Source organism: Nostoc sp. (genome assembly GCF_036919595.1).
Classification (GTDB): Bacteria; Cyanobacteriota; Cyanobacteriia; order Cyanobacteriales; family Nostocaceae; genus Nostoc.
Genome location: NZ_JBALCO010000132.1, coordinates 1 through 41,338, shown reverse-complemented (window position 1 = coordinate 41,338; position 41,338 = coordinate 1). Strand labels below are relative to the sequence as shown.

General features: G+C 42.8%; 34 protein-coding genes. 14 read left to right on the top strand and 20 right to left on the bottom strand.

Annotated features, from left to right (window positions below; all coding sequences use genetic code 11):
• Nucleotides 1–262: 262 nt before the first annotated feature.
• Nucleotides 263–976, bottom strand: coding sequence for a conjugal transfer protein TrbI (locus V7K21_RS19895; protein WP_335176974.1), 714 nt, complete (start codon nt 974–976; stop codon nt 263–265).
• 494 nt (nt 977–1,470) lie between these two features.
• On the bottom strand, nt 1,471–1,557 hold the full coding sequence (locus tag V7K21_RS30820) for an NACHT C-terminal helical domain 2-containing protein (protein ID WP_442948904.1): 87 nt from the start codon (nt 1,555–1,557) through the stop codon (nt 1,471–1,473).
• Between the two features lie 520 nt (nt 1,558–2,077).
• Between V7K21_RS30820 and V7K21_RS19890 the strand changes: the two genes are divergently transcribed.
• On the top strand, nt 2,078–2,254 hold the full coding sequence (locus V7K21_RS19890) for a hypothetical protein (RefSeq protein WP_335176973.1): 177 nt from the start codon (nt 2,078–2,080) through the stop codon (nt 2,252–2,254).
• Nucleotides 2,255–2,291: 37 nt separating this feature from the next.
• Here V7K21_RS19890 and V7K21_RS19885 read toward each other — a convergent pair whose 3' ends face one another.
• The 6 genes from V7K21_RS19885 to V7K21_RS19860 all read right to left on the bottom strand — a co-directional run bounded on the left by V7K21_RS19885 (nt 2,292) and on the right by V7K21_RS19860 (nt 9,090).
• A complete protein-coding gene (locus tag V7K21_RS19885; RefSeq protein WP_335176972.1) occupies nt 2,292–3,032 on the bottom strand; it encodes a choice-of-anchor K domain-containing protein in 741 nt (246 codons plus the stop codon).
• 330 nt (nt 3,033–3,362) lie between these two features.
• On the bottom strand, nt 3,363–5,576 hold the full coding sequence (locus tag V7K21_RS19880; RefSeq protein WP_335176971.1) for a tetratricopeptide repeat protein: 2,214 nt from the start codon (nt 5,574–5,576) through the stop codon (nt 3,363–3,365).
• A 262-nt stretch (nt 5,577–5,838) separates the two neighbouring features.
• On the bottom strand, nt 5,839–6,018 hold the full coding sequence (gene psb34 / locus V7K21_RS19875; RefSeq protein ID WP_273762042.1) for a photosystem II assembly protein Psb34: 180 nt from the start codon (nt 6,016–6,018) through the stop codon (nt 5,839–5,841).
• Between the two features lie 207 nt (nt 6,019–6,225).
• Nucleotides 6,226–8,229 carry a glycine oxidase ThiO gene (gene thiO, locus V7K21_RS19870; protein WP_335176970.1) on the bottom strand — a complete coding sequence of 668 codons (2,004 nt, stop codon included), beginning with the start codon at nt 8,227–8,229 and terminating at the stop codon, nt 6,226–6,228.
• 107 nt (nt 8,230–8,336) lie between these two features.
• Entirely contained in the window at nt 8,337–8,735 is a 399-nt protein-coding gene (locus V7K21_RS19865) for a hypothetical protein (RefSeq protein WP_335176969.1), read from the bottom strand.
• Between the two features lie 16 nt (nt 8,736–8,751).
• Nucleotides 8,752–9,090 (bottom strand): 2Fe-2S iron-sulfur cluster-binding protein, encoded by a 339-nt coding sequence (locus V7K21_RS19860; RefSeq protein WP_273762048.1) that lies wholly within the window; start codon nt 9,088–9,090, stop codon nt 8,752–8,754.
• Between the two features lie 75 nt (nt 9,091–9,165).
• On the opposite strand from V7K21_RS19860, the gene cimA reads away from it, so the two are divergent.
• Nucleotides 9,166–10,833, top strand: a complete 1,668-nt coding sequence (gene cimA, locus V7K21_RS19855; protein ID WP_335176968.1) for a citramalate synthase — start codon at nt 9,166–9,168, stop codon at nt 10,831–10,833.
• Between the two features lie 336 nt (nt 10,834–11,169).
• On the opposite strand, the gene V7K21_RS19850 is transcribed toward cimA, so the two are convergent.
• Both V7K21_RS19850 and V7K21_RS19845 read right to left on the bottom strand, forming a co-directional pair.
• Entirely contained in the window at nt 11,170–11,859 is a 690-nt protein-coding gene (locus V7K21_RS19850; protein WP_335176967.1) for a hypothetical protein, read from the bottom strand.
• A gap of 764 nt (nt 11,860–12,623) precedes the next feature.
• Nucleotides 12,624–12,857, bottom strand: coding sequence for a hypothetical protein (locus tag V7K21_RS19845; RefSeq protein ID WP_334725854.1), 234 nt, complete (start codon nt 12,855–12,857; stop codon nt 12,624–12,626).
• A 160-nt stretch (nt 12,858–13,017) separates the two neighbouring features.
• On the opposite strand from V7K21_RS19845, the gene V7K21_RS19840 reads away from it, so the two are divergent.
• On the top strand, nt 13,018–15,159 hold the full coding sequence (locus V7K21_RS19840; RefSeq protein ID WP_335176966.1) for an NAD(P)/FAD-dependent oxidoreductase: 2,142 nt from the start codon (nt 13,018–13,020) through the stop codon (nt 15,157–15,159).
• 75 nt (nt 15,160–15,234) lie between these two features.
• Here the strand turns inward: V7K21_RS19840 and V7K21_RS19835 are convergent, their stop codons facing one another.
• Nucleotides 15,235–16,782, bottom strand: a complete 1,548-nt coding sequence (locus V7K21_RS19835) for a hypothetical protein (RefSeq protein WP_335176965.1) — start codon at nt 16,780–16,782, stop codon at nt 15,235–15,237.
• Between the two features lie 1,004 nt (nt 16,783–17,786).
• Here V7K21_RS19835 and V7K21_RS19830 point away from each other — a divergent pair.
• From V7K21_RS19830 to V7K21_RS19820, 3 genes are all read left to right on the top strand, one after another.
• Nucleotides 17,787–19,241, top strand: coding sequence for an aminotransferase class V-fold PLP-dependent enzyme (locus V7K21_RS19830; RefSeq protein WP_335176964.1), 1,455 nt, complete (start codon nt 17,787–17,789; stop codon nt 19,239–19,241).
• 108 nt (nt 19,242–19,349) lie between these two features.
• The gene (locus V7K21_RS19825; RefSeq protein ID WP_335176963.1) at nt 19,350–20,636 is read left to right on the top strand and encodes a sulfite oxidase; all 1,287 of its coding nucleotides are present in this window, start codon (nt 19,350–19,352) and stop codon (nt 20,634–20,636) included.
• Between the two features lie 36 nt (nt 20,637–20,672).
• Nucleotides 20,673–21,464 carry a sulfite exporter TauE/SafE family protein gene (locus V7K21_RS19820; protein ID WP_335176962.1) on the top strand — a complete coding sequence of 264 codons (792 nt, stop codon included), beginning with the start codon at nt 20,673–20,675 and terminating at the stop codon, nt 21,462–21,464.
• Between the two features lie 232 nt (nt 21,465–21,696).
• On the opposite strand, the gene V7K21_RS19815 is transcribed toward V7K21_RS19820, so the two are convergent.
• The 6 genes from V7K21_RS19815 to V7K21_RS19790 form a co-directional block, all read right to left on the bottom strand.
• On the bottom strand, nt 21,697–23,196 hold the full coding sequence (locus V7K21_RS19815) for an Ig-like domain-containing protein (protein ID WP_335176961.1): 1,500 nt from the start codon (nt 23,194–23,196) through the stop codon (nt 21,697–21,699).
• Between the two features lie 39 nt (nt 23,197–23,235).
• Complete coding sequence (locus V7K21_RS19810) at nt 23,236–24,009, bottom strand: TIGR03943 family putative permease subunit (protein WP_335176960.1); 774 nt, start codon at nt 24,007–24,009, stop codon at nt 23,236–23,238.
• 53 nt (nt 24,010–24,062) lie between these two features.
• Nucleotides 24,063–25,118: a permease gene (locus tag V7K21_RS19805; RefSeq protein ID WP_335176959.1), complete on the bottom strand. Its 1,056-nt coding sequence runs from the start codon at nt 25,116–25,118 to the stop codon at nt 24,063–24,065.
• Between the two features lie 704 nt (nt 25,119–25,822).
• Nucleotides 25,823–26,830, bottom strand: coding sequence for a WD40 repeat domain-containing protein (locus V7K21_RS19800; protein WP_335176975.1), 1,008 nt, complete (start codon nt 26,828–26,830; stop codon nt 25,823–25,825).
• 134 nt (nt 26,831–26,964) lie between these two features.
• Complete coding sequence (locus tag V7K21_RS19795; RefSeq protein ID WP_335026814.1) at nt 26,965–27,258, bottom strand: hypothetical protein; 294 nt, start codon at nt 27,256–27,258, stop codon at nt 26,965–26,967.
• Nucleotides 27,259–27,718: 460 nt separating this feature from the next.
• A complete protein-coding gene (locus V7K21_RS19790; RefSeq protein WP_273762065.1) occupies nt 27,719–27,889 on the bottom strand; it encodes a chlorophyll a/b-binding protein in 171 nt (56 codons plus the stop codon).
• A 414-nt stretch (nt 27,890–28,303) separates the two neighbouring features.
• On the opposite strand from V7K21_RS19790, the gene ald reads away from it, so the two are divergent.
• The gene (ald, locus tag V7K21_RS19785; protein ID WP_335176958.1) at nt 28,304–29,395 is read left to right on the top strand and encodes an alanine dehydrogenase; all 1,092 of its coding nucleotides are present in this window, start codon (nt 28,304–28,306) and stop codon (nt 29,393–29,395) included.
• Nucleotides 29,396–29,525: 130 nt separating this feature from the next.
• On the opposite strand, the gene dusB is transcribed toward ald, so the two are convergent.
• Nucleotides 29,526–30,581: a tRNA dihydrouridine synthase DusB gene (gene dusB / locus V7K21_RS19780; RefSeq protein ID WP_335176957.1), complete on the bottom strand. Its 1,056-nt coding sequence runs from the start codon at nt 30,579–30,581 to the stop codon at nt 29,526–29,528.
• Nucleotides 30,582–30,767: 186 nt separating this feature from the next.
• Here dusB and V7K21_RS19775 point away from each other — a divergent pair, with 186 nt between their 5' ends.
• Nucleotides 30,768–30,917 carry a hypothetical protein gene (locus tag V7K21_RS19775; protein WP_335176956.1) on the top strand — a complete coding sequence of 50 codons (150 nt, stop codon included), beginning with the start codon at nt 30,768–30,770 and terminating at the stop codon, nt 30,915–30,917.
• Nucleotides 30,918–31,150: 233 nt separating this feature from the next.
• A complete protein-coding gene (locus tag V7K21_RS19770; RefSeq protein WP_335176955.1) occupies nt 31,151–31,297 on the top strand; it encodes a hypothetical protein in 147 nt (48 codons plus the stop codon).
• Here the strand turns inward: V7K21_RS19770 and V7K21_RS19765 are convergent.
• Nucleotides 31,286–32,242: a heme o synthase gene (locus V7K21_RS19765; protein WP_335176954.1), complete on the bottom strand. Its 957-nt coding sequence runs from the start codon at nt 32,240–32,242 to the stop codon at nt 31,286–31,288. The genes V7K21_RS19770 and V7K21_RS19765 overlap by 12 nt on opposite strands.
• 287 nt (nt 32,243–32,529) lie before the next feature.
• Nucleotides 32,530–33,450 (bottom strand): COX15/CtaA family protein, encoded by a 921-nt coding sequence (locus tag V7K21_RS19760; RefSeq protein WP_335176953.1) that lies wholly within the window; start codon nt 33,448–33,450, stop codon nt 32,530–32,532.
• A 393-nt stretch (nt 33,451–33,843) separates the two neighbouring features.
• On the opposite strand from V7K21_RS19760, the gene V7K21_RS19755 reads away from it, so the two are divergent.
• The 5 genes from V7K21_RS19755 (at nt 33,844) to V7K21_RS19735 (ending at nt 41,068) form a co-directional block, all read left to right on the top strand.
• Nucleotides 33,844–34,932: a cytochrome c oxidase subunit II gene (locus V7K21_RS19755; protein WP_335176952.1), complete on the top strand. Its 1,089-nt coding sequence runs from the start codon at nt 33,844–33,846 to the stop codon at nt 34,930–34,932.
• Between the two features lie 83 nt (nt 34,933–35,015).
• The gene (gene ctaD, locus V7K21_RS19750) at nt 35,016–36,752 is read left to right on the top strand and encodes a cytochrome c oxidase subunit I (RefSeq protein WP_335176951.1); all 1,737 of its coding nucleotides are present in this window, start codon (nt 35,016–35,018) and stop codon (nt 36,750–36,752) included.
• Between the two features lie 83 nt (nt 36,753–36,835).
• Nucleotides 36,836–37,462 carry a cytochrome c oxidase subunit 3 gene (locus V7K21_RS19745; RefSeq protein WP_229485455.1) on the top strand — a complete coding sequence of 209 codons (627 nt, stop codon included), beginning with the start codon at nt 36,836–36,838 and terminating at the stop codon, nt 37,460–37,462.
• 1,147 nt (nt 37,463–38,609) lie between these two features.
• Nucleotides 38,610–39,863 carry a serine/threonine-protein kinase gene (locus V7K21_RS19740; protein WP_335176950.1) on the top strand — a complete coding sequence of 418 codons (1,254 nt, stop codon included), beginning with the start codon at nt 38,610–38,612 and terminating at the stop codon, nt 39,861–39,863.
• A gap of 131 nt (nt 39,864–39,994) precedes the next feature.
• Entirely contained in the window at nt 39,995–41,068 is a 1,074-nt protein-coding gene (locus tag V7K21_RS19735; RefSeq protein ID WP_335176949.1) for a PstS family phosphate ABC transporter substrate-binding protein, read from the top strand.
• Nucleotides 41,069–41,338 lie beyond the last annotated feature (270 nt).

Sequence of the window (41,338 nt, the reverse complement as noted above, 5' to 3'; positions counted from 1 at the left end):
TTATGGGGAGAGAGGTTGCCGTCGGCAACCTCTCTCCCCCTCCTTAAAATGATTATCATTTTTATTAACTGTATATTTTATTCTCTGGAAGTCCCATAAGTACTCCAATAAATATCGATGCTGAGTAAGACGATATAGAGGTAGAATGGTTGCTGTTAAATAAAAATTTTTATAGTTAAAAATGAAGGCGATCGCTCACTATAGTTAAAGTGGCGATCGCCCATCAGGGATGATTAAAGTCACGACTTGAATTGAGTTAAATCTAGTAGCGGGATTGTGGTACTAAATTCAAGTTAGAATTCAGTGTGAGCCTTAAATCCTCTGCGGGTCTGAGGACAAAAGCATTTACTTGTTTTTTCCGCAACAAGACACTCGCACCCGCACCCGCAGCTGCGCCGAGAACAGGTTTTAAATCATCAATTCTGTTGTTGCCAGTAATTAGTGAACCTAAAACACCAGCACCTCCACCAATAGCTGCATCAGTTAAAACCTGATTTGTGCTTGGTCCTCGTGAAACTCTTTGAGTTGTAGTATATGTCCGAGAACTTGCATTAATCGACTGACGCTGACCATTGGAAAATTCTAATTCTTGAGCTATAAACCGCACGCCTTTTCCTTGGTTTTGATCTGTATCTCTTGAATAATTATCTAAGTCAACAGGTTCTAGCCGTCCATTTACTTTAGTACCAGCAGGAATTAAGACATTTCTATTTCTGTCGAGAATGTCATTGGCTATTCTTAAGGTTAGAGATTTACTTTCTCCAGGAGCAATAGTAATTGTCTCTTTTTCGTAGGTGACAGGAAAAGCAACCCCAGAAGGAATGGTAACGTTTCCGTATTGCCCAGTTCTATATTGCCCAAGTCTGTATTGTGCATTAGCAGGAGCAAAGCCCAATAGGGGGCTAATGACGCTTGTAGTAACTGCTATTGCCATAAGTGCAGCAGTTCCAGATTTCCATTGATATAGGCGAGTCATAAGAGGGTTGTCCTTTGTGTATGTGATGTATGTAATGACGGTGATTCACTGAGTTTGTTTCTGACTGTTGATGAACCTGTCTATAGGCGTATTCCGAAGATAAAAGTACTTATTATAATGAGGAGTCTGTGCGATCGCGACGCCAAATAGCCTGTCGTAGACATCGCTCCTCAGAATTTGTATCTTGCTAATGTGCGTTACTAAAATCAGAGGCGAGACATTCATAGGACGCAAAACGAGTATCATCTTGTTCCCAAATACTGTTTTAGTACTCATGTCCACATATCTAAGCCATTGAATAGAGGCGAATGTGGCTAATTGCGAACTCTTACTTTTATTCTAGATTGATTTACTAGGACTTGGGAAATATTTTCGTTTTCTTAACGAATGATTTACCTGTGGGACTGAAGGATACACTGTCTGTTGTCTGTGTATTTAAGATGCTGTTAGCGCTGTTTAATCTCTGCGATCGGTAATAGCAAAGTGTCTTATATTTACTGTCGCACTTCACGGCTAACATAACAATCACTATTTAGGCAATCTACCAATAATTTATTGGCATCATAATACTGCTTAAGCAATTCTTTCTACTTGTGAGTGAACTGCCAATCATCAATATTACGATATTTAATGATTACTTCTCTTAATTATTCATACCAAGCCTTCCCATTAGCTAACCACTATTTATTAGGTTCCTCTTCTCTTACTTCATCTAGCCCATCAAGCAAAACCAATACCCTACCGTGCTTGAATAAATCACTTACTTGAGTAGGGACTATTCTGTAACTAGAAAATAGCAGCCAAACTAAAATTATGTCTTGGCGACTCAAAGTCGGACAACCATAAAAACGAAACCCGCACTGATGGGTTTTAATTTTTTATTATCCACAAAAAGCGATCAGCTAAAATAATTCCTAATTAGTCGGCTTCTGGAAGCAATCACTTAGGCATGAAACCGCAAAAGCGCTGAGAGTGGTGAGAAAAAACAATCTTATTTTACGAGTCACCTTGAAAGGGTTAGTGCTATCAATTTTTGATGCGATCGCAGCAATTTTTGTGCTGAGTTTAAATTTATTCACTTGCCATCAACAAGTATGAAATATGGAGTATGTAGCAGTTCTCAATTGCGTGGAATACTGGAGCCAGTTGTATGGGCAGGTTAACAGACTTGAGTACACTGGCATACCGTTTGTAGGGCTTCCCACAGGCTACGAGAAGCGCTATAAACCTCATATTGGATTGGAGTCGGAAAATTCCTTAGTGAAATTACATCCTTAAGGGCGAACAGGAGCAGCTGTTCTAACCACCAAAGCTCTTAATATTTCTTCTCCAAAAATTTTTTCCGAGATATCATGTATATCCCTAACAGGAATAGACCCGCTACTAGCGGAGGTTCGGGTATGCTTTTGAATTTGGCATAAATAGCTGTTTTAGTTGTAGCTCCTTCAAGAGCATTAATGCTTATCTGGGAAATGTCTGGATTAAATCCAGTTAGCTCAAGGGTGTATTTATTGCCTTCAAAGGTGAAACTGCGATTACTCAAATTTGTGTCTATAAATACAAAGTCTGCATTATCTTCAGCATTTATTGGGTCATTAGGTGTATTTACTAGACCTAACTTGAAGTCAAAAACTTCGCTGATTCCAGTAGGAGGGTTGAAGGATACATTGAGATTTAAAGGTACAAATCCAACGCTTGTACCTTTGAGTACTGTTCCGTTAAAGTAAGTTAAATCAGCTATTTTGAATGCAGAGTTAATGTCAGTTGAAAATGAACTTCCATCCAAGGTAAGTTTATTTGAGCCTGTTATTGTACATCCACTAGGAGTATTTGAACTTGCTGGACATACATTAGGATCACCCCAAATAAATGTGTTGCTTCCCACACCTGTGTATATTGGGTTGGTATCTATACTTTCTGGAGTGGGGTTTCCCCATGTGCCACTAGAGATACCAGAAAAAGTCAAAGCATGTGCTTGACTGGAGAAACCAAATCCTGTGGTCGCACTCACAAAAAAACTAGATATAGTAGTCGCAAAAACCAAATTTAGTTTCATAACTTAGGTTTAAATTCTCATTTTGGAGATTTTCTTAACTAGGTTTCCAGTCTAAGGTAGTAAATTTACAGAAAATACGCCAATATTTTATTGTAGTTTTTCTAAAATTTTTATATTTTTATATCTTATTCAAGAAAATATATACATTACAGCTTACTTTATGAACTGTGAAAATATTTTAGCACTTTGTAATTAGTAAACTGCTAGCGATCGCTATCTTACTTGGTTCGCTGATAAATCGTCAAGTTGATATCAAGCTACTATTTTTTGACACTCCCTGCCTATTGGGACGCTAATCAAGTTCATCCTCAAGGGTTTTCGGCATCTGCTTTATAACTTTGACAAAATCTCTGGCAACAACTGACTAGGAACTTTAGATAAAGCCAGATTTTGTCCCTGTATCCCTAATTCATTATGAAAAGCACGAACAGTTTTCACTACATAAGTGAAGGTTGTTTGATAAGCCTCTGGTTGTTTACTTAATCCGTTTAAGGCTTGCAAATGGTTATCTAATGCTGCTTCTAAGTGTTGGGAACGTGTTGCTTTGTCGCCATTAAAAGACTTATCTATTACTAGCTGATAATGTGCCAGTCCCAGGTTATTATAAGAGGCAAGCAAATCAAAACTTAAAGAAGTACTGCTAAGTGAGTCAGCCAAGGCTATAGCCTCTTCGTAAGCGCTGATACATAGTTGTAGATACTTTTGCCGTGCCTCTTTAGTTGTCTGAGATAGGTTTGCTAGATGCCAGTAGGCAGTACCGAGATTATTTTGTGTAGCGGCGCAGGCACTGGGAACATTAGCTGGAGTGCGATACTTGAGAGCTTCGCTATAGACATCTATAGCTAGCTGGAGATTTTGGGCTGGTTGTTCATATTGTGCCAAATTCCAACAGGCAGTACCGATGTTATTTTGAATCATACCATACTTAAGCGGTTCCTGTTCAGGATTGTAATGTACAAGTGCTTCGTTGTAAGCTGCGATCGCTTTCTTTAAATGTATAATCGGTTGATTGTATTGCCCTAGATGCCAGTAAGCAGTACCCAAATTGTTTTGGCAAGCCGCATACTTTAAGGAGTCCATATCGGCTGTACGGTAGCTAAGTGCTTCACTGTAAGCTAAAATTGCTTGTTGCCAATTTTCAGATGGGTGAGAAAAATGAGCTAAATCACCATAGGCTGTCCCCAAATTATTTTGCACACGAGCGTAAGTTTCAGAATGTGTCTGGGGCGAAATCATATTTAACGCCAACTGATAAAATTCTATTGCCTGCTCTATATAAGTTTGTCCTTCCTCAGAATTTGGTGGTGTGCGGTAAAGCATCCAGTAGAGTGTACCCAAGTCATTCAAGATATCTGGGAGTTGCGGTGAGGTTTCGTCATAGCTAATTGCCTCCTGATAGGCAATAATTGCTACCATCAGGTTTTCTAGGGTTGACTCTCCTTGCTCAATGCGAAGGCGGTATAAGGTGCCCAAGCGATGATAGGCTTCTGCCAGTACCTCACCTAGAACTTGCTTTTGGTGTAATTCTTCAATCTCCAACAAAATCTGCTGCAGTTGTAAGTAATCCTCCGTATTTAGAAAAATATTAGTGTTTATTGTTGCTATTAATAGCTCCGTTAACTCGCTGCTAATATAAGATAAAGACGATAGCGATTGATTACTACTCCCACTACCAGACCTATTAGTAGATTCCTGCTGTTGTGGTGTAGCCTTCAATAAATCTGCTGTTAACGGCGAAACTTCCTGGGTTTTATATACGCCATTCCCTTGTATTTCTGCTGGAAAATCAGAATTATTCTCAAATTTTAGCTCGGTGGCTGCGGTTTTCAGTTCCGCTTGGTTAACTGATTCATCTAGAATCGATTGCTCAATATTCCCTAAATCCAAGCTTCCAGAACGTGAAAAACGTTCTGGATAGCCCAAATTCTGAGTCGCTGGTGTGGGTTCTCCAGCAAACACAAATACGCCAGTCCGGCAACGCCAAAACTGTGGTGCTGATTGCTTGATAGCAGATAACCAAGGACGCGGTATCCACAACAGCAAGTTAGATTCTAGGAATCGGCTGGATTCTTGTGTAGAGAAATATTCTTCGCTTAAGCGGAGATAGTGCAAAAATAACCGTTGTGTTGCCACTGGTTGCTTGGTGAGATGCTCCACACCTACAATCTGAAATGCTGGGACTGGAAAAGGTCTTCTTGGGGTATCTTTTGATGCGCCAACAATTGGCGGTGGATAATTAGCCAACCATTGATTTATCTGGATTATGGGATTGGGATCGTTTAAATTCAAACGCAATGTGACTAATCGCGGATAAGCTGAAGTGCTATTTTCATGAGAATTTGATGGCTGATATAGTACCTGTCCAAGAGGATAAGCCAATGTAGAGTGCAAACGGGCTGCTACCTGATTTCTTAAGTGTAAATCATCACATACTGCTAAAAAAAATTGTCGTCGTAAGCCAAGACTTAGGGCAAGTTTCAGGCGGTGGTATACTTGCCGATTCCAAGTAGAATTATTGTTGTGTGCAGGATCATTCACGCTCATAGCGGCTAAAGAGCCAAAACACAGTATATATCACCTTTATGGGTGCATCCAAGTGGGCTAAACTCATAATGAAAATGGTTTTTAAGTGGATGTTATGCGGCTTTGAATAAATTAAGCCTTCAAGTCTATAAAAAGAAAAAAGTATACAATTATACTTTAATTGCTATTTCAATTTTAACAAAAAATAAAAAAGCAGGCCCCTCTTAAAATCGGAACCTGAAAAACTATAAAGAAGATGAAATTTTATTAAAATGTTTAATGCTCAACTGCTCTGAGAAACAAAGAAGGCGACTGAAACCAAGCCGCCAACCAAAACTGTAGCGGTGATTGCTAGTAAGATATAAGTTCGCTTTTGCCCTTCCGTGGGAGGTTCTGCTTGATAAATCTTTGGTTCCCGGGCAAAATTATTCAGAAGGCCGCCTTCTTCGTTTGTATAGGGCATGAATCAATTCCTTTACCTTTATCGTTCATTTAATGTTACATAAATGCTAAATCCGCTCTGAAACTGCTAGACAAATCGTTACATTAGGCATTAGGCAATTCAATTTTGGATAATGGAATTGATGATTTTAGATTAAATTTCAATTCTTTAATCTAAAATTCTTATTTCCCTAGTCCCCTTGTCTGTCTATTCCCCATGCCCCATGCCTTAACTAGTAATCGTCCCAGTCAGAGGAGAACTAGGATTAGCATAATGTTTGATGGGCATCCTGCCAGCAAGGTATGCTAGACGACCGGCGACTGTCGCTAAATTCATGGCACGAGCCATTGCTGCTGGGTTTGGAGAAAGAGCGATCGCACTATTGATTAACAAAACATCTGCTCCCAATTCCATTGCCTGGGCGGCTTCTGAGGGTGAACCAATACCAGCATCTACCACCACTGGCACACCCGCATTTTCGATGATGATTTGGATATTGGCGGTTGTTTTTAGCCCTTGTCCAGAACCAATTGGCGATGCCAAAGGCATTACCGTAGCACAGCCTACTTCTTCTAAACGCTTGGCTAACATGGGGTCAGCGTTAATATAGGGCAATACTGCAAAACCTTCTTTAACTAATTGTTCTGCGGCTTGCAACGTCCCAATGGGATCTGGGAGTAAATATTTAAGGTCAGGTATTACTTCTAACTTAACAAAATTATTATCTTCCTGCCCTAATAATTTCGCCATTTCTCGCCCCAAACGCGCCACCCGAATCGCCTCTTCAGCAGTTTGACAACCTGCGGTATTGGGCAACATCCAGATTTTTGTCCAATCCAAGGCTTCAGCTAAACCTTCATGTCCGGGGGCCTTGGTTTGTACCCGTCGGACTGCGACGGTGACAATCTGGCAATCGCTGGCGGCGACACTTTGCTGCATTTCTTCAATGCTGCGATACTTGCCAGTTCCGGTCATTAAGCGGGATTGGAAAGTTTTGCCAGCAATAATTAGTGGGGAGTCTTGAACGGGGAGTGGTGGGTGCTGTGGAGATATGGCAGGGTGATGCCCGTTGGAGAAATTGGCAGAGTGAGTCAGCATTGGGGTGGAGGTAAATGGCTGGGATTGGAAGCGCGAATAGTGAAAATCTGAAAGTATTGGGTCAGACTTTTGTTCCAAGATGAAATCGGCAATTAATGTTGCTGTTACTGGTGCAAGTAGAATTCCGTTGCGGTAATGACCAGTAGCAAGGGTTAAATTTTGACAGTAGCTGGTACCAAGGATGGGTAACTCATCGGGGGTAGCTGGGCGAAATCCCCACCATAATTCTTCGATGGGATAATGCTTTAATTGGGGATACAGCCGGATGGCAGCTTGTAATAATGTTTGAATGCCTTCTGGGGTATTGTTGGGGCTGAAGCCAACGGCTTCGCTTGTTGCCCCAATAATCAGCCGGTCGCGTCTTGGTACGATGTAAATATCCTGCCCAAACAAAACCCGCTTTAAGGGCAATTCCGACGCAAATTCTGGTATCCGCACACTCAGCATTTGTCCTTTTCTGGGTAGCACAGGTAGTGCTAACAACTCATTTGACCAAGCACCTGAAGCTAAAATATAGTGGGCGGCACGAATTACCCCAGCATTGGTTTGCACGCCAACCACTTGTCCTTGCTGCTGTAAAAATGCTTCTACTGTAATCCCGTCTTTGAGTTTAACACCAATAGACTCAGCCGCAGTCCACAGTGCGTGAGCTAGAGCTTTATTATCAACTTGTGCATCTTCAGGATACCACCAGCCACCAACGACCTCTGCTCCCAATCCTGGCTGATATTGATGAATTGCCTCTTTGTTTAACCAGTAAGCCGGGGATGAAGGGGATGAGGAGGATGAGGGGGAAAGACTTGCCCTTCTGCTCCCCTGCTCCCCTGCTCCCCTGCTTTCTTCAAAAAAGGGTGTGAGGATACCGCAGGGCCGGTAGCCAGTATTTAAGCCAGTTAGTTCTTCTAGTTTGTGCGTCCAATCGGGATACAAAGCACGCGATCGCCAACACAATGAACGCATGGCCCCATTATGGATATTTTCTGCGTCTGGTGCCAACATCCCAGCAGCGGCATGGGTAGCGGCAGCCTGAAAGTTACGACAAAACACGGTGACGTTTGTCCCGCGCAGTTTTAGTTCAATGGCGATCGCTAAACCAATAATGCCGCCACCAATAATTACAATCTCACTAGTCATCAGTCATTTATCATTAGCCATTTATCATTAGTACATAACTAATAACTCATAACTAATTAACTCATAACTTATGACTTATAACTCGTAACTAAAGACGGATCTTATCGTTACCATAAGGCTCGAATTGGTTCGTTGCCTTGGTTTGCATCGCTGGATGGTGTGTTTGTTTGTGAAGTATCTGTATTGCCGTCTGTTCTAGTGTCAGAAGGTGAGGTTGAGTCATTGGAGGGATTCTGGGCAACGTTACTCCTGTTACCAGGTCTTGGCGCTACAATACTGCGCCTGTTTTGGTTTGTTTCAGTTGTTTCATTTCCTTCAGTGGCAGTTTCTTCATTCTTGCTCCCAGCACTGCTATTAACATTGATATTAGCTGGGAGGACTTTGGCTGCTTTGCCACCGGGAGCGTTAGCGGTTTGTACGCCCATAGGAAAGTTGATGCCTAGTAATGTACCAAGCAGAATGGCCAAACCTCCAGCCATTAGAATTAAGGGTGTCCATCTACCCATCTTGTTTTACTCCTTTTTAACCTTTTGGTGTCCACACTATTCGAGAACCTTGTCCCCAAAATCCATCAAACTTTGTCACTTTCACATCGCCTAAAACCTGAGTTTGACAGGCTAAACGCAAATCTGTTGTAGGAGAATGGGGAGGAAGCGAACGCCGTGCTCGATCACGCCAATTCGCTGCTGATACTTCGCCCTCTAACTTAACCGCGCAGGTTCCACAACTGCCAATGCCCCGACAGTTTATTACCTTAGCACCGTCATTGTAGAGGTGAATACTATTTTGCAGCAAAATTTTTCGGAGATTGCTTCCCTGCTCGCAATCAATTGTTTTACCTTCAGCTAGTACTTTAGGCATTTTTAAATTGCCAAACTGGCGTTTTGTTGTATATTGACACATTGTCTCGAAAGTTGTCTCGTCGGTCTCAGTTTTATGACCACAAATTCCTCACCTCAACTTTGGCTCTATGACACTACATTACGGGATGGCACTCAGCGCGAGGGGCTATCAGTATCGATAGAAGATAAGTTACGCATTGCCAAGAGACTCGATCAACTGGGAATTCCCTTTATTGAAGGCGGTTGGCCTGGTGCCAATCCCAAGGATGTACAATTTTTCTGGCAACTCCAAGAAGATCCGCTAAAATTTGCTGAAATTGTGGCTTTTTGTTCGACTCGACGCCCCAATACCACTGCCGCAACCGAACCGATGCTACAGGCTATTTTGGCTGCAGGGACTCGCTGGGTAACGATTTTTGGCAAGTCTTGGGATTTACATGTCACAGCCAGCCTGAAGACGACGTTAGAAGAAAATTTGGCGATGATTCGTGACACGATTGAGTACCTCCGTTCTCAAGGGCGTCGCATTATTTACGATGCCGAACATTGGTTTGATGGCTACAAACACAATCCAGATTATGCTTTACAGACATTAGAGGCTGCGATCGCATCTGGTGCAGAATGGCTAGTTCTCTGTGATACCAATGGCGGCACTTTACCCCACGAAATTAGCCAAATCGTTCAAGATGTAGTCAAGGTGACTGGGGAATGGGGACTGGGGACTGGGGGCTGGGGAACTAGGAAAGATTCCCGATCTTCGATACCCCAAATCGGAATTCACACTCATAATGATTCGGAAATGGCGGTTGCTAACGCAATAGCCGCCGTTATGGCAGGGGCAAAGATGGTACAGGGCACAATTAACGGTTACGGTGAACGTTGCGGTAATGCTAACCTCTGTTCGTTAATTCCCAATTTACAACTGAAGGCGGGTTACAGTTGTATCACAGAAGACCAGCTAACACAACTTACAGAAGCTAGTCGTTTTGTTAGTGAGGTGGTCAACCTCGCGCCAGATGAACACGCTCCCTTTGTGGGACGTTCGGCTTTTGCCCACAAGGGCGGTATTCATGTATCAGCCGTGGAACGTAATCCCCTGACTTACGAACACATTCAGCCGGAACAAGTCGGGAATCATCGCCGCATTGTGATTTCTGAACAGTCTGGACTCAGCAATGTTTTAGCCAAAGCCCGCAGTTTTGGGATTGAACTCGATCAGCTAAAGACAGAGGCCAAGCAAATTCTCCAGCGCCTCAAAGACTTGGAGAGCGAAGGATTTCAATTTGAAGCAGCAGAGGCAAGTTTTGTATTGTTGATGCACGAAGCTTTGGGAGATCGCCAACAGTTTTTTGAAATCAAAGGTTTTCAAGTCCACTGTGACTTGATTGAGGGGAAAGAAACTAGCAATGCTCTAGCTACAGTCAAAGTCGCTGTTGATGGGAAAAATATTCTGGAGGCGGCCGAAGGTAATGGCCCCGTGGCAGCTTTGGATGCTGCTTTACGCAGGGCTTTGGTGAACTTTTATCCCCAAATAGCAACCTTTGATTTGACAGATTATAAAGTCCGGATTCTCAATGGACATACGGGCACTGCGGCAAAAACTCGTGTGTTGGTAGAATCGGGTAATGGTTATCAACGCTGGACAACAGTAGGGGTTTCCACCAATATTTTGGAGGCTTCTTATCAAGCGGTAGTGGAGGGCTTGGAATACGGTTTGTTGTTGCACTCCCAAGCGGAAGCGGCGGTGAAAGCTTCTAGTTGACAAAAAGCACTATGTAGTGTAAATTACTTGACGAACCCCACCTGAAGATCAGCTACCTTCATTGGTGGGGGTATTAAACCCGCATCGTGTTGCCACTCTACAAGGGGATGGGGAGACAATTTACCCTTGTCCCCCCATCCCCTTGTGAAGATTGATAAATTATCCAATCTTGTGGGGTGTTATTCTTTAGCTTGCCCAGTTTATAGGTGGGGCGAGACGCCCATCCCACAATAAATAATTAGATATTTTTTATTTGCGAGTCACTAAGTATAGCATTTCATAAATGCATGAGGAATTAAGTGACCTATTAATAAAGCTTGGCAAAACTCGATAACGCTAGGAAGTTGTAGAATTATCTATTACGGTAGGAATGACGTAACCTGCAATACCTTCATATACATATCCATTCTTGCCACCAGCCAGCTCACTAAAATTAGTAGTGTACAAGTGGTCTGAAGCTGCGGAACTATAATATCGATATAAAGGAATAGTACCTGTGAGCGATGTAGAATATACATAACCTGCAATACCTTCACGTACATACCCATTGCTGCCACTACCCAGTTCACTCAAATCAGTAGTGTACAAGTGGTCTGAAGCTGCAAAACTGTAATATCGATATAAAGGAACAGTTCCAGAGTATTGTTGTTTGGGAATATAGGCGGCAATTCCTTCAGTGATGTATTCGCCGCTACCATTTCCTAGTTCATCAAAATTAGTTGTATATAAGTGGTCAGGAATTGATGGATTATAATAACGGTAAAATGCATATGCCGTAACTATTATACCATCAATTATTCGAGTAGTAGTATTTGGAAGAACTTGATTTTGAACAACTAAAATATTTGAGGATCTAGTTTTGTTTTCGCTAATAGTTAATTGATTAGTATTCTGGAGTTGAGAATAATTTGGTGTTGCTAAAGCTACATGGCGACTAGTTAAATTGTTCATACTAATACTTGCAATGCCAACAGCCAAGCCACCAAAAGTTTTTAAGACTTTACGCCAAGACCAATTACCAAACATAGTAGTATTTTTTTAGCCTGATATTAGAAGTCGATACATTACCATACTAATACCACATTATGCAACAAGGCAGTGGATAGGGGAATATAAGCGCAAGAATGAATGATACTTCTAAATATGACGCACAGACGCAAAGCCTCACATCTTGCACCACTTGCTTTATTGCTATTTTTGTAGGGTGGATATTGCCTAACGTTGGCTGAAACCCTAATTTTTTCGTTGCCAGCAGTGCCCACCTCACGGTTATTGAGAATGGTGCAAGATATAAGGAGCACCTGGCACTTGAGTAAGCAATGGTTAAATTAGTAGCTTCTATGCCGTAAATGCAAAAATAGCAGGCCAATTGCCAATTCCGTACAAATAATCATTCTCACCTTTACAGCCAAAGTGCGTAGGCGTAGCCCGCCGCAGGCATCGCTCAACTGAGTTGTGTACCAAAAACATTTATTCCATTAAGGCGTCGAAGCACCGATCAAAGAGCATGAGGATTGATCCAAAAAAAAGACCCCTGGTTTGCACCAGAGGTCTTTCCGTTTCAGAACGTTGTAAAATTCATTAGCAACGTAAAACGCTGATATGGTTAATTTAATGGCTTCTGTGCCATGAATGCAAAAATAGTAACCCAATTGCCAATCCCATACTGACGATTATTGTTACTTCTACACCTAAAATGCGTAGGCGTAGCCCGCCGCAGGCATAGCCAATATTTAGGTACAGACCTGGAAGACCGATACTGCGACAAAAACTTCATCCTATGCAAGGTTTTAGGAGAACTTTTCCCAGCATTGGGCAACTAATTGGCTCAACCAGCGACGTTGTTGCTGATCCAGCAGTGGATCATCTGCTAGTAACTGAGCGGTTAATTCTTCCAAAGATTGACCCTGAGCACGGACAATTTTAATTACTCCAGCGATCGCAGCGGCAACTAGTTCTTCATCAATCGGCTGTTGTCGCAATGCAAAAATTTCCTGGGGACTGTCTGGAATAGGATAATTCATGGCGTGGGTTTACAGAAATACAAAATGAACAATAAATTTGGCAAATTTTTAAAATTTCTTCACTGAATCTTTACGAAACTAATAGGGCGGAGTTTACCTTACTTTGTGCCTTCATAAAATCTGTCTTAGTAAGTAGATTGATCGGAGATATCAGGAAACGATGAGAGAAATCCTTTATTTAGAAGTTCCAACTCCGGATATAGCAACTGTGCGTAGCTGGTTACAAACAGATTTTGAACCCGGAAATGGAGAAAAAGTGCTTACCTCGGAAGGCTTTCGCCTCAAAATCCCAACTACAACTACAACTACTGGGGTAGCTCTTTCGGAAAACCTGCCTGCGGAACTTTCTGTATTTGTCTGGTCGGTGCAACGAACTACTTATCTAAAAGTGTTTCGTTGGACAGAACAGCCTTTTCCCAAAGAGGGACAAATCCTGCAACGCCTGACCAAGGAAATCAGAAGCCGTTTTGGGCATCATTACCCAGAACCGCCAGCAATTGATTTATCCCAGCAATCGATTTTTGCCGCGCTAGGCTCTATTTATCCCCTCACTGTCAAATATTTTCAGAAAATGCCCAACGGTGAATATGACCTAACTCGTGCCTATTGGTGGGAACAACGATGGCGCGAAGGAGTACGGAATCCGCAGCAGCCGCGTCAAGTGGTGTTTTCGCAGGGGAGCAGGGGAGCAGCAGGGCAGGGCAGCAGCGGGGAAATAACCAATGCCCCATGCCCAATGCCCAATGCCCAGTACGACATAATCTACATCGGTGGCGCACTAGGCGCCATCCATGCAGCACTGATGGCAAAACTGGGATATAAAGTCCTGTTGGTGGAACGAATGCCCTTTGGGCGGATGAACCGAGAATGGAATATTTCTCGCGATGAGATTCAAAGCTTAGTTAACCTGGGTTTAGTCACCCCCGCTGAGTTGGAAACCATCATTGCCAGGGAATACAAAGATGGATTCAATAAGTTTTTTGATGCTAATAATCCATCCAAACTGCGATCGCCTGTTCTGCATACACCCACAGTCCTAAATTTAGGCTTAGATTCCGAAAAATGGCTCCAAATGTGTGGGCAAAAACTGCAAGCGGCAGGTGGTGAAATCTGGGATGAAACAGAATTTATCCGTGCAGATATTGATATATCACAAGTTATTCTGAAAGTCAAGCACTTAACCAGTCAGATTGAGAAGCAAGTAAGTGGACGACTGTTAATAGATGCAATGGGAACTGCCTCCCCCATCGCTTGGCAATTAAATGGTGGTCGGGCTTTTGATAGTGTATGTCCGACAGTGGGAGCGGCAATTGAGAGCGGATTTGAGCCGGGGGTGTGGGATTCCCAGTATGGAGACGTTCTTTATAGTCATGGGGATATTTCGCGGGGAAGGCAGCTGATTTGGGAATTGTTTCCTGGAGCAGGGGATGAACTGACGATTTATTTATTTCATTACCATGAAGTCAATGCTGAAAATCCCGGTTCCTTGCTGGAGATGTACGAGGACTTTTTCACGATTTTGCCAGAGTATCGCAGGTGCGATATGGACAAGTTGGTGTGGAAAAAACCGACATTTGGGTATATACCGGGACATTTTAGTGTAGGGAGTAGCGATCGCACAGTTGCCTTTGATCGATTGATTGCGATCGGTGATGCGGCATCACTCCAGTCTCCCCTGGTTTTCACCGGTTTTGGTTCTCTAGTTCGCAACTTAGAGCGCTTAACAACCCTGTTGGATACTGCTCTCAAACATGACTTGTTGAATTTGGGACACTTGAACCAAATTCGCGCTTATCAAAGCAACGTTTCAGTGACTTGGCTATTTTCCAAAGGCATGATGGTGCCCACAGGGAAATTTTTACCACCGCAACGGATCAACTCCATGCTCAATACCTTTTTTGGGCTGTTAGCAGACGAACCTTTAGAGGTGGCAGATAATTTCATTAAAGATAGGTGTGATTGGTTAACCTTTAACCGCCTAGCACTCAAAGCAGCGAGGACAAATCCTGCCTTGCTTTTATGGATCTGGGAACTTGCTGGCCCAAAAGATTTACTCAGATGGCTTGGTAGTTATTTTAACTTCGGTCGTCATGCCCTGGTTAGTGCTTTGCTGAGTCCGTGGTTCGGGCGCTTCTTGAATCGGGTAGGTTTTTGGCTGGAACCTCGGAATCCGGGATTGTGGCTGTGGCTGTTGGCGATTAATTATGCGATCGCCACAGGCAAACCGCGATCGCCCAGTCAGGTAGCCAAAATTAGCTCAGAAGCCATAATTCCGAAGTCAGAAGCAAGGATTCTGAATTAGTTGTTAGGCATTGGGCATTAATCACTTGACTCCTAACTCCTGTACAGATGCGATTAATCGCGTTTTTACTCCTAACTATTGACTCTTGGGGCGAAAATTCGGTAGTTCCACAGATGCCAATGACTTACGCCCCTTGGGTGGACGCTGGGGATAAACTATCGGTGAGGGTGAATTGGCGTCATTAGTGTTATCACCTGATAAATCTGGGGACAAATCAGTTGCCGACAATTGCAACTGCGTCAATTGTGAAACTTCTGACCAGTAGTCTTCAGTTTCTCCACCAAGCGTCTCAGTATGAGGTTGAGTAGAGGAAACCGATAAGTTTTTGGCTGGTGAAACCACAGAATCTGTCGTCCCAGAAGTGGAGGTAGTTGCAGGAGGATTAATTTCTACTTCCAACTGCTCCTTTTGTGGGTTTTCTAGTTCTTCATCGTCTTCCAAGATTGTTGCTAAAGTCTCCCAGATCGGCGCATCACCCTGATTACTATCCACATGCGTTTTCGCAGCAGATGGTGATGCAGATGCAGGCTGGGAGGTGAAAAACATTTGAATGAGACTATCTAATTGCTGATCTAAATTTGATGAACCCGAAGTTGAGACAGCTTCCGGTGTATCTGGGGAATCATCAATTTTTGGAGAGGGACCGGTTTCTGCTGGTGTTGGGGTATTTTGTTTAACTGACCAGTTCCAAGAAGATGATGTCGGAGTCGGTTCATTTCTTTGGAATGGGATTGGTGCTGACGGTTCGCCCCAAGAATTATCTAGATTCTCATTCAAGGATTCTGGTTCTGCTGACCAAGGTTGAATTGGCTGGGCGTTAGGAAACAAAGACCGAGCTTTTCGAGAAAATCTTCCTTGTCCGCTAGTTATGTCTTTGGGATGTTTTGCAGTATCGTCTAAAGAGTCATAACTAGGAACTGATGTATCTAAACATTTTTCTAGAGCTGCTTTAAATTGCAGGGTCTGGCGTTGTTGTCGCATCAGTCTAGTACGTAGCTCTCGACAAGCATTTTCTGATTGCAATAACTGCTGAGACTGTTCGCTGTTGTTAGTGTGTAACAACGTACATTCTCGCTCTAACTGGGCAAGACCTTGTTGAGTAATTTGTAGCTGTGCTTTATGAGTATCAATAAAAATTTCCTGGCGTTGAACAGTTTGTACAGCAGTTTCTAATTGTTGAAATAGGGACTTTATCTGTTCTTGAGCCGCAGCCAATTCTTGAGCATGTTGGTTGAGGATCGACTCAGTAACGCTAGAACGCGTTTTCTGCCACTGCAAAACCTTTTCTGACTCAGCTAGGTTGTCTTTTAGCTGCTCTACTTGTTCATATAAGTTATTGTTAGCTACACGCAATTCTTCGTTCAATGCCAGCAGGTTCTGAAACTCCGAGTCAATAAGTGCTTGCTTGCCGCTTTCAGGCTCTGCAACCCAGTCCTGCTGAGTAGTATCTTTTGAAAATTGTGTATCTTCAGCTGCCATGAGGAGTGGCAGTTTTTTAACTGCCATATTGTCATTAGGCACAACTGAGTAAAAGGGACAACTCGCCTGCTCCGATTGTGGCGAATTAGCAGAATTTAAGGATTCCATCACAGCCGCCTTGTTTGAGGTGTCAGCTTCATTCATCACTCTTGACCCACCTGCTTAAAAATATTCAGCAGTCCTGGCATTAACATTGCTTATCAACTGTGTCTAATCAGGGTTGCTCTAGAAGCTAAGTTTAACTCTCTCCAGCCACCAGCAATTAATCATCAATTGGTGTTCCCCATTTTGTATCTAGACTGATGCCGTTATAACACTATGATGCTCTTCCCCGTCAAGAAGAGGATGAGGGGAACTCGGGCCGCCTTTGGGGATACGCAACAAAGAGGAGAAACCCAATACTTAAAAACTAAACTGTATTGGCTGACGAAGTTTTCTAGATAAAAAACTGCTCTATGTATATTTTACTTTATATAATCGCATCTGTCTTAAGACATAAACAAAGATGTATTGAAAAAGACATTTTTATACTGAATTATTTATTACTCAGGATAGATGTCAGTATAAGCATTCACTATTCAATGAGATTCTGTGATTTTGGGCGATCGCTATTTAATGTCAACAAACAACTGAGAGCTTCTGCCAGAAGGACAATGTTAGTAAATCCTGACAAATACGAACAAATACGTACAAAATTTGCTTTAAAAAGTAACGACTTACCTAAGTGGATTTATAAAACTTTTTTAAAGAGCAATCTCAACTTAGTACGTGCCTTTTTCTCGGTAAATACAGTCAGAGTAAGCAATTTCAGGTTTACTTAGTCAAAGGCTTTTCTATCAACTTGCCTTCAATACGTCAAGTTTGTTTAATTACTACAAAAAAATTGTTTAAAGTATACCTGACTACTTATTAATATTCCTCACATTGTATATTAAAGTAAATTATATAAAACATAGTTCAGTATTAATACGTATAGGCTTTTTAATTATTTTATTAAAGAATAATTGGAATAACAAAGTTTTTTACTAGCAATAAAGTAATTATAAAGACCATAATTACTGCCGATTGAGATGATTATTGCGTTGAATAAAGCTTTGTGGCAGTTAGGCTTGTCCAAAAAATCAAAATTTAAAATAGAGGTGCTAAAGATGACTGACGTATTTACAATTGGTACAAATATAAAGCAAGAAGCTGCCCAATTACCGCTAGTTGTAGAAAATTGTGACAGTTTTTGGAACAAAGAAATTAGACCGTTATTCACAAATGAGTCTCTATCTTTTAGAGTGAAGACTCTTAAGGGAAACTATGTCAAGTACGTCAACTTGGATAATGGAGCTACAACCACTCCTTTTGCAACCCTTAAGCAGCATGTGGACGACATGCTTGACACCTATGGCAGCGTACATCGAGGTTCTGGGCAAAAGTCCATCATCACTACACGAGAATATGATGCCAGCCGGAACGTCATTCGGGACTTTGTAGGGTCATCTTTAGACAACTATGTAATATTTGCGAAGAATACAACAGAAGCAATTAATGGAGCCGCCACACTTTGGGCAAAAAAACCTGGGAAAATCTTAGTTTCTGATATTGAGCATTCATCCAACCTGCTGCCTTGGGTTACTAGAGACGAAGTTGTGCAGTACAGAACGCAGCCGGATGGAAGTGTAAGTGTCACAGAAATTGAAGATATCTTCAAGGCACACCAAAATCTCCCTAAAGCCGAACAAATTAAGTTAGTGACTATTACAGGTGCTTCGACAATTACAGGTTACAGACCCCCGATTTACGAAATTGCAGCTTTAGCACATCGATATGGTGCTAAGATTTTTGCCGACGTGTGTCAGTTGATTCAGCATGAACGAGTAGATATGCGTGCTGATGATGACCCATGTCATTTAGATTTTGTGGCTTTCTCTGGACACAAGATGTATGCACCTTATGGAACAGGGGTTTTGCTGGGGCCGAAAGAATTTTTTGATAGCTCTTACCCTTATCAAATCGGTGGTGGAAACCTGCCTTATATCACTAGAAACTTAGAAATTAAGCGTTTTTATACAGAACGGGCCCATGACCCTGGAACACCAAACGCAATGGGTGCGATCGCCATTGCCAAGGCGATTGAAATTATCGAAGCCCTTGGGCGCGATCGCATTGCTCAGTATGAACACTCTTTAGTTGAATTTACATATACACGGCTTGGGCTGATTCCTGGTGTCAAAGTCCATATTCCAGGAGATAATTTAGCCCATGTTATTCCCTTTGATATTGATGGGTTTGATGGACGTTTAGTCGCAGAGATTCTGGCACAAGAATACGGAATTGGGGTTCGGGCTGGGGCTTTCTGTACATACGAATACATTCGCAAACTCAAGAATATTTCAGACGAGCAAGACCACCAAATTGCTCAGGAAGTAGACAGAGGAATCACGCGCAACATTCCTAGTATTATCCGAGCAAGCTTTGCTGTATATAATACATTAGAAGATTGCGATCGCTTTATTGATGCGATCGCTCAAATAGCTAAAAACGGATTTGCTTACTATTTGCCTAACTACACACAAGATGAAATCACTGGTGTTTGGACAGCGATAGACAGCTAGTCTTTTCAGAGCATGGGGCAGGGGAGAAAAGAGAAATTTTCTGCCTGCTCCAACTCCCTTATCTCTGTCCCTTAAATTACGAATTACGAATTAAAAGGAGGTAATAGTTTGAGCGATGAAAACCTCTTTGACCAGGAGGAGTATCTACAGGCACGGGTTGAGCAGTGCATCTGGCAAAAAAGTACAGATGCAGGTATTTCGCGCCAGCGCTTTCTGCAAATACTAGCCACTATGGTTAGTGCAACAGCCATCGGGGGGTTAGCTAAACCTGCGCCTGCTCACAGTCAGGTAGCTGTTAAAACTAAAGGCAGTAAAATACTTAAGCCATTGCCACCAGGGTATATCTCTCATAGCAAAGGCACATTAGAGATGAACTGGGAAGCGATGTATGGGCGTGGTTATTTAGTACCAAACGATTGGTTCTATGTTCATAACCGTAGTACACCTCCCCCGTTTGACCCTTCTACATGGCGTTTGCAAATTCATGGAACTGGCGTTTCTGCTCCCTGCGAGTTCACATACGATGAAATCATTGCTATGCCTTCCATCTCAGTCACTTGCGCCATTGAGTGTGCTGCTAATGGTCGGCGCTTCTTTGAAGAGGCTTACAACACACCACTCCCTGGAACGCGGTGGAGGCTTGGGGCGATTGGTGTGGCTGAGTGGACTGGTGTACCACTTGGCATGTTATTAGAGCGGGCTGGACTGAAATCCACAGCAAAAGACGTACTTGTTGAGGGTGCAGATGTGGATTCGCTGGACTCAAAGGGGACGAATAAATCCAAGTTTAACAATGTAGTTCCGATTGCCAAAGCATTAGCAGATAACTCGCTTCTTGTCTATGCAATGAACGGAGAACCATTACCTCCAGATCATGGCCAGCCATGCCGTGCCTTATTCCCTGGTTGGGGAGGAAACGCCAACGTTAAATGGATTGAGCGGATTGAGGTTTCTGAAACACCGATATATACCCAGTGGGTAACGGAGCAGATGGTGCTGGTTGGTGCAGATTACCCAGCGATCGCACCCTATAAAGGTAAGCTGATTACCTATCAAAATGTTAAAAGCGCTTTTGAGTTGGCTTGGCCAGCTACGCTTTCGGCTCGAACCCACTTATTACGCGGACGTTCTTGGTCAGGTAAAGGAAAGATTGTCCGTGTGGAAGTCAGCCTAGATGGCGGCAAAAGTTGGCAATTAGCACGACTGCGAGAACCAAATTTTCCATTTGCATGGGTACGCTGGGACATTGAATGGAACCCAACTCCTGGGGAATATTTTCTCCAAGCTCGTGCTACTGACAATTTAGGTAATATACAACCGAGTACAGTTCCGTGGAATGATTCTGGATTGCTCTACGGAGGCGTTGTTAGCCATCCGGTGACAGTGCGAGGTTAATCACACCAAGTCAGTTCTGTAGAAAAAGAATTATTTATGATTGATTTTAGTTGGTTGATTTTAGTTACTGGAGGTCTAATATCTGGAGTCATAGCTGGACTTTTAGGAATAGGTGGCGGTATTATCACAATTCCTCTTTTAGTCACACTAGGTTATACTCCCGTTCAGGCGATCGCTACTAGTAGCCTTGCTATTGTAATTACTTCAATTTCTGGAAGTTTACAGAATTGGTGGATGGGCTACTTTGATTTTAAACGAGTAATTTACTTAGGAATTCCAGCTTTCCTAACTACTGGAATAGGTGTATATTTCGCCAATAAGATCCCATCCTATATAATACTCTTTACATTTGGCATTATACTACTTGCTAATATCTATTTAATTGAGCTTCGTAAACAATTGGCTTTCAAGGAGATAGAGAATACACCACCAGTATTTAACCCATTAGTTTCTAAAATTGGTACTGGGGGAGCAGCAGGAATTTTAGCAGGTTTATTTGGCTTAGGTGGCGGTACGATTATGGTGCCACTACAAATGTTACTACTAAAAGAAGAAATTAAAGTAGCAATTCAAACTAGTTTGGGTGTGATTGTTATCACTGCTTTAGCTGCCTGCACAGGACACGCATTAGAGGGAAATATTCTGTTTGTTCAAGGTATAGTTTTGGGATGTGGTGGTCTTTTAGGCGTTCAAATGAGTACTCGCACATTGCCAAAACTACCAGATTCCACTGTGAGTTTAGTGCTTCGGATTTTCTTAGGAATACTATCAATTTATATTTTTTGGGAAGCTTGGACAAATTATCAACAAATAATTCCTAATTTATAATTCATAATTCGTAATTACAGCAGTTTTCATTTATTTTAACCGCATACATTGTTGGGACACGGCAATGAGCAGACGTGTCAACTTAGAGGTTATCTATAAATTGAAAATAAAAGGTTACGGCTAGCGCCTAACCCACCACTACCATCGAATACTAAAAGTTAAGTAAAGCGGTGCGTTAGCCTTTGGCGTAATCCATCCTACCAAAACTAATTACGAATGATGAATTATTCGGTCAAGGTAGCCATCGGGGATGAAATCCAGCTAAGGGGAGTTGTTCTGGTCTAATTTCCACAGTCGCAGCATCAGCGATAGGCAACAGAGGCATTAACCACAGGCTACTGGTAGCAATAACATCTCCATCATCAGTTTTCAAAGTGTTTGTGGGTGATGATGCTGTTGTGTTTGTCTGCGGTACTACTTGGTCAAATAACAAGCCCAAACCGTCGGCAGATAAACTCATTTGCACATTCCGTTGATCGGGAGGCAGCACTAGCAGTGGTTTCTGTTGCCCGGTTTTTAGATCAATTGCCACCACATAAGGCTGTTCTATGTATTGTTCCTTGGATACTAACTGTGTCAGCAAGCAGTAGAGGGTGGGTGAGGCGATGTCAAATTGGCAGCTAAGAATTGAGCCTGTTGTTTTTAATAGTTGTTTCTGCACACCTTGGTTTGTTACTAAAAACAAATCACGTGTGTAATCTGTATTAAACTTTACCATTGCTGCTTGAGAGCCATCTTTGGAGAAAGCTTGTACCAAGCCAAACTGCGGCAGAAAATCTAGGGGTTTACTGGCATCACCTTGCAATGGTAGAATTGCTGCTCCCTGTCCTTGGGCAACTGCTACGGCTTTACTATCTGGCGTGATCATAAAGTCTCCCCCCGGTTGGCTTTTCAGGCGTTTAGGGGTGGGTTTTTCTGCTGAACCGTCGTTGGTTGCTGGCATAAACCATAGTCCAAAGTCGCCGGGATTAGTTTTGTTTCCCCGTTGGATAACAATAGTTTGCCCATCAGGTGATAAGTCAAATTTCAGGTTTTGATAATCTTTACTATCTAAAACTAGGTCAACTTTGGCTCCTGGCTCTGCTTGTTGTCCAGATTTACCAGAAACGCCTGTTGTCACTGTGTAAAGTTGAGCTGAAAGTAAGTCTTCGTTCTTAGCCGCACGAGCCGAAAATAAAATTTTCTCCCCATCTGGAAACGACTCAAAGTCCATTACTATCAAGTCTTTGGGGGTAAGTATCCTTTTTTGCTCTTGGGTTAAGTTGTAAAGAACTAATCGTCCCTGTTCTTCTTGATTGGTTCCTATGTAAAGGATGACGCGATCGCGTGTGCGGAAGCTACCAATAAAGGGCTGGATCACCCGATTTTTGCCTTCTTCCTCTGCAAACTTATCTTTTGCTCCCTGTAACTGCACTTTATAATTCGTGCCGTAGGGGGCTGGTGTCACGAGTGTATAAACCATCCGCCGCCCAGCCCAACTGAATTTACCTGCTAGGGGTGGCTCGATTTTTAAGTTATCCTCTACGGTTTTTATTTCCATTGGGCGGCTGAAGGTGAGGGTGAAGGAGTTATCTTCTGCCCCAATTTGTTGATTTTGCCAGGTAAAGTCTCGGACACGAGCAGTCACCACGTCACCTTGCAATATTATCAACCCAATCAGCACACTCAACAGTAGCATCAGTCCGATCGCTATCCGATCCAGTGGTTCGATAAATGCTTTAGATTTTGTCATTTGTCGTTAAGCATTGGGCATTGGGCATTGGAGAAATAATTAATAACTATAAGGATTCTGTGGTTGAGGAATCTTTTTGAGAGAGGTAGCGGCAATGGTAAGTTGGCGTTTACCTGCCAGATTTTCTGTCACCATTTGTCCTTCTACTTCCAGCCAGGTGTCAGGGGAGTAAGGTTCTTGATTGTTTGGGAGTTTGACGGGTAATCCCACAGGGTAAGCATCTGCTGCACAGCAAGTTAAGACAAATCGGGCTAAGAACAAATATTCTTTTCCTATATCTGGCGGATGGATGACAAATCCCTGCACCTTGACTTTTTGTCCTGTATATGTGTCTGGCTCTGGATAGACATTGACAGTGCGTACCCAGTCTACAAGCGATCGCTCCTCTGGACGAACAGTAGCCCGAAAGGCTTGGGGTTTGACGCGTGTAGTTCCCAATAAATCAGCCGTCACACCTCTTTGCAGTGCTTTGTCACTAGCAAAAACTTGCGGTGTAAAGATAAAACCCAAAATCGCTGCAATCAATAACACAGAACTGCCCCAACCAGGGGGAAATAAACTAATATGCTGGCTGTTTGGCATAACATCAGGGCGACGCCGCAACCAAAGTTCCTGCATCTTGAAAAAACCAATAATGATCAAGCTGATACCAGTTACAACCACGAACCAAATGTAATTTGGATGAATCAATAGGTTCAGCTTGTTAGTTAGCCAATATCTCAACATTAAAATACCCCAAGCTGTAATTGCTAGGGCATCCAGCCAAGGGAGTAACAGATTTGAGATTTGAGATTTGGGATTTTTGCTAGCCATTATTTATTGGGCATTGGTTATTAGCAAAGAATAAAAGACAAATGACTAATTTTTTAAAGAACATGCAAGTTCATGAAAAGAGTTAACACAAATGTTAATTGTGCCGCTAAAGCAAATAAGTAAAAGACAGTTTTGGGTTTAAAAATGGATAACATCAAACCAATGCCTTTGATGTCAATCATTGGGCCAAACACCAGAAATGCTAATAAAGAACCACTGCTAAAGGTTGAGGCAAAAGATAGGGCAAAGAAAGAATCGACTGTAGAACAAATTGACACCACTACTGCTAATATCAGCATGACCACAATCGAGCTAATAGGTCCAGCGCCCAAACTAAGAATTAATTCCCGTGGGGCTAGCACTTGAATAGCAGCAGCGATCGCACTTCCTAAAATCATCACTCCGCCCAATTCCCGGAATTCTTGGATGCTATTATCTACCACTAGACGCAGTTTATCTGCAAGGGGTTTATTGGTATTAGAAATTGGGGTAGTCGCCTGTACCAAATTAGGATCTATCCGCAGAGGTATACCTGCTTTTCCTCCTAAAATATAAGTCCCAGATTGCAAGATATTTGGTATCGCTTCTTGCTGTTGTACTTGGTAACGTTTCCCACGGCGTTTGGTTTGGGGCTGTGCGGGTGGATTAAACTTCATATACCGAGCGATCGCAGGTTGGACTATGGGATTTAAGTCCTTTTGAAAACTGAAAACAAAACCGATAATTGTGGCAATTGCTAGGGAAAATACGACTCGTAAAACGACTATTTCTGGCTGATCTCGAAATGCTGTCCAAGTTGCCCAAATTACAACTGGGTTAATTGTTGGTGCTGCTAGCAAAAAACCAATTGCCACTGGTGTGGGTACTCCCTGAATTAGGAACCGCCGCGCTACCGGTACATTCCCGCACTCACACACTGGAAATAAAAAGCCGATCATGCTGCCAACTAAAGCACCCAACAGCGGATTTTTGGGCATTTTTTCTACTAATTTGCGCTCATCAACAAAAAATAGCAGCAAACTGGAGAATAAAACCCCAAGAAGCAAAAAAGGCATCGCCTCGACTAGCAGACTTAGAAATATTGTAAAACCATTGTTCAGTTGATTCATGGGCGTCGCAGTCAAAAGCGATTTTGAGTTTTAGGATTCTGCCTAGTCATTCTATCGAAATGGGGATCAAAAGCAGATCGGGAAAATTAAACATCATTTAAGTAGCAAGTTGTCCGATGTTTCGAGTAGCGCTTAAGCGCTACAAACCTTTGCTTCAGACGAAATAGGAAGTTTTACCTGAGTGCATTTTTTGACGATGACCATTTCTAAGATTGTCTAAGTTCAGAAATTGTTCCAATTGTAGAGGGCAAGTAGCTGCATAGATGATTTGAAATTACCTATTGTTTATACTTACAGTAATATGCTGGATAAGATATTAGCTTGGCTGTATTTTCATCAAGTATTCACAGTTCTTCAACATTTGGGGATCACTCTTGGTTGCTACCATCATTGATTTTGGCTAGTTCTGGGAAAATTTTATCTAAGTTTTGGTTGATTGTGTACAATAAAAACTCTAAAAAGGCAAGACCAAAGTTTAGCAAACACGGTAAATGCTTGCAATACCTTGTTTTAAAGGACATGCTGTTCGCGTTCGCCAATCTGCGAAAAGTCTTACACACGAGATCACAAACGTAGGCAAAGCTTTAGCCCACGCAGGTGGGCTGAAATCCTTATATACTGAGGAGATAGGCTTTGTTTCTATAGCCTCGCTCTTCTAGAGTGAGAGTATTTTATTTAATAAGTCGGGGTTCTGGTGTTCGCTGTTAATTACGTTTTTGTGGAGTTCCCCAAATCTTGATTTGTTGATCAAATCCACCACTGGCAAGAATCTTACCATTTGGACTAAAAGCGAGCGCACTCACCCAGTCTGTATGTCCACTTAGTGTATTTAATAACTCACCTGTAGTTAAATTCCATAATTTAATCCCATCTTTGCCGGCACTAGCAAGGGTTTGTCCATCGGGGTTAATGGCGATCGCATTCACCCAGTTATTATGTCCTGTAAGGGTGCGGACTAATTCTCCAGTATTAATATTCCACAGTTTGACTGTGCGATCGCGGCTTGCACTAACTAATGTTTCTCCATCTGGTGTAAAGATAACAGCGCTAACAGCATTAGAATGAGCTACAAATTCACTGATTAATTTACCAGTACTTAAATTCCACAGCTTGATTACACCCTTATTGTCACCACTAGCCAAAGTCTGCCCATCAGGACTAATAGCTAGGGTATAAATCAAATTATCAAAGCCTACTAGAGTCCCTAGAGGGCGCTGCTGTAGCAAATCCCATAGACGAATCCCATCTAAAGCTCCACTAATTAGAACTTTACTATCAGGAGACACCGCTAAAGATAATACGTTACTGGTATGTCCAACAAAAGAACGACTAAATTTTAAATTTCTTAGGTTCCAGAGGTTAATCGTATTGTCATCACTACAGCTAGCGAGGGTTTGCCCATCTGGCGAAATCACTAAAGATTCTACGGCTGTTTGGTGTGCTTTGTTAATATCCGCCAATTTTTTGCCGTTTACTGGATTCCACAGGCGAATTACACCCTCATTTTCTGCACCTCCACTCACAAGAATTCTGCTATCTGGGCTGAAAGCCAGGGATTTAACAGTTCCTCTATGTCCTCTGAGTGTGTAAAGTAGTTGTGCATTAGCAAAGCTGCTGGTAGTTTGGGAATTTGGTGTTACTTCAATAGCAGCATGAGCTTGATGAATGTAAAACCCTTCCCAGGTAATCACTGGAAGGGCAACAGCTGCCATAAATGCCAGGATCATATATGGCCGCAGAAAATTACCCCCACCTCTTCCCTCACTACTCACTCTTTTTCCTCACTTTTATATATACGGTTAGCCAATCAATTTTGCAGAGTTATTAAGTAATAACTCTGCACTTCCTAAAGAGGTGGTTTTTTCTTAGAAACGCTTAACATTGGTAAAGGCGGACTAGAAGAACGAGAGGGCAAATAATGTTGCACTACAGGCTCCTCTGGTAGAGGATGGCGCTGCTGGAAACGCCACAACTTAAAGGCTAGCGCTATGCCTGTTGTTCCTAAACCAAAAGCAAACAACGACCAGCTATCATTCAATCCGCCAATCAGGGCATCCATAACGCCCATCGTCATCAATACACTGATTAGTGGCTCTTTTCGGTAGGTTAACTTTAAAAAACGAGGTAATACAGCATTCATCACAGCTTGATTGGTTCCAGTTCACCTTTGGTGTATATTTACCAAGAATACCTCACCCGTAATTTGCCTTTCTCATCCAAGGCAAACACTATTATGATTTTCTTTAGTAGGGGAGGAAGTGTACTCATTAATCGCCTTGCATATAATAGTAGACAGTGGCAGAAATTTGCCTACCTTTAACAAGGGGATTTTGCCCCAAGTCTTGTTAATTAAGATGGTGGCTGGATTTATGCCGTGCTGTACTAATTGCAAATCTATTGATATTTCAATCACTAATAAATATTTCGATTCCTCTCTTGCTTACATTCTAGGGCAATAATTTAGGAATAAATCTAATTAAACTATCTAGGGCGAAGTACTTCGCTTTTAATTGTTAAAGTCAAAACCAACTGGTTGTTCCAGCTGGTGAAACTCTTTTAACTACAAGCTTACAACTTCCATCTTGGGCTTGTTGGTGGCACTACTTCAGACCCAGCCATGATAGCACCCCTTGATTGGTGACATATTCAATCACCAGCATCAAAGCGAAGCCAATCATTGCAGCTCGACCATTCAAGCGTTCAGCATATTCGTTAAAGCCAAACTTCGGCTCTACTAGTTTAGGTGTAATCGTTGGTTGTGTTTGTGTCATTTTTTAGAAACCTTTTTTCGCCAAACGGGACTTGATATTAGACTTTGCAGCAGTTGTCGGGGATAAGCGGTAAAGGTTAAAGAAATTGACTTATTTTTTCCCTTTAACCTTTACCCTACTTCGGCAACTTATGATCTGATTGCAGTGCTTGAATGCCTTGATGACTTGAGAAATTCAGCAAAAGCCTCCTAGTAGGGAGCTATACAATCACTTTTTTAATAAATTGTTACTATTCTTTATATATTGTATAAATACTGGAGCAATAGTCAAGGGTAAGAGTTTAGGGCTACTCAGATGAAATTGAGAAACTGGGGCCAGAGATTAGCTATCTCTAATACAGCTACTCCAACAGATCAGTAGCAAGCTTGAGATTAGCAAGCTAGAGTTAAACAAAAAAATTATCAGAGGCGGTATATGGAAATCGGCGTTCCCAAGGAAAATAAGGATCAAGAGTTTCGGGTAGGGTTAAGTCCTTCTAGTGTGCGGGTGCTGCGAGAAAATGGTCATAGCATCTTCGTCGAGACGCAAGCAGGTAATGGTGCTGGATTCTCAGATAACGACTATAGAAGTGCTGGAGCCGAGATTGTCCCCACATCAGAAACGGCTTGGAATCGGGAATTAGTTGTTAAAGTCAAAGAACCGCTGACATCTGAGTATAAATTTTTGCAGAAAGGGCAGATATTATTTACTTATTTACATTTAGCAGCCGATCGCAAATTGACAGAGCATTTAATTGATTGTGGCACTTGTGCGATCGCTTACGAAACTGTAGAACAACCTGGTGCTAATAGACTTCCTTTGCTCACCCCCATGAGCGTTATTGCCGGTCGGCTAGCAGTACAATTTGGGGCCAGATTCCTAGAACGTCAGCAAGGTGGTAGAGGAGTGCTTTTGGGCGGTGTACCTGGAGTCAAACCAGGTAAAGTAGTAATTCTCGGTGGCGGCGTTGTCGGCACAGAAGCAGCTAAAATTGCTGTAGGCGTGGGTGCTAGCGTCCAGATTTTAGATGTAAGTGTCGAGCGCTTATCTTACCTAGAAACCCTCTTTGGCTCTAGAGTCCAATTGCTTTACAGCAACTCTGCTCATATTGAAGCCGCCGTCATTGAAGCCGACTTGCTCATTGGTGCAGTTTTAGTACTAGGACGTAGAGCACCAATATTAGTATCCCGTAAATTGGTCAAACAAATGCGTCCTGGTTCTGTAATAGTTGATGTAGCCGTTGACCAAGGCGGTTGCATAGAAACTTTACACCCCACATCCCACACAAATCCGGTATACATTGAAGAAGGTGTGGTGCATTATGGCGTTCCCAATATGCCAGGAGCAGTACCTTGGACAGCAACTCAAGCACTCAATAATAGTACATTACCTTATGTCGTCCAGTTGGCGAATTTGGGAATTTTGGCACTGGAAGTTAACCCAGCATTGGCTAAGGGTGTGAATGTGCAGGATCATCGCTTAGTGCATCCTGCTGTGCAAGAGGTATTCCCTGATTTAGTAAGTTAGATTTTAGTAAATTAAGATTACCAATAGTTCTTGCAAACCCCTCATTGTAAGTGATGAGGGGAAATTTTGTGCTAAATTTTTCCAACTTTATGAATAACTACAAAAAGGAAATTTTTGTAATATTCATTTTTTAAAGCATTACTAAACTACCTTGTACTTCTTCCTCTAATTCATAACCGTTAGCCAGTTTTTCTATTGCTTGGTCAATCATTGCCAAACCTTGATCTACCCTTTCAACTACACTTAACTGTCCTCGGAGTTCAGCAGCACCAATGAAACCTTTAGCATACCAAGTCATGTGCTTACGGGCTTGACGTACACCGCGATCGCCTTTATATTCCCATAAGGCTTGTAAATGATCTCTTGCACATTCCAAACGCCCAATTGGGGTTGGTGGCGGTAATATCTCCCCAGTTTTCAGGAAGTGATCAATTTCTCCCACTAAAAACGGATAACCCAAAGTTCCACGGGAACACATCACACCATCAGCGCCAGTTTGCTCTAAACATTTCACTGCTGCTTCAACAGAGAAAATATCTCCATTCCCAATCACTGGGATAGAAAGCACTTCTTTTACACGGGTAATCCATTCCCAACGGGCATTGCCATTGTATCCTTGGGCGCGGGTGCGTCCATGTACTGTGATCATTTTTGCCCCTGCATCTTCCATCCGCTTGGCAAAGTCGAGAATAGTAATTTCGTTGTCATTCCAGCCAATACGGGTTTTTACTGTCACAGGGACATCAACAGCTTTTACCACTTCCCGCACAATTGCCTCTGCTACTTCTGGTTGCCGCAACAACGAAGAACCACCACCATTTTTAGTGATTTTATTTACCGGACAACCCATATTAATATCAACAGTATCAGCACCTTCTGCAACTGCCTTGATTGCTGCTTCTGCCAGAAAATCTGGACGGCAATCAAATAGTTGAACGCTAATCGGGCGTTCATTTGGATCTACCTCCATGATTTTGGGTAACTGCTTGACATAATGCAACCCTGTAGCGTTCACCATTTCGGTATACATCATCGAATCTGGGGCATAGCGACGCACGAGACGGCGAAACACCAGATCCGTCACCCCAGATAGAGGCGACTGGAGAACCCGGCTTTTTACCTCAAATGAGCCAATTTTCAAGGGTTGGGAGAGCCTAGCTTGAAGAGTGGGAGACAGAGAAATCATAGAAAAAATTAAAAATTGTGGGAACCTAAGATAGCTAGGATATTTAAAGATACTGATTGTTTTCGTTAATATATCTTGACTTAGAGGCTATTTTTGCAGCTTACCGAGCCTGTTCTACTTCCAAATCCAACGCCTGCAAGATTTGTTTGGCTGTCAAACCCAATACCAATAATTAAGATAAAGTTGTTGTCTTCCACAACGACAACTCAAAAGGTACAAGCAGCCCATGTTCTAGATCCTAGCACTATTACAATGCCTGCTACTGCAAATAAACGCTACGACGATGCGTCATTTGAACCATATCATCACGGCAATGCTAGCAATGAACTTTTGTAAACTAATGGTCGTTTTTATGTAAACTTGCACCCAAAAGTTGAAATTTAAATGTAGGGCGCGTTATCTATGAGAGTACGGCACCGTCAACGATTCAAGGTGCGTTAGCCTACGGCATAACACACCCTACAATAGAATGGCACTTACTTAAGGTTTTTATGCAGCCATCTGGAATTTGATCGCGCGTCGTGGTTTGGTCATGCTCAGTAAAGATTCCAGGACTTCTTCGATGGTGCATGGTGGTAACATTTCTTGCCAGGGCAGTCCCCTTAACGGCTAAATTTTCCTCCGGCAGGTTACGCCTACGCGCCTTGGAGAAACCGGGTTTTTCTCAAACCCGATTTCTGGAGGCTGAAATCCTCAGCAAAGAATTAGCCGATTAATAGATGCAGCTGATTGATCCCTGCACTAATTAGATGATGGGTAACGGGAAGACTATCCACTACCATACCCAGACACAACAGCATCATGTAGGAGATGGAATAGAGAAACAACTCTCTAGCTACAGTGCGATCCTCTGGATTTTGCAACAACCGCCAAGATTTGTGGATAAATAATCCTCCCAGAATTAAGGCGATCGCAGCATAAACAATTCCACTTGCTCCCAAAGGATAAATCAATAACACGGTTGCAATTACGGTAAGCAGAGTATAGTACCAAATCTGCCTCACGGTTGCCGTAGTACCTTCAATCACAGGTAACATTGGTATCCCAACTTTTGCGTAGTCATCTTTAATCATCAGAGCTAAAGCCCAAAAATGGGGCGGTGTCCATAAAAAGACGATCGCAAAAATCAGCCATGCTGACCAGCTTAAAGTGCCTGTGACAGCAGCCCAACCCACTAACGCCGGAATTGCCCCAGCGGCCCCACCAATGACGATATTCTGGGTGCTGTGGCGTTTCAGCCAGTGGGTATAGACCAAAATATAAAAGACGATTCCAGAGAAGGCTAGCAGGGCGGCTAACAGGTTGGCAAATACTGCCAGGAGTGTAAAGGAAATCGTCGCCAGTGCGATCGCAAAAATTAGAGCATCGCGCGGCTGCACCTTACCCGAAGGCATGGGACGATGGCGCGTCCGCTCCATGTCATAATCAATATCCCGGTCATAGACACAGTTAATCGTCTGGGCGCTTGCAGCAGCCATTGTGCCACCAGTCAGAGTTACTAGCAACAGCAATGGATCTACTTCTCCCTTAGCAGCAATCCACATACTCCCAGCCGTGGTGATCAAGAGCAACGGAATAATCCGAGGCTTCGTTAGCTGGTAGTAACTTTGAATTACCTGTAAAAATGTTTCGTGGTGGCGAGAGACATTAGTCTCAATCATTTTGGCTCTGGTTCCTTATTTTTTAACAACTTATATGCAGCCCCCGCTCAAGCTGGCTCTTTCAGGTAAATGAAAACACAGATTTTCTGCACCTGCGTGGGTCGCAATACTCGCCGTTGCGCCTTCCATCAGTGCTGAGTTATGAGTTAGGAGTAGAGACGCGATTAATCGCGTCTGTTAGGAGTTAAAAGTTAGGAATTCTTCCCCAGCCTCCCCTGCTTTCCCTGCTCCCTCATCTCCCTCATTCCTTACCCGTGACTCAGCACGGGCTAAACCATAGCTATCCGCTAACGTGACTCAGCACTCACTGAGTCACGCAGTGCGAGAACTGTGAAAGCCACTAAAGTAGCCAGCAAAGCAGCTCCTATAGCTTGGTGAGAGACGGTCAGAGGCTCGACTTGGAGATGTAATTTGAAAGTAGCGAATCCCAACAAGATTTGTAAGCTCAACAACACACCAGCCATATTTGCCAGTCGCCGCAAGGCTGGATGTAGTGCTGGTGTACGCCAACAGATAAATACCATTGCCAAGGTTGTCACCGTTGGCGGCACTAAACCAGCAATATGACTGTACATCACAGTACAAAGTTGAGAACCGCCGAGGCATTGGTGTAGCGCCCAGCGAGAGCCTACCAAAGCACCTAGCAGACTTTGCAGGTAAACCAGAACAGCGGCAGTTAAACCTACCCAAGGTAAATTACCAACGGTTCCATTCCCCTGATAGGGTGTGAGTGCTGTGCCGATAACCAGGAGGGTGGTAAAAAACAACAGCGCCGTTCCTAAATGAGCGGTAACGATATCAAACCGCAACAGTTCGGTAACGGTGAGTCCCCCCAAGATACCTTGGAAGACGATTAAAAATAGGGCGAATGTGGATGCCCAAGGTAGCCAAGAGGGTAAGAAACGACGATGCCACCAGGACAAACCGAAGAGTGCGATCGCGCTTACACCAATTAAAGCTGCATCCAATCTGTGAAACCACTCCAGGAACACCTGGAGATTCATTTGCTTGGCTGGCACGAGTTCGCCATAGCATAAGGGCCAGTCTGGGCAAGCAAGTCCAGCATTCATCACGCGGGTGGCACTGCCTATTGCCATCAAAATTAAGGTGGCTATGCACATTTTCCACACCAAGCGCCGAATCATTTCCTTGGGCTTTTGCTGCTGAAGTGCCGCTTCATTTTGTTGTTGTAGGACAAATTCGCTCATTAACGATACCTTCTGCCCGCTCTTGGTGGATCTCTTAAAATTTTCAATTTTCTATTTAGCGTCCCATCTTCACCCTAGCGTATAGGCTAAAGGTTTATAGATCAGCACTCACTTATACTTTGAATCACTTTAGCGACGTTTTGCCTGAAGCTTTAGGTATTTTTCAAGATGTGAAAAATTGATTAATCACAATTAATTTAAGCATCCTAAATTTTTCCACTGATTTACATCTACTTTTGGCAGTATTTGATAGTCACCTTCTACCCAAAATTAGTAAAATAGTCAAAAAAATTAATAAAAATTTCAGACCTTTGGACTCCATGCCTTCTGGCCTAGACTACCTTAGTAAGTGAGCAGCTTTGAGATAACGTAGTAAATTAAATTAAGTAAGCCGTGAAGATTCCAAGTTCAATATGGACATTACTCATTGGCATCGTGCTAACGCTAGCCAGCCTTTGGTACGGTCAAAATCACGGTCTGTTGCCAGCAGCAGCCACAGATGAAGCCGTCTTGGTGGATGGTCTGTTCAATGCGATGATGATCATTTCTACAGGTATATTCCTGCTCGTAGAAGGTATTTTAATTTACTCTGCATTCAAGTACCGTCGGCGTGCAGGTGATAATGAAGACGGCCCACCAGTTGAGGGCAATGTACCTCTAGAAATTCTCTGGACGGCGATCCCAGCAATTATCGTTATCGGTATTTCTGTTTACAGTTTTGATGTATACAACGAAATCGGGGGCTTCGATCCCCATGCTATCCATGAAGCACCGATGAATCAGGAGTCGATGAAAATGCCAGGGCATGGAACCGCACTCGCGGCAACTTTAACCGATACTCCTCCCAGCACCGAACCCAACCTCAATCAAGAAAAATCTGATGAGGCGATGCAAGATCCAGCTACCGCAGAAGTCCGCAATGCTGACCAAATTCCCCAACTGCGGAATGCCCCAGGTGTAGGTATTGTTGCTCCGACAATTGGGGGCAGTCCTGATAAAGCAGGCAAACCAGCAGAATTACAGGTCAACGTCACAGGTCTACAATATGCCTGGATTTTCACTTATCCTGAAACTGGTATAACTACAAGTGAAATGCACGTCCCCATCGGGCGAGAAGTGCAAATCAATATGACAGCCAACGATGTTATTCACGCCTTCTGGGTGCCAGAGTTCCGCCTAAAACAAGATGCGATCCCTGGTAGACAAAGCGAGATTCGCTTCACGCCCAAAAAAGCAGGCGATTATGCCCTGATCTGTGCTGAACTTTGTGGCCCATATCACGGAGCTATGAGAGCATCAGTAGTCGTTGAGACTGAAGAAGCCTTTGATAAATGGCAGCAAGAGCAGCTAGTTGCCAGCAAGGAAACGCTAAATCAAGCCGTTGCTGTTAACCCGGCGAATCTATCCCCAAATGAATTTCTCGCCCCTTACACCAAGGACATGGGAATTCAGCCAGAAATGTTACATCAAATTCACAAATAGTCAACAGTCCACGTCAAAAAGTAATAACTCACAATGGGCTAAAGCCCCGCTATCGCTAATAGGACTCAAGACTCAGAACTCTTATGACACAAGCTCGGTTGCAAGAAACTGCCAATATCCCCGCCCTTCTTGAGGAACCAGGGGTTAGAAAATGGCAAGACTACTTTGGCTTCAACACCGACCATAAGGTGATTGGGATTCAATACCTAGTCACTACGTTCATTTTCTACTGCATTGGTGGCGTGATGGCTGACTTGGTTCGTACAGAGCTGCGAACCCCAGAAGTCGATTTTGTCACCCCTGAAGTCTACAACAGCTTATTTACGCTGCACGCCACGATCATGATTTTCTTGTGGATCGTGCCAGCTGGTGCGGGTTTTGCTAACTTCCTGATCCCCTTGATGATTGGGGCCAAGGATATGGCATTTCCGCGCTTGAATGCTGTTGCCTTTTGGATGATTCCCCCTGCTGGTTTATTGTTGATCACCAGTTTAGTGGTAGGCGATGCACCGGATGCAGGTTGGACTTCCTACCCTCCCCTAAGCTTGGTAACAGGTCAAGTAGGTGAGGGAATTTGGATTATGAGCGTCCTACTACTAGGTACGTCATCGATTCTAGGGGCAATCAATTTCCTCGTCACATTGCTGAAGATGCGTATCCCCGGTATGGGGGTTCACCAAATGCCCTTGTTTTGCTGGGCGATGTTTGCTACCTCAGCACTGACTTTGGTATCTACGCCAGTGTTAGCAGCTGGTCTAATTCTGCTTTCCTTTGACTTAATTGCTGGGACAACATTTTTTAACCCGACTGGCGGCGGCGACCCAGTAGTGTACCAGCATATGTTCTGGTTTTACTCTCACCCAGCAGTTTACATCATGATTTTGCCCTTTTTTGGGGCAATTTCGGAAATTATCCCTGTGCATTCCCGCAAGCCGATTTTTGGCTATAAAGCGATCGCTTATTCCTCTCTTGCCATCAGCTTTTTGGGGCTAATTGTTTGGGCGCACCACATGTTTACCAGCGGTATCCCCGGTTGGTTGCGAATGTTCTTTATGATCACCACCATGATCATTGCCGTACCCACGGGAATTAAAATTTTCAGCTGGTTAGCAACAATGTGGGGTGGGAAAATTCAACTTAATAGTGCCATGCTATTCGCAATGGGCTTTGTTGGCACCTTTGTGATTGGTGGGATTAGTGGCGTGATGTTGGCAGCAGTGCCCTTTGACATTCACGTTCACGACACCTATTTTGTAGTTGCACACTTGCACTATGTCTTATTTGGTGGTAGCGTTCTCGGCATTTATGCGGCGATTTACCACTGGTTCCCGAAAATGACGGGACGGATGCTGAACGAATTTTGGGGTAAGGTTCATTTTGCCTTGACAATAGTTGGTCTAAACATGACCTTCTTACCCATGCACAAGCTGGGATTAATGGGTATGAACCGCCGTATCGCCCAGTATGACCCCAAATTTACCTTTCTCAACGAAATCTGCACTTATGGCGCTTACATACTAGCGGTTTCGACATTCCCCTTTATCTTCAATGCAATTTGGAGTTGGTTGTACGGAGAGAAAGCTAGTAATAATCCCTGGAGGGCACTTACCTTAGAGTGGATGACAACCTCACCGCCAGCGATCGAGAATTTTGATCAAACCCCAGTACTGGCTACCGGCCCCTACGACTATGGTTTGGAAAGGGCTAACGAAGGTGTACCTTTGTCTGATCCCAATCCAGTCTTATCCGCTGGGCCAAACTCAGTGTTAAGAGCAGAACCCGACCCAGCGGTTGCTGCCAATCCCGAAGACCGCAAATAAACAGGGCATTGGGCATTGGTCAATAATCAATAGTTCTTCTCCCCCTGCCCCCTCCCCCCTTCTCCTCTAGGCATTAAAAATTCATGCAAAGTCAAACTATTGACCCAGCTAAAACCGAATTAAATCATCACCACGCGGCGGAAGCGTCCGTCGCTCATCACGAAGAACATCCAGACCATCGCCTGTTTGGGCTAATTGTCTTCTTGATTGCTGAAGGGATGATTTTTATGGGGTTGTTCGGAGCCTACTTGGCTTTCCGTGCTACCTTACCTGCATGGCCCCCAGCAGGTACCCCAGAGTTAGAGCTATTGTTACCTGGAGTCAACACCATCAATCTGATTTCTAGTAGTTTTGTCATGCACAATGCTGACACTGCAATCAAAAAGAACGATGCGCGGGGTGCGCGAATCTGGTTAGCAATTACTGCTGCAATGGGTGCTATTTTCTTGGTGGGTCAAGTATATGAATATACCCATTTAGAATTTGGTTTAACTACCAATTTATTTGCCAGTGCATTTTACGTTTTGACTGGTTTCCACGGATTGCACGTTACCATCGGCGTTTTGGCAATTGTTGCTGTGTTATGGCGATCGCGCGTTCCGGGTCACTACAGTAACGAAAAGCACTTTGGCATTGAAGCAGCCGAAATCTACTGGCACTTCGTTGATGTGATTTGGATTATTTTGTTCGGATTACTGTATCTACTGTGAGTATTAATTATTAGTTGTTCACTCCACGCTAACAAGTTAATAGGCCCCCATTCGGGGGCTTTTTTTATTAACATAATGCTACCGTTGCCGCTAGCTGCCCTGATGCCACATTATTTGATCTATCGGCTGGCAGCAAAACCTAAATTAGGACAGTTTCTAAAAGATTAAATATCTGGGAAGTTATCTAAACTGTTATTTATTCACGAAAATATATTAAAACCAGCGTAGACTTTTCCCACTAGAAGTTTTGCTAAATGCAACTGAGTTATTGCAAGTGATACAGACGCGAGTAAAAAGTGGGATAAGTGGGAAAAGTGGGATATTTTAGATAAATTATTAAAGAACTAGTTAATATGCTGTAAATTGATATCTCAGTGATTGACAACTAATACTTATTTGCCTTAAAAACCATCACTCGATATTTACCTCAAGAACTTACCTGCTCTTTTTTAGTTTTGTCGAAATCACGTTGCTCTGATAACGTGATCGCAGTTAGTAATGACTAAAATCTGGTAACAAAATTGTGGTGGACACCGAAGGGGATATTTGTAGCTTTAAATTTTGCTGTTCAAGGTTTTGTCAGTAATCAGACCCAACAGTTAAAATAAATCCTGGAGTTTAGACTAAATTGGAATTTTAAGGCTACAACCCTTATGTGACAATGGTTATAAACTTCTGATTTAAATCAATAATAAAAATAATTAAAGCCTTTCTGGATAAGGGTTTAGCGGTTTAATGGATAGAATTAATACCGCAAGGCGGAAGTCAAAAGTCAAAAGTATTACGGAATGGGCTTTTTAGGGTTTTTAAATGGTTGCTCTATTTACGCCGTGTTGTACTAGTCTCAACTCCAATAAATCTCCTGACTCCTGAATGTTGTCTTCGTCCCGCAGTTATAAATACTGTGGACTAGTGTTAGACTTACTTAAGTGATAAAATTATTGAACTATTTCAGAAATAAATTTTATATGTAAGATACCTATAAAGGTATTAGATGAGCTAATCAAGCGGCTAACCATAAAACTGCTCCAAAGCATAGGTTGTATGAAAAGCTGACTGCCTCAAACATCAACCAATCTAGCAGCAGGTATTCATAACCTCACCCAAGCTCTGAATGGTCAGCAAATTAACAAGTAGTAGACACCATATGAGCCAGAACCCTCTAGTTAGAAAAACACTCCGGAGTCGCTTTGAGACTGTCAAACTGCACAAAAGCGGAGGATATGGTAATACTTACTTGTTGGCAAGTGCTAGGCGTAACAGACATCAATACTATCTTGCAGGAAAAACACTTCGGAATCGCTTTGAAATTGTCAAACACTTAGGAAGCGGAGGATCTGGTGATACCTACTTAGCCATAGACCTGGATTTACCAGGAAAACCTTATTGTGTCGTCAAATATTTCCACCCAAAAGATCCCAATCCTAGTGTTCTACCCATCGCTAAAAGCCTATTTGATCGGGAAGCGGAAGTTTTATATCAGCTAGGCAACGCTCATGATCAAATTCCTAGATTGTTTGCCCATTTTAATGAAGATGGAGATTTTTATTTAGTCCAGGAATTTATTGACGGTCATGCCTTGACTCAAGAAATTGTATCAGGTCAGTGTCTTAGTGAGAATGTAGTCTTAAATTTATTAAAAGACATCCTGGAAGTGCTAGCTTTTGTCCACCAACACAATATTATTCACCGAGATATTAAGCCCCAAAATTTAATGCGGCGGCACTCAGATCAAAAGATTGTGCTAATTGACTTTGGGAGTATTAAGAAAATTGGTGCTTTGGGAGCAGGCTTAACAATTGCTGTTGGGACTCCTGGCTATATGCCAAGCGAACAGGCTAAGGGAAAGCCAAAACTTTGCAGCGATATCTATGCAGTAGGGATGATTGGCATTCAAGCTTTGACAGGCTTAATACCTGAGCAACTCCAAGATGATCCTAATACTGGAGAAGTTCTCTGGCGCGATAAAGCACAAGTAAGTGACGGTCTTGCAAATATTTTAGATACAATGGTTCGCGATCGCTATCACCAGCGTTACCAGACTGCCGCAGAAGCTTTGCAAGCGCTTAATTCTGATGTGATGTTGTCACAGTCTTCACAATCTGATGGCATAAACCAAAATACTGATGATAGTTATTCGCTAACTTATAGAAATTTTATTTTGCTGCTGGGAATAGGGCTTGGTACTATCACTAGTTTGATAGTAATAGTTTTAATCTATACATTCATTAATACAGGGGCGTCGCCTTCAAAGCAACCTACTCAATTAAATAATTTTATAGAAAAATTTATTGAGCGACGGTTCACTAATGTTAATCTGAATAGCATCACAGCCAAATTAGCAGTTAACAGAGGAGTCTATAAAAGTAATTCCACCATAGCAAAAACTACCAAAGAATAAATTGAATATCACTACATTAAAAAGAGTTAATTATCTACCAGCACTCATCAAACTGGCTTATTCCAGATTTGCTTTTAACCTAAATATCTATAGATTCCTGTAGGATAAGTAATAAAGAATATTTGACAATAATGGACAATACAAACCAAAAAAAAGCTTTAATTAACAGTGAAATAGCCCTCTTTCTTAGAGGTTTAATTATTGGTAAAGTGTTGACAGTTATAGTTATTGGGGGACTGCTTTGGTGGTTCCTAAAGCCGAACTTATTGTCCCGCAGCAACGTTGATTCCTCTAATCAAAGTTCCAACACCCTCTCTAGTACTGAATCAACTTTTCAAACAGTTGCTGATGTCCCCAATGCCTCATTTAACTACGGAGGCAGTACAGCTTGGGCATCTATCCGGCAATTGGTAGATTCTCAGATCCAGAGCGATCGCCCTGAACTACAATTACGCTACGTAGACCCTGTTAATGGTAGCCCTGGTTCTAGCTCAGGCATTCGGATGTTGCTTGATGGGAAACTAGACTTTGCTCAGTCTTCCCGTCCTCTTACAGATGAAGAACAAGCTATGGCAAAAGAGCGAGGCTTCACCCTTAAGGAACATCCGGTGGGTAAGGATGGCATAGCAGTGGTAGTCAACCCATCACTCAAAGTGTCAGGTTTAACTGTTGACCAATTGCAGCAGATTTATTTAGGGCGAATTACTAATTGGAATCAAGTTGGTGGGCCAAACCTATCCATCACACCTTTGTCTCAACGACCAGAGGACGCAGACACAGTAATATTCTCTAATAACAGCGACTTGAAGGGGCAAGCACTTGGCTCTAATGTGCAATATGTCTACTCTACTACAGAGGCGGTGCGCCAACTCAGTAAAACCCCTGGTGGTGTATATTATGCTTCTGCCCGTTCAGTAGTATTTCAATGCAGTGTGAAGGCTTTGCTATTGGGTCGCACTTCTGGTCAGCTAATTCCCCCCTATCGCGAACCGATGGTGTCGCCTGAGCAGTGTCCACGTCGGCGCAACCAGCTAAATACTCAGGCTATCAAAAATGGTAGCTATCCCATTATCGCTAACTTGTCTGTGATTATTAAGCAGAATAAAGGTCGGGAACAGCAGATTGGAGATGCCTATGCCAATCTTTTATCAACTGACCAGGGGCAAAAGGCAATTCAGCAAGCTGGTTTCGTCGCAGTTCGCTAGTACAGCACAATCTAATTGATAATGCTAGGTAGCATTAAACTTGAAATTTACAAAACCCAATTCTGATGGTAAACCTCAGCATACAGCCAACAAGTTGATAGAACTTAGTTAGCGATGCCCGTGGCGGACTACGCCTACGCACTTTCCATTACATGATTATTTGGTGCGATCGCACTTTCTGACTTTTCCCGTTAAGTCTCTTTTGCAAGCTGCCAACCCTCACAGAGATCGTGTAATTTTAACCAACCTCGCCACAGTACCTGGATACCA

Bases quoted from the DNA above. Each gene is read 5' to 3' on its own strand.
- V7K21_RS19895 (WP_335176974.1), bottom strand. From the start codon at position 976: ATGACTCGCCTATATCAATGGAAATCTGGAACTGCTGCACTTATGGCA.
- V7K21_RS19890 (WP_335176973.1), top strand. From the start codon at position 2,078: ATGGAGTATGTAGCAGTTCTCAATTGCGTGGAATACTGGAGCCAGTTG.
- V7K21_RS19885 (WP_335176972.1), bottom strand. From the start codon at position 3,032: ATGAAACTAAATTTGGTTTTTGCGACTACTATATCTAGTTTTTTTGTG.
- V7K21_RS19880 (WP_335176971.1), bottom strand. From the start codon at position 5,576: ATGAGCGTGAATGATCCTGCACACAACAATAATTCTACTTGGAATCGG.
- psb34 (WP_273762042.1), bottom strand. From the start codon at position 6,018: ATGCCCTATACAAACGAAGAAGGCGGCCTTCTGAATAATTTTGCCCGG.
- thiO (WP_335176970.1), bottom strand. From the start codon at position 8,229: ATGACTAGTGAGATTGTAATTATTGGTGGCGGCATTATTGGTTTAGCG.
- V7K21_RS19865 (WP_335176969.1), bottom strand. From the start codon at position 8,735: ATGGGTAGATGGACACCCTTAATTCTAATGGCTGGAGGTTTGGCCATT.
- V7K21_RS19860 (WP_273762048.1), bottom strand. From the start codon at position 9,090: ATGCCTAAAGTACTAGCTGAAGGTAAAACAATTGATTGCGAGCAGGGA.
- cimA (WP_335176968.1), top strand. From the start codon at position 9,166: ATGACCACAAATTCCTCACCTCAACTTTGGCTCTATGACACTACATTA.
- V7K21_RS19850 (WP_335176967.1), bottom strand. From the start codon at position 11,859: ATGTTTGGTAATTGGTCTTGGCGTAAAGTCTTAAAAACTTTTGGTGGC.
- V7K21_RS19845 (WP_334725854.1), bottom strand. From the start codon at position 12,857: ATGAATTATCCTATTCCAGACAGTCCCCAGGAAATTTTTGCATTGCGA.
- V7K21_RS19840 (WP_335176966.1), top strand. From the start codon at position 13,018: ATGAGAGAAATCCTTTATTTAGAAGTTCCAACTCCGGATATAGCAACT.
- V7K21_RS19835 (WP_335176965.1), bottom strand. From the start codon at position 16,782: ATGAATGAAGCTGACACCTCAAACAAGGCGGCTGTGATGGAATCCTTA.
- V7K21_RS19830 (WP_335176964.1), top strand. From the start codon at position 17,787: ATGACTGACGTATTTACAATTGGTACAAATATAAAGCAAGAAGCTGCC.
- V7K21_RS19820 (WP_335176962.1), top strand. From the start codon at position 20,673: ATGATTGATTTTAGTTGGTTGATTTTAGTTACTGGAGGTCTAATATCT.
- V7K21_RS19815 (WP_335176961.1), bottom strand. From the start codon at position 23,196: ATGACAAAATCTAAAGCATTTATCGAACCACTGGATCGGATAGCGATC.
- V7K21_RS19810 (WP_335176960.1), bottom strand. From the start codon at position 24,009: ATGGCTAGCAAAAATCCCAAATCTCAAATCTCAAATCTGTTACTCCCT.
- V7K21_RS19805 (WP_335176959.1), bottom strand. From the start codon at position 25,118: ATGAATCAACTGAACAATGGTTTTACAATATTTCTAAGTCTGCTAGTC.
- V7K21_RS19800 (WP_335176975.1), bottom strand. From the start codon at position 26,830: ATGGCAGCTGTTGCCCTTCCAGTGATTACCTGGGAAGGGTTTTACATT.
- V7K21_RS19795 (WP_335026814.1), bottom strand. From the start codon at position 27,258: ATGAATGCTGTATTACCTCGTTTTTTAAAGTTAACCTACCGAAAAGAG.
- V7K21_RS19790 (WP_273762065.1), bottom strand. From the start codon at position 27,889: ATGACACAAACACAACCAACGATTACACCTAAACTAGTAGAGCCGAAG.
- ald (WP_335176958.1), top strand. From the start codon at position 28,304: ATGGAAATCGGCGTTCCCAAGGAAAATAAGGATCAAGAGTTTCGGGTA.
- dusB (WP_335176957.1), bottom strand. From the start codon at position 30,581: ATGATTTCTCTGTCTCCCACTCTTCAAGCTAGGCTCTCCCAACCCTTG.
- V7K21_RS19770 (WP_335176955.1), top strand. From the start codon at position 31,151: ATGGTGGTAACATTTCTTGCCAGGGCAGTCCCCTTAACGGCTAAATTT.
- V7K21_RS19765 (WP_335176954.1), bottom strand. From the start codon at position 32,242: ATGATTGAGACTAATGTCTCTCGCCACCACGAAACATTTTTACAGGTA.
- V7K21_RS19760 (WP_335176953.1), bottom strand. From the start codon at position 33,450: ATGAGCGAATTTGTCCTACAACAACAAAATGAAGCGGCACTTCAGCAG.
- ctaD (WP_335176951.1), top strand. From the start codon at position 35,016: ATGACACAAGCTCGGTTGCAAGAAACTGCCAATATCCCCGCCCTTCTT.
- V7K21_RS19745 (WP_229485455.1), top strand. From the start codon at position 36,836: ATGCAAAGTCAAACTATTGACCCAGCTAAAACCGAATTAAATCATCAC.
- V7K21_RS19740 (WP_335176950.1), top strand. From the start codon at position 38,610: ATGAGCCAGAACCCTCTAGTTAGAAAAACACTCCGGAGTCGCTTTGAG.
- V7K21_RS19735 (WP_335176949.1), top strand. From the start codon at position 39,995: ATGGACAATACAAACCAAAAAAAAGCTTTAATTAACAGTGAAATAGCC.